Consider the following 57,671-nt stretch of genomic DNA (forward strand, 5'->3'; position numbering starts at 1 on the left):
TGGTTGAATGATTATGATTACCTTGAAGCACTCCTAGATGATAAGGGCCATGCGTTGCGTAAACTTGATGCGCGTAAGTTTTTGGTTGCTGAGCTCAAAGTCGTCCAGGAAGCGTTGCCGGATCGCGCTGAGATACTGACGCTTCTCAATTCCGCCAGATATACCGCTCTTCTACTTGACTTAAGCCGTTGGATTTTAACACGTGGTTGGCAGCCATTTCTTGATGATAAGGCGCGTGATAAGATGGCGCTGACGATTGAACCTTTCTCTATTAAGCAACTTGACCGTACTTGGGCCGAATTAATGGAAGCTTTCCCACCTGAACGGTCGTTAGATAGTCAGGATTACATCGATCAGCAATATCGTTTGAGACGAAACCTATATACTGGTGTGAGCTTTGCTAGCCTGTTTGATTTCGAAGAGCGCAACAACTTTCGCGTACCATGGAGTGATTTACTTCATGGTATTGATGATCTGATTAAGCTTCGCACACTAGGCAATATGGTCGATAAGCTCGAAGGAGACGAGAAAGAGCAGCTCCAGCGTTGGTTGTCCCGTCAGGAAGGTTCTATTCTTCATGCCATGGAACAGACTCGTGTGATCTGCATTGAAGCAGAACCATACTGGCAAGATTAATCCATTTATGACTATTGGAGCGGGAGCCTTAGGGCTCCCGTTTTTGTTGATTTTGCTGTTCCAGCCTATCGAGCCTCTTTAGGATTTCGTCCTGTTTTGCAACCAATTCTAGAAGTAGACGTTCTTTGTTCTCGGAACGCTTAGCTTGAACCTCTGTTGGTGAGGTGAGCAATGAGGTGATTAAACCTGAAATCATACCAAAAATGCCCACGCCACAAATGATAAGCCCAGAGGCGAGGATCTTTCCTGCATCAGTGACAGGGAAGTGATCACCGTAGCCTACTGTTGAGATGGTCACCAGTGCCCACCACATGGCGTCTCCTCCAGTTTGGATATTGGCATCTGGAGATTTGCCCTCCACAAACAACATCATGCTTGAGCCTAGAGTGAGTAAGACTACCATCAGCAGCAAAATAGAAGCTAGAGTGGTTTCACGACGATTTACTAACAGCTGTTTGATGAGGAAATTACTGGAGCGAATGACCAGAATCACGCGCAAGATATGGAATAGGCGAGCAAAGCGCAATGGCTCGACCATTGGGATACTGGCAAGGAAGTCGATCCAGTGTCGTTTCATAAATTGCATACGATCTGTTGAGCGGATCAAGTCTATGCTCAACTGGAGAAGAAAGACACTACAGATAATAAAGTCTAAGCCGATAAAGACTTGGCGTGTTTGAGCACTAAGTGGGAAGAACAGCAAACCAGATATCACAAACAGCGCCATAAATGACAGAATTAGTGACAGCAAGCTCATTGGTTTTGTATCAGATTTGATATCATTTCTATTCATACGAGGCTCTAAATAAATACATATTCGCTATCTACCGATAGTAACGAGCGGAAGTTTACATCGTCCTGACTGCTATCAGGAATAACAACAAATATATAAGACTTAGCGGAGAACTAACAATGACCAAGATGGCATTTAAGCCATGGGAGCGCGTGATAACGGATATTCGCCTCGTTCCCAAAATGGTGCTCTTGATGGTGTTCAGTACCATTTTGATCATCGCCAAACAATTATGGGATGCAAGTACCTTCTATAACGCTCTGCTCGCGGCTACTCAAAATGCTCAGGTTGCTCAGAAGCACTATGAGGCATACATGGTGCAAGTTGCATGGCAGACAGCGATCATGATCATAGTATTTGTCGTTCTACTTCTTTTTGCTGCACGTATCATGCTGCGTCAAACACAATATCTGAGTGATTCGATCAAGTTAATGGCGGAACGCAACTTATCGGTAGCTATTGAGATGGATTGTAAGGATGAATATGGCGATGTAGCTCGTGAATTGGAAAAGACGAGAGTGCAGTTGCAGGAAATGATCAAGCTACAAATTGATGCGTCACAGGAATTAGCAGGTCTGACAGAAGTTATGACATTGAGCATGTCGGAAACAAAAGAGTCAGCACAAGAAGAGTTTCATGAGATCGACCAACTAGCGACGGCAATGAGCGAAATGTCATCTACTGTACAAACCGTGGCTGATCACGCTCAGAGCGCATCTTCTTTAACAGAAAATGCTTCTGGTCAGGCAGAAAGCGGCCAGCGTTTTGTTCAGGGAACTGTTCATAAGATCAGCCAGCTATCGAAAGATATTTCCGCTTCTGCACAAGCAGTGAATCAGGTCGAAGAGAGTGTGGAGTCGATAGGCAGTGTCGTCGGAACGATTCAAAGTATTTCTGAACAAACGAACTTGTTAGCCTTGAATGCAGCGATTGAGGCTGCTCGCGCTGGTGAAGCTGGTCGTGGATTTGCCGTCGTTGCGGATGAAGTTCGCAGTTTGGCGCAGCGTACTCAGAATGCGACGGTAGAAATTCAGGATATGATCACCCAGTTACAATCCAGCGCCACCTCAGCAGTTGAGCTTATGGAGCAAAGTGTGGTTGAAGCTGCCGAAGGTGTGGAGTTAGTCACCAATGCTGGGAGTGAATTGGATGGAATCGTGGTGCAAGTGAAGCAAATCAATGATATGAATTTCCAGATTGCGACAGCAGCAGGTCAGCAAAGCAGTGTTGCTGGAGAGATGAATCAGAACCTGACGAACGTCCGTGAGTTAGTCGAGGCGTCGGTGACCGTGGTATCTGAGCTGCTTGAAACATCAGAGATCATGCAGAAGAATGCCGAAGCTCTGGATGCCAAGATCACATCCTTTAAAGTCTGAGCACCATAATAGTACGAATAAGCGCCCACTCGTTGTTAGTGGGCGTTTTTTATTGGTATAAATCCCTATCAACGAATTTATTGACCCAAGGAAGAGCCATGCAACTGCCCGCGAGTCTTGCTTCTGTTTCTCAGATTGCTTTAGAGTCCCTACTGCAATATCAGGCCATTCAGGAATGGCCTGAGTGTCGCCGCAAGGAACTCAGTTATGTGGCCGGATTGAGCCAGTTTATTGTCGATACTGTTCAGCAAGATGAGTATTTGCATCAACATTTGCCAGAGATGTTGGAGGTAGAATCTCGACACGAAACATATCGACAGCGTCTAGCAGGTTTACTGGCAGAGTGTAGTGATGAAATGCAAGGCCATAGAGTCTTAAGGCAGTTTCGCAATCGCGAGCTGGCTTATATTGCGTGGAAAGATTTTGTTGGTAGCTGGGCGCTTGAACAGAGTCTAGAGCATTTGTCTCAACTAGCAGAAGCGGTGATCTTTGAAACTTACCAGTGGCAATACAAAGCGTGCTGTGATTTGTGGGGGACGCCTTGCAATGAAGCCGGTGAGGCACAGCCAATGCTGATCATTGGTATGGGGAAACTTGGTGGCGGCGAACTGAACTTCTCCTCTGACATCGATCTGATTTTTACTTATCCCGAGAACGGTGAAACTCAAGGAACACGTCGTAGTCTGGCTAATGCTCAGTTCTTTACTCGTTTAGGTCAAAGGATCATTAAGGCCCTTGACCAGCAGACTTTTGATGGCTTCTGCTATCGTGTTGACATGCGCTTGCGTCCTTTCGGTGACAGCGGACCTTTGGTGATGAGCTACGCTGCATTAGAGGATTATTATCAAGAGCAAGGACGTGACTGGGAGCGTTACGCGATGATTAAAGCGCGAGTGATGGGTAGGGAAATGTACCCACAGTATCAAGAACTGCGTCAGATGTTGCGTCCGTTCGTTTTCCGCCGCTATATTGACTTCAGCGCGATTCAATCTCTGAGACGTATGAAGTCGATGATCAGCAGCGAAGTTCGTCGACGTGGGCTAAGTAACAATATTAAACTCGGTGCGGGCGGAATTCGTGAAATTGAGTTTATCGCACAGGTATTCCAGTTGATTCGGGGTGGCCGTGAGCCGAATCTGCGTCAACGCGGGTTGTTGGTGACCCTCGACGCGATTGAAGAGTTAGAACAGCTTACCAGTGAAGAAGTCAGCCAGCTTAAGCTATCGTATAAATTCTTGCGTAGACTTGAGAATTTGTTGCAGGCGATGGCAGACAAGCAAACTCAGACCTTGCCGGAATTGGAGACTGAACAGCTTCAGTTAGCGGTGGCGATGGGCTATAGCCAGTGGCCAGAGCTTATTGCTGATGTTCAACAACATATGGCCAATGTTCACGCTGTTTTTGCCACTTTGATCGGTGAGGAAGAGGAAGATCAGCAAGATATTGCCAAGCACTTTACCGAGCTGTGGGATATGGCAGCCAAACAAGACGTCATTGTTCATATCTTAGAGCATGATATTCAAGCCGATGATCCGCAGCAAATGGCGCAAACCATTATCCAATTTAAGCAAGATTTGGCTAAGAAAACTCTCGGTCCGCGTGGCCGTGAAGTGCTTAACAAGCTGATGCCTAAGATCTTCTCGGCCATTTATAGCCATCAAGATGCCAAGTTTGGCCTGCCGCGCGTTTTGCATTTATTGCATAAGATTGCCACTCGAACCACGTATTTAGAGCTACTAGACGAACACCAAGCGGCGCTGGTCCAGCTCGTTCGTTTGTGTACCGCAAGCCCGATGATCTCGGAGCAACTTGGTCGTTACCCAATTTTGCTTGATGAGTTGATTGACCCTCAGCAGTTATACAATCCGGTACCATTGGAAAGCTACCGTACTGAACTGCGTGACTTCCTCGCTCGTATTCCGGAAGACGATATGGAGCAACAGATGGAAGCACTGCGTCAGTTTAAGCAGATCTGTATTTTGCGTATCGCTGCTGCAGACATTGCAGGAGTGCTGCCTGTCATGAAAGTCAGTGATCACCTAACTTACCTCGCTGAAGCGATTGTGGAGTCTGTGGTGAATCAAGCATGGCTGCAAATGGTCGAGAAATATGGTGAGCCAACGCATATTAAAGACAGAGATGGCCGAGGTTTTGCTGTGATTGGCTATGGCAAAGTCGGCGGGTGGGAATTGGGCTATAACTCAGACCTAGATATAGTCTTTATGCATGATTGCCCTGTTCATACTTATACTGATGGCAAAAAAGAGATTGATGGTCGTCAGTTTTACTTACGTTTGGCGCAGCGTATCATCCATATATTCTCAACGAGAACGGCATCAGGCATCTTATACGAAGCGGATACTCGTCTGCGCCCATCCGGAGCTTCAGGCTTATTAGTGAGCCCGGCAGATGCATTTGATGAATACCAGCATAATGAAGCCTGGACATGGGAGCACCAAGCGTTAGTCAGAGCACGGATGATCTACGGTGATCAACCTCTACAACAGGCATTTTCTCAAACAAGGCATGATATTTTGAGTTTGGCGCGAGAGGAATCAAAGCTCAAAAAGGATGTGGCTGAAATGCGAGTGAAAATGCGTGAACATCTGGGTGGAAAAAAATTAGGTCGTTTTATGCTTAAGCAAGACCCTGGAGGTATCACAGATGTGGAATTTCTTGCCCAATATCTGGTCTTAAGATACAGCCAAGATAAGCCTAAACTGACTCGTTGGAGTGATAACGTCCGAATCTTTGAATCCATGATGTCACAAGGCATTCTGGATGAAGCCCCTGCAATGGCGTTGACTGAGGCATACACAACGATGCGTGATCAAATTCATCATCGCAATTTGCTCAATCTTGATGCGGATGTAGCTGAAGAAAAGCTGACCAAAGAGCGAGAGCTTGTTAAAGCGCTTTGGCTGGAGTGGCTAGAATAGGTTTAGGGTCCTTATCCCCTGTGTTAAACTCTTGCCCGAATTAGAATTTGGAGACCCACAATGAAACCAATCCTACCGAACTATAGTGATTCTGGTGTATTGATCATCGGTGACGTGATGCTTGATCGTTACTGGTATGGCCCGACTGGACGCATCTCCCCAGAAGCTCCGGTTCCTGTAGTAAAAGTAGAAAATAACGAAGAGCGTCCAGGCGGTGCAGCTAACGTAGCAATGAACATTGCTTCTTTGGGCGGCCATGCGCATATCGTAGGTTTAACTGGGATTGATGAGCCTGCCAAAGTGCTCAATGAGACGCTGTCTGCACTCAAAGTAAAGTGTGACTTTGTGGCTCTGCCAAACTATCCAACCATTACTAAACTTCGCGTTTTGAGCCGTGGTCAGCAGCTGATCCGCTTAGACTTCGAAGACAAATTTGAAAACACCGATGCCGAGCTGATTTTAGACCGTATGGAACAGGCATTGCCAAAAGTAAAGTCGGTTGTTCTGTCTGACTATGCGAAAGGTGCATTGGAACATGTTCAACAGTTCATTCAGAAAGCACGAGTTGCTAGAGTGCCTGTATTTATTGATCCTAAAGGTGCGGACTTTGAACGTTATCGTGGTGCGACGTTGCTGACCCCAAACATGGCAGAATTTGAGCATGTGGTTGGTCAGGTGAAAACGGAAGAAGAACTGGTCGATAAAGGCTTAGCGCTAATTGAAGAGTTCGACTTTGAAGCACTACTCGTGACGCGCAGCGAACATGGTATGACATTACTACGTCGTGGTCAGGAGCCGTTCCATTTACCGACTCTTGCTAAAGAAGTCTATGACGTGACAGGTGCAGGCGATACGGTTATTTCTGTCCTTGCTGCATCGGTCGCTGCGGGTAAACCGCTTGATGAAGCTTGTGCATTGGCAAACGCAGCAGCAGGCGTCGTAGTAGGTAAGTTAGGTACATCAACAGTATCGACCATTGAGCTGGCGGAAGCGGTCCATGGCAGCCAAGACACTGATTTTGGTGTTATCACCGAACAGGCGCTGATTGATGCTGTGAAGAATGCACAATCAAAAGGCGAGAAGGTAGTGATGACCAACGGTTGTTTCGATATTCTACATGCCGGACATGTTTCTTACCTAAACCACGCTGCTGAGCTGGGTGATCGCTTGATTGTTGCTGTCAATACCGACGAATCAGTAAAACGCCTTAAAGGCCCAGGTCGCCCTGTAAACCCTACTGATCGTCGCATGGCAGTATTAGCAGGTCTTGGTGCGGTTGATTGGGTGGTGCCTTTCAGTGAAGACACGCCGCAGCGCTTGATCTCTGAAGTGTTACCCGACTTGCTAGTAAAAGGCGGAGACTATAAACCTGAAGAAATTGCTGGTGGTAAAGAAGTGATCGCTAATGGTGGCGAAGTGAAAGTACTTAACTTTGAAGATGGCTGTTCAACGACTGAGATCATTGATGCAATCAAAGGTGGCAAAGGCTAAAGAAATATCCGGCAGAGTGGTATTAGGCTCTGCTTGAATCACAGCTTGCTGATAAGTTGATACCATTTAAGCCATAGCTGATAAAACAAAAAATGGAGCCTACTGGCTCCATTTTTTTATCTTTACCTTGGTGGTTACTCTTCTAAATCACCACAGAATCGGTAACCTTCACCGTGAATCGTCGCGATGATTTCCGGAGTACCTGAGACTGATTCAAAGTGCTTACGGATACGACGGATAGTGACATCTACCGTGCGGTCATGTGGCTTCAGCTCACGACCTGTCATCTTCTTAAGCAGGTCGGCACGTGTCTGGATCTTGCCTGGGTTTTCACAGAAGTGAAGCAAAGCACGGAACTCAGAACGTGGTAGTTTGTAGCCATCACCTCCTGGACTAACCAGTGAACGGCTATTGATATCCAATACCCAGCCGTTGAATTCGTATTTCTCAACGCTGCGTTTTTCTTCCGTGACCACACTGGAGCTCATGGAACGATTCAGCAGATTGCGAGCACGAATAGTTAGCTCGCGAGGATTAAATGGCTTAGTAATGTAGTCATCTGCACCAATTTCAAGTCCGAGGATCTTATCGACTTCATTGTCACGACCAGTCAGAAACATTAATGCCACATTTGCTTGCTCGCGCAGCTCACGCGCAAGCAGAAGGCCATTTTTGCCCGGCAGGTTAATGTCCATTATAACCAGATTTACTTGGTTGTCAGACAGCACCTGGTGCATCTCTTCACCGTCACTGGCCTCGAAAACAGCGTATCCCTCTGCTTCAAAAATACTCTTTAGAGTGTTACGAGTTACTTGCTCATCTTCAACAATAAGAATGTGCGGGGTTTGCATTGGCGGTACCTAAACTTGTGAAAAAACTGTGCTAATAGAATAAATTCTAGGCAAAAACCTAACATACAGGTAATGTGATGTTGATAATAAACCAAAGACTGTAAAAATACATTGTTTCTTTGACTGCCCGCCTTCCGTGGTCCCAATTCGCTTCTTGAGGTCCCTTTTCCTCACTGTTCTATTAGTCTTTGAGGCGGATTCTATAATGTTAACAGCATGCTAACAACGTCAGAATGTTAATTCCATGCACTTTGTTGATTTACATCAAGAGTTCGAATGTAACAAATATTAATAGTCTAAAACAAATGTAAAACTGTGGTTTATATGATGATTGATGCACAAATTTGGCAAGCATATTCAGACCCTTACTTCAAATTCACTCACTCGCCAAACTGTCATCGGTTTGCCATTATCACTGCGTGGAACCCCGCCAGTCAGTGGCAGTCTAAGCAACAAAATGAAGGAAATAATCGCCACTTAGCTCAAGAATTTAGCCATACTTACTTTGTTGAAGTGCTAGTCGGAGATGAAAGTTTTGGTTGGGCTGAAGAGAGTTTCGCTGTCGATATTGATGAGTCACAAGCACTATTGCTAGGACGTAAATATCAGCAGAACGCCATCTACTATGTTGATGGTAACGAGCTGTTTTTGCTCTCTTGTTTGGCTGACGGAATGAAAGTCGGTTTAGGTGAGTGGAAGTATCGATGCAAATAAGGAATTAAAGCCATATTCATGGAGGGAAAATGAAAGATATAACACCAGATATATGTGATAAACATGAAGAGAAAGTAACGTCGTTGGATTTACCCTTACACACTTTTGGTAAAAGAAGTGCCTTTTGGGGAGAAATTGTTACGGTTCGCTGCTACCACGACAACTCTAAAGTTAGGGAAACCTTGAGTAATGACGGGAAAGGCAAGGTGCTGATTGTCGACGGGCACGGTTCCTGTCAAAAAGCCTTGCTTGGTGATCAATTGGCGATCCTAGCGATTGATAACAACTGGGAGGGCGTGATTGTTTATGGTGCTATTCGTGATGCGGCTGCAATGGCGGAAATGGAACTGGGAGTCAAGGCGCTTGGAACCAGCCCATTTAAAACGGAAAAGCGTGGGGCGGGTGACACGAATGTGACTTTGACGATACACAACCAAATGATCCAGCCTGGGGACTACGTCTACGCCGACTGGAACGGTGTGTTAACCTCTACAGAATTGTTGGACTGGAGTTAGAAACGAAAGCCGATGCCGACTTCCAGCTCCTGTTGCCACTCTTGATGTTCGAGAGTGGCGTGGAGATCGAGATTTTCTGTCAATCTCATGCGACTAGAGACTTCTGCCGCTATGACTTTATCCGTCCCCTCTGCCGTGTTTCCTTCGTTGTACGAATGCAGAGTACTTTTTACTGAGACCCTCGGTGTTATCTGATAGCTGACACCACTTAAAAATCCACTTTCGTTGATATGACTCCCTTGATTAATGCGGGCTCCTACGTACAAGTCGATATTATCAAACACGTTATAAGAGTAACCGCCATCAATCTTCCAAGTGTCGAAGTCGCGTTGTTCGCTCTCACTAGAGAGGAACAGTTTATGTGGAGATATTTTTTGTTGTGATGGTAAAGCAGGAAGCTCTGTAGCCATTGACGAGCTCGCAGCAAGAGTAAGCAAAAGGCTTAGTATTATTTTCATTCTGCCACTCCTTGATTGTTAACTATCCACTGCAAGATCAATTAAAGCATAAAACAAAAGCACGGGGAGAATCTTTTTCAGCTAAAACTAGAACTCATCAATATGCAATCTGACTCATTTTGTTTTCTGGTGACATAACTTATTGAACTGGCTCACAGAAGCCAATTGGACCGAAGTGTAAAAAAAAATAAAACTTTTCGTTGACTCATGCTGAATAAATAGGTTAAACGTATGGGTAAGCAAACACACAATCGCAATAACATTAAACTATGCAAAACCACAGCCACTTAGTAATGACCACAACCATTATTATTACCGACATCACACATGTTGGGGCAGGCTGCTAAGCGAAAGAAATTCATAAAAAAGGCCTGTATCCCACAAGATACAGGCCTTTTTTTATAACTAATTTACAGATATTTGGAGGAAGGGATGCGTGTTTTAAAGTTTGGAGGCTCATCATTAGCAGATGCCGATCGTTTTTTACGAGCAGCAGATATTATTGCTAATAATGCTCAGCAAGAAGAGGTCGCTGTTGTTCTCTCTGCGCCCGGAAAAACAACGAATAAACTCGTTGCCGTGATTGAAGGTGCGTTGAAAAATGGTGAGGCGGAGCTGCAAATCGCTGAGTTGGAGGATTCTTTCCGCGATCTGTATCAGGATATCAAGCAAGTCCTGCCTACTATTGATGGCTCAGGCTATGATAACCAAGTGAAAACCTCGTTGACGCAACTGCGTCAGTTTGTACATGGGATTAACCTGCTGGGCATGTGTCCCGACAACGTTAATGCACGTATCATTAGCAAGGGTGAACGGGTATCCATTCAGCTTATGAAAGCGGTATTGGAAGCAAAAGGTCAACCAGCTAGCCTGATAGATCCAGTGAAATACCTCTACGCAAACGGTGAACACTTGGAGGCGATGGTTGACGTTGAGGTCTCTACCCAGAATTTCCGTCAAACCCCTCTGCCTGAAGGCCACGTCAATATCATGCCAGGTTTTACCGCAGGTAACGAAGATGGAGAGCTTGTCACTCTCGGGCGTAACGGCTCTGACTACTCGGCAGCAGTGTTAGCAGCCTGTTTGCGTGCTGATTGCTGTGAAATTTGGACGGATGTCGATGGTGTATACAACTGTGACCCACGCTTGGTTGATGATGCGCGTCTACTGAAATCACTCAGCTATCAAGAAGCGATGGAGCTGTCTTACTTTGGTGCTTCTGTACTTCACCCTAAAACCATTGCTCCTATCGCTCAGTTCCATATTCCTTGTTTAATTAAAAACAGCTTCAACCCTCAAGGGGCTGGGACGTTAATTGGTCAAGATACTGGTGAGGATAACCTAGCAATTAAAGGGATCACGACGCTTAGTGACCTGACCATGGTCAATGTCTCTGGTCCGGGTATGAAAGGTATGGTCGGAATGGCGAGCCGTGTATTCGGCGCTATGTCTTCAGCTGGTGTTTCTATTGTGCTGATCACTCAGTCTTCTTCCGAGTACAGCATCAGTTTCTGTATTGAAGCAGAAGATAAAGCCATCGCTCAACAAGCACTCAGCGACTCGTTCGAGTTGGAGCTCAAAGATGGTCTTCTTGAGCCAGTTGAGTTTATGGACGATGTCGCCATTGTGACACTGGTTGGTGATGGTATGCGTACCTCGCGCGGTGTCGCTTCTCAATTCTTCTCTTCTCTAGCTGAAGTGAACGTCAATATCGTGGCCATCGCTCAAGGATCTTCTGAACGCGCGATTTCTGCTGTGATTCCTGAAGATAAGATTTCTGAAGCGATAAAAGCGTGTCATGAGAACCTGTTTAACTCTAAACACTTCTTGGATGTATTTGTTGTCGGTGTCGGCGGCGTTGGTGGCGAGCTGGTGGATCAAATTCAGCGTCAGCAAGCGAAATTGGCAGAAAAAGGCATCATTCTAAGAGTTTGTGGTTTGGCGAACAGCAAGGGGTTACTGCTTGACAGTGAAGGTCTGCCTTTAGAGCACTGGCGTGACCGAATAAACGACGCAACTGAAGAGTTTAGCCTTGCACGGTTGATTTCTCTGGTTCAGCGCAACCACATTATCAACCCAGTTTTAGTGGATTGTACTTCTTCAGAATCTATCGCTAACCAATACGCAGATTTCTTGGCCGCGGGCTTCCACGTTGTTACACCAAACAAAAAAGCCAATACGTCGAGCATGGCGTACTACCATCAATTACGCGATATTGCTCGTAGTTCTCGTCGCAAGTTGATGTATGAAACAACAGTTGGCGCTGGTTTGCCAGTGATCGAAAATCTGCAAAATCTTATCTCCGCAGGGGACGAACTTGAGCGCTTTAGCGGGATTCTTTCTGGTTCGCTGTCCTACATCTTCGGTAAGCTTGATGAAGGTATGACGCTAAGCCAGGCGACCAATATTGCTAAAGATAATGGCTTTACCGAACCAGACCCACGTGATGACCTGTCTGGTATGGACGTTGCTCGTAAGCTATTAATCCTAGCGCGTGAAGCCGGCATGAATATAGAGCTGGAAGACGTACTGGTTGATCAAGCATTGCCGCCAGGTTTTGATGATTCGGGAAGCGTAGATGAATTTATGGCACGACTGCCTGAGGCAGACACATACTTCCAAGAGTTGTCTGCCAAGGCTGCGGAAGATGGTAAAGTGCTACGTTATGTTGGAGAAATCAATGATGGCCAATGTCGTGTGAGTATTGCTGCTGTTGATGAAAATGATCCTATGTTCAAGATAAAAGATGGTGAGAACGCATTGGCCTTCTACAGTCGCTACTATCAGCCGATTCCACTAGTATTGCGTGGTTATGGTGCGGGTACAGAAGTGACTGCGGCTGGGGTGTTCTCAGATGTGATGCGTACTTTAGGATGGAAACTAGGGGTTTAAAGCGAATGAGTAGTGGTATGGATGTGGTGGTTTACGCCCCAGCGTCAATTGGTAACGTGAGTGTTGGTTTTGACGTACTCGGCGCTGCAGTATCGCCTATTGATGGCACCTTGCTCGGCGATCGAGTGATGGTGAAAGCTGGAAACGAGTCTTTTAGCCTCAAAACGGCGGGCGATTTTGTTTCCAAGTTACCGGAAAACCCTAAAGAAAATATCGTTTATGATTGTTGGCAAGTGTTCGCCAGAGAGCTAGATAAGAAAGGCGTGGCTCTGTTACCCCTTGAAATGACGCTTGAGAAGAACATGCCTATCGGTTCTGGGTTAGGCTCTAGTGCCTGTTCTATTGTCGCGGCTCTGGATGCGCTAAACCAGTTCCATGGTAACCCGTTGGATAAAACTGAGCTGTTGGCATTGATGGGTGAGATGGAAGGGCAGATATCTGGTGGTATACATTACGACAATGTCGCACCATGCTACCTAGGTGGTGTTCAGTTGATGCTTGAAGAGCTTGGCATCATCAGCCAGGAAGTACCATGTTTTGATGACTGGTTCTGGGTTATGGCGTATCCGGGTATTAAAGTATCAACGGCAGAAGCCCGTGAGATCCTACCATCTCAGTATCGTCGTCAGGATATCATTGCTCATGGTCGACACTTGGCCGGCTTTATCCATGCTTGCCATTCGAACCAGCCAGAGCTGGCGGCTAAGATGATCAAAGACGTGATCGCTGAACCGTATCGTGAGAAACTGCTACCAGGCTTTGCTGATGCACGTAAATATGCAGCTACAGCTGGTGCTTTAGCTACTGGTATTTCTGGAAGTGGTCCGACGCTGTTTAGCATTTGCAAAGATAAAGATGTCGCTGAGCGAGTTGCTCGCTGGTTAGAACAAAATTACGTACAAAACCAAGAAGGATTCGTCCATGTTTGTCGTTTAGACAAACAGGGCTCGAAAGTAACAGGAAGTGAGCTATGAAGCTTTACAATATAAAAGAAAATGATGAACAAGTTTCCTTTGGCCAAGCCGTTCGCCAAGGGTTAGGTCGTAACCAAGGCCTCTTTTTTCCACAAGAGTTGCCTAAGTTCGATGATATCGATGCCCTGTTAGCAGAAGATTTTGTTTCACGTAGTACAAAAGTTCTTTCTGCGTTAATTGGTGATGAGCTTGCGGAAGAGAAAGTGAACTCGCTAGTGGATGCGGCTTTCCAATTCCCTGCGCCAATCAATCAAGTTAAAGATGGTGTCTATGCCCTAGAATTGTTCCATGGTCCAACTCTAGCGTTTAAAGACTTTGGTGGTCGTTTTATGGCGCAATCACTCGCGGCTGTTTCTGATGGCGGTAAAATAACCATCCTAACCGCAACATCGGGTGATACGGGTGCAGCAGTGGCTCATGCCTTCTATGGAATGGAAGACATCAATGTGGTGATTCTTTACCCTAAAGGTAAGATCAGCCCATTGCAAGAGAAGCTATTCTGTACGCTTGGAAAAAACATTCACACTGTAGCGATCGATGGTGACTTCGATGCTTGTCAGGCGCTTGTGAAACAAGCTTTCGATGATGCTGCGTTACGTGAAGAAATTGGCCTAAACTCAGCAAACTCAATCAACATCAGTCGTTTGATGGCGCAAATCTGTTATTACTTTGAAGCGGCTTCTCAGCTGAGCAAAGAGCAGCGTGAAAACCTTGTTGTTTCTGTACCAAGTGGTAACTTTGGTAACTTAACCGCGGGCCTATTGGCTAAAGCACTTGGTTTACCAATCAAACGTTTTATTGCTGCGACTAACGCTAATGATACCGTGCCGCGCTACCTAGAAACCGGTAAGTGGGAGCCCAAGCCAACAGTAGCAACCACATCGAATGCTATGGATGTCAGCCAGCCAAACAACTGGCCACGTATCGAAGAGCTATGCCGCGTGAAAGAGTGGGGCTTAGAGACTCTAGGCAAAGGTGCGGTTTCTGATGAGCAAAGTGCGCAGTCGGTGAAAGACTTGCACTCGCTTGGTTACTTATGTGAGCCACACGGTGCGATTGCATACCGCGTCCTTGAAGAGCAATTGCAAGAAGGTGAAACGGGTCTATTCCTTTGTACGGCTCACCCAGCTAAGTTCAAAGAAGTAGTCGATGATATTCTAGGTTCCGATATCGAACTACCAGGACCACTCGCAAAGCACGCAGCAATGGAGCTTCTATCTGAAGACCTAGCTAATGATTTTGACTTGCTGAAAGTTGTACTGCGCCGAGTGCAGAAATAATCTGCGTCGCTTGAATATAAAAAAGGTCACCTCGGTGACCTTTTTTGTCTCTGTGGGTAGTTACCCGAGAATCATTCCTTGCCTTACTACTGTCATCCTCAAGAGTGAGGAACGAACGAGTTGGGGATCTCTTAAAGCAAGTCGAATAGGGTATAGAGATTCCTTACTCACTCATGCTTCGTTCTAAGGAATGACAATAAGAGCAACAACTCTTGTTTAACGATTCAAAGCAAATGTTGGTAGAGACAAGTGCCAGCGAATCGCACCTAGGCGAATCAACAAAGTAGAAAAGACGCCTGCTAAGAATGCAGTGTCAGGATCATGCCCCATCGCCAGCGCCGTGGTGTGGAATACTCCACCGATGATACACGCAGTAGCATAGACTTCACTTCTCAGTACCATAGGCACTTCCCGCGCAAGCACATCACGGATGATACCGCCTCCACATCCAGTAATTACACCCATGATAATGGCAACCAGTGCTGAATCCTGATAGGCCATGGTTTTATCAACACCAATACCAACAAACACCGCAAGACCGATTGCATCACATACTGGCAAAATCCACCAAGCGAGACGTTTAGGACGGCGAACAATGAGCATCGTTAGCAGGCAGGTGATCAAAATGGTCCATAAATAATTGGTGTCAGTAATCCAGAATACCGGGGTGGCACCTAATGCCATGTCACGGATTGTACCGCCTCCAATAGCGGTTACGCTGCCAAGTACGGCAACACCAAAAGGGTCCATTTTGAGTCGGCCAGCAAGCAGTACTCCGGAGATAGCGAAAATTGCGGTGCCGAATAAATCGACACTGTATAGCAGCATGGAATCCACGGGATGAATATCTCTTACAAATGCTCAGTTGATCCTGAGGAACAAAAACGACGGCGGATTGTATGGTATCAGACCTAAACGGTGTTAGCGATTTCGCCTGACGGTTTCGAAGTGCTCACAAACTTCTTTAATTGCATTAAGTGTTCTGGGCGTCGGTCGGTTGAGCCAATCTGAATTCAGTGACCAGATGTATCCGTTTTCTACCGCTGACAACTGTTGTTTCCAGTCTAACCAAGGGCTCCCTTTTGCGATGGCATGCTCTGAAGTAAAGATGACTTCTGGTTCACTTAACACCACTTGTTCAGTGCCAACTTGTGGGTACGGCACTGCACTTTTTGCAAACACATTCTCACCTCCACAAAACGAAAATACTTCGCTTGGCCAATTCCCTTTTGCGACGGTAATGATCGGCTGTTCGCTTAGCTGGTAGAAATACCTCACTGGGAGGTCTGTTTGATAGCGCTGTTTAAATGTTGCCAGCCGACTTCTATATTGCTTGGCTGCATTGAGTCCGACGGATGGATCTTGCGAATATTGACTTAATTGTTCGATGTTGTTGGCAATGTCATCCAGTGAGCTGGTGGTCGAGTAGTAAATGTTGATACCAAATTGTTTCAGCTTTTCCAGTTCTTTCGCCGGATTTCCGGCTGGCCATGCAATCACAAGATCTGGTTGGAGCGCGATAATGCGCTCTAGTTTTATGCCTTGGTAGTTGGAAACCTTTTCCAGCTTTGTTGCCTCTTCAGGGTAATCGCTGTGGTCACTTACGGCGATTAGTTTGTCGCCCAAACCTGCAGCATAAGCTATTTCGGTCGCGTGAGGGGCTAAGCTAATTACGCGCTCCACTGGTTCTGCGTTAACCAGCGCGGAAAACAGTATTGTAACGAGGGTAAGCAGCCGTATCTGCATTTAGATTCCTTGGTAAATGAGGCCCATGATAGCGCTTTGCACCATGATCCAAGCGAACATTCGCCATGCTAGTAGGCGCTGTACTTGAGCAATATGTATGGCAGAGGGCGCTATTCGTCCTCCCAGCTTGCTGCGTACCGATTTCTTACCGTCATAAATAGCAGGCCCTCCGAGAGAAAGTTCTTGTTTCGCACCGACAGCTATGATCAACCATGATGGACCTGGTAGCGGCCAACTACTCGCTTGTTGCTTGAATAGTGCAAACACTTCACGGGTGCGTTTTCCCAATGCAATCATTAGTGCAAATAGGCGCAGGGGGATATAGTCTAACACCGCCACGACACGAATGACTGGCAGGCCAAAAGGAGAGAATTTCTCGCGAGATGGAGACCAAGCACGAGCTAGCTCAACAGTCATTCGATAAATAAAGGCACCAATTCCGCCTGCGATGGCGTACCAAAACAGTACAGCGACCACGTTGCGACCGTAAGACATGATTAGCGTTTCTGTGCCGGCTTTCCCTAAGCCGAGAAGGGATAGCGATTGGGTTGAACGGTTTACCATTGGTTTGAGCAGCATTTTAGCGTGCTCTTTATCTTCTCTCGCCAGTGCTTCGACAAAGTGTGCAGTGAATTTATCGGTATTACGCCAGTCTATAGCGAGCAATAACAGGGCAAGCTCAAACAGCTGGGTCTGCCAAACCAGAGGCTTTAAGGCGATCAGCACGATCAGCATAGGCGTGATCATCAGCAACCATGCCAGAGTGCCAGAGATCATACTTTGTGAATAACTGGAATTGGTATTGACCTTGTCGGCCAGTTGTTCAGCAAATTTGTGCCAGAGAGTAGCTGGGTGCGCTTCACGGGGAAAAGGGAGGATAAGATGAAACAATAAAGCGCCCCATAACACTAGAAGCGCTCCGTTTGAATATAACTGATTAAAAGTCTCTTCCATGATTATCAGTCACTTGATTTCGATTATGCTCTAAGCAACTCAACCATTTTGAAGACCATTTCAGAAGAGCTCTTTGCCGCTAGCGGTAGAAACTCTTCGAAACTCATTGGTGACTCTTTGTCAGCTACGTCTGAAATGGCACGAACGACAACAAACGGTACTTTAAATTGGTGACAAGCCTGAGCAATCGCAGAGGCTTCCATTTCAACGGCAATCACTGATGGGAAATGTGTACGGATAAACGCTTGACGCTCAGCGGTGCAGACAAAAGCATCTCCAGTGCAAATCAGGCCGCGGACGGCGTGCTTGTCTTCCATTTGCGCCAGTGCTTTTTCAGCCACATCCATCAGTTTTTCATCAGCTAAGAAAGCCGCTGGTTGCTGGGCCATTTGGCCCATTTCGTAGCCAAATGCTGTGACGTCTGCATCGTGGTGACGTACTTCAGTTGAAATAACAACGTCGCCAAGGTTTAGGCTTGAGTCAAAGCCACCTGCAGAACCTGTGTTAATCACAACATCAGGCTGGTACTCGTCAATAAGCATAGTTGTGCCTATCGCAGCAGCAACTTTGCCGATACCTGATTGAAGGAGAACGACTTCTACACCATTAAGCTTACCCGCGTAGAAAGTACAACCTGCTTTCGAGACTTCTTGGCAGTTTTCAATAGCTTGCTTAAGAATAGAGACTTCTTGCTCCATTGCACCGATGATGCCGATTTTCATAAGGAATCCTGTTATTTCAATTAGGTAGCTTTAATCTGCTAAGTGTAACAGAAAAGGGCAACAACGGAACGGACTTCGTCCTTCGGGAACGCTTCGCTTTTGGAACGGACTTCGTCCTGTAGAACACTTCGTTTCGGGAAAACGGGATCGGGCTTCGCCCTACTGGAGTGCTACGCGTTGAAAATCTAAGGTGGACAACGTCCTTTGAGAGGTAAACTGTCATTCCATAGACTGACGAAGGAAGGAGTAGGGAATCTCATAAAGCTTTTTGCTTGCTGTAAGAGATCCCCAACTCGCTCGTGCCTCGCTCTCGGGGATGACTCTGATGAAAGGGATGCTCTTATTAGCTGACGTCTCCAGCTCTCCAGCTCTCCATAGGACGAAGTCCGTTCCCGCTTCCCGCATCCCGGTATCTGTCTCCCGCGCGAAGCGCGCAATTACCTATTGCTTAACCTATGTACATCCCCTATAATTCGCGCTCCTCGTGTCGGCTGAATCAGAGATTGGCTGGCACAACGTTTAACCTACTCTTATTAGGAGAGAATTATGTCTCTGAATGCAGAAACTAAAGCAACAATCGTTGCAGATTACGCACGTGGCGAAGGCGACACTGGTTCACCAGAAGTACAAGTAGCTCTACTTACAGCTTCTATCAACCACCTACAAGGTCACTTCAAAGCGCATAAAGGCGATCACCACAGCCGTCGTGGTCTTCTACGTATGGTTTCTCGTCGTCGTAAGCTTCTAGATTACCTTAAAGGTAAAGATCTAGATCGTTACCACGACCTAATCAAGCGTCTAGGCCTACGTCGCTAATAAGCGACTGCATAGAACAGTTTGTCGAAAAAGGGGCTTTTAGCCCCTTTTTTGTATCTGAAATTCATAAATTGACAGTTCTATTTGTTATATCCTTGCTGAAAAGTAAGTGATCAATCGCCTTAAATAAAAATGCCAGTTCTCTTAGCGAACTGGCATTTTTATTTAGGGAAGTGGTAACAAGGTTAAGCGTTACTTAGGAACAGCTTAGCCAGTTCCGCATCTGCTAATACCCCTTTCACCGAAGCATTACCGCTGTTCATCAGATCCTGCATCAGTCCAAGACGCAGATCGTTTGGTAGGAAACCTAGCTTAAGAAACGCCTGAACATTGCCAATTTGAGCCGGTTTAAGCTTAACGCCACTGACTTTCAGATAGTGGTACAGGCGGGTACACAGAGTGGCCAGAATGTCTATTCGTGGTGCGGCACCGCCGGCGATACGCTCAATTTGCGGAGCTATCTCCTTATCGAAGGATTTGGCCTCCACCATCGTCTGAGGCGAAACCAGTTTACTCAGGTTCTGTTCCACAAAGGCGATGAAGGCGGCGCAGGTGGTTTCATCTAAACAGGAGCGAGCAAGAATGTTCACTAGTGGTAGCTGCGACTTAAGATCCTCAATTGGCGCAATGGCTTGAAAGAACTGTACTAGAGAGCGAGGGGTGGTGCGCTCGCCGCTGACCAGCTCGGGGTAGGTCAACACAAAGTCGATGCCTCTAGGATCAATGTTGGCACCTTCTGCCCACAATGCCCACGCTTTCGCATCAAACTCCATGGTGATGTGCATCATGCGGGTCAGCATGGCGTCGTCCATTGGCGTGACCGAGTAGTCGCCACCATCTGGGTTTGCTGTAAGCACAATTTGCCAGCCTACGGGCAGTGCCCAGCTGATGAGTTCATGGTTTTGCAGCAGCTGCATGATGCCTCGAAGGATGCGCTCGTCGGCGCGGTTAACGTCATCAATCAGTAGGATACCAGGTCCAGGTTCGGTCGGCACCCAGTGGGGAGCGGCAAATTGAGTTACGTTTTCTCCCTGTTCATTTTGGGTTACCTGAGGCATTCCCAACAGATCCCCCATCTCCTCAAACTGAGCTGGAGCAATGGTGCGCCACTGCATTCCTCTATCTTTGGCGATCTGCTCCACCATCTGGGTTTTACCTATGCCGTGACGGCCCCAGATGCAGACAGGAACGCTGCGCTGACCTGATTTAGGTAGCAGATGCTCGATGAAGCTGCGCACTTCCGGCGCTTGGCAGGTTAAGCCGTAGTAGCTGTAGTTGTGGCTATGTGTCATGAATGTCTCGTGCTGGTTTCGGTGACGGTATTGGTATCGGCCATGGGGATCACCCGACCGCATTGGCGAAGAGGTGTGTTTTTTATCGAAGTTCTGTCGTTGTGGATAAGCCACAGAATAGGTGCCCGCGCCGAAATCTCCGGCGGCGGCGCTTCACCGTCGGTGAAGTAGATGGTGGCATCAACCCGCAGTCGATTGGCCATTTCAATGGGTGCGTCAAAGCAGGTGCCTCCGCGTCCACTGATCGTTTTCGGCGGTTCACCACGGTAGCTGTATTGACTTTTAATCTCGGTATCGCATTCAACGATGGTGAGTTCGGCGCCGGCACGCCAGATATGGTGTAGCTCATCAAAAAAAAGCTTGAGCTGTTGGTCATCGACACTGGCCGAAGTATCTATAGCGACCAGAATGTGTTGATGAGGCTGAATGCGGGTTCCGGGAGTGGTACCGTAGCGTTTAGAAGGTCGTTGTAGGGTATTTTTTACTGAGGTGCGCCGAGCGCTAGAGGCGAACAATCTTAGTAGACGTCGCCAGTTAACTATAGGGCGACGACGAGCAATGGCCTGGGCAAGCGCTTCTAGTACGCTGGCGGGCAAAAGGCCTCGCGCTCTGGCGTTTACCTGCTCGGTGCGTTGAGCGCTTTCCTCCAGTTTACTGTCTAGCTGCTGACTCACCAGAGAACGATGGGCTTCATCGAGCTGGCCCAGTGCGTTCCAGCTTTGGTGCCCAAGCCCTGCGCCGCTAAAACCCTGATAGCTCGGGAATTGGTTGCTTTGGGGCAGTCGTTGGTAGTAGTAACCCAGTTCGTGATGGGGCTCTAACTCTGGAGCGCCTAATCCGGTCAGCCACTGGTTTACCAGTTCGAGAGTTGGGGCATTTGGAGCCAATTGGTCAGGGCTGAGATATTGATTCACCACCAGATCTGCCGCCAGATCAAAACGGGCTGAGTCTGCGTATTGGTGGCGGCCGAAGGGATGCCCAAAGACCAAGTGCAGGGCTTCATGTTTCAGTGCCCCTAGCTGCTGAGGCTCACTCAATACGCCCCAAGATGCAAAGTGGCATATGAACTGAATGTTACTGTTTTCTTTTAGTTTTATCTCAAGAGGAGCGGTTCCGTCGTCGCCTCGCTCTAGGGTAGCCTTATGAAAACTACTCAGATAATGGCCGTAAAAGGGCTCATTGAGCATCAGTTTGACTAGGATTCGTGACAGATTGGCGTTGTTTATAGTGTAATCCATATTAACTATATGATTTAAAATTAATTATCCATATAATGCTCAGGTGGTCAATCCACGTTCGATTTTAATAGTAAGAGCTTTAGGAGCATTTCGTTGAAAGCGATGGCTGGTGATTTTAACGTAAAGCCCGGTATGCACAGTAATCATACACAGACGAAACTTCTCAGTACCGATCTGGAAACCTATCCACCATGCTCGATTGAGCTGATCAATTTCTGCTGCCATCCAGCGTTTCGAAGTTGAACCTAATCGAATTTTAGAGGTGATTCTCGCTTATCACCCTTATTGCCGTGCCTTTGTCGCGTCCCCCCAGAACAGAACCGTAAGGAGGCTCCATGCAGAGTGTGGAACTGGAAGATTACAATCACGACTCCCTGTTGGAATCGGTACACCTTGATGTCGAGCATTTGTTTTATGATAGTGATGAGCCGATGGAGAGTTGGCAGCAGCTCAGCCGAGCCTTCCCTCGACTTCGTAAGCTGACCTTTGAGGATCTTGGCCGCGTCGGTGGTCGCAAAGAGATCAATGCGGAGTTTTTCCAGCAGTTCCCCAGCTTATCTGAACTGGAGATGCCGACTCGAAGTCGCGATAAGCTGTCGGTGAGGTTGGAGAACGTTAATCCGGAGCATCTGGCCAATTTGGAAAAACTGAAACTGAGCCAATGCCGAGATGAGGATCTGGCGCTGCTCTCAAGCCTGCCTAAATTGACTGAGTTGACAGTGCGCCTCTACCAGTCCAGCGTTAAGGTTGCCATCAGTGACCAATCCTCTTTGAAGTTACTTAAGGTGGGGCTGGATCCTCAGGTAAGGGCACTCAGTTGTGATCTTGAGAGCAGCCAACTGACCTCTGTGGTTCTGGGGCAACTGGATTACTATGATGATGGCCCGGCAGCTCTTTCTGTGAATCAGCTTTGTTTGCCAAGTTCACTGCAAGAGTTCACCTTAGATGCCCATTGTGTCGGAAAACTGCCCGGCGCTGTCTTGGGTGCCAACCAAAGCCTAAACCAGTTAACTCTGAATTTGGGCTCCGCTGAGCTTGCGGAGGACCTTCTCGGCGAGCTTAAGGAGTTGAACCGACTTACCCTGACCTTAACCGAGCCGACACCGCCCTTGCCTCCGGCTCTATTTGCCAAGCTGACTCGAGCTACTAAGTTTGAACTCAAGTGCGAACAGACCCAGATCCCAGAACTACTGCTGCCTCATGGAGTGGTGGTGGAGGATTTTAATTACAGCAATGCCAGTGGGGCGCTAGAGAAAGCCAATGAGTTGGTACTGCCAGAGCTTACTCGGGCGTGGATTTGTGGCTTGAACGGCGATCAACTGGATTGGTTGGCTTACAGCCCGAAACTGAACGACTGTAATTTTTTAATAAAGGGCAAAGTATCGCAGATGCCTGAGCTGCCGACGCTTACCAGTTTGACCCTACGAGGAGGGGAACTGGATCAGTTACCTACGTCGGTACTGAGCAGTAGCACTATTGAGCGTCTTAATTTGCTGTCAGTTACCTTGCCTCGACTAGGGGACATGAGCCAGATGACGGCTCTTGCTGACGTGTGGATTCAGCCTTGGCGTCATGAGCAAGCATCACTGCCAGAACAGCAGGACTTGGTCACCATTCCCGCTCTAAAATCGCTGCGTCTAGACATCGAACTGAAGCAGTTTGAACCCGCCTGGATAAACTTAAATGCGGAATTGGATCTGGATATCAGCAACGAAAAATTGGCGGCGGAATGGCAGATCTTAAAGCGCTCTCACTTAAGTGATGAGGAGTCTTTAGGCTACCTGAATATCTTGGCTCCTGTGTATAAGCCCGCTGAGCTGCCAACGATGCCAGTTAATTTCCATTTGACGATGATGGCGGCTAAGTACAACCGCTTTAAGGCGCAGCACAAAGCGTGGCTAAGCCAATTGGCTCAGCACAATGAGCAGCAGCGACCTTTTGGTGTCGACAGTATTTTGTTTGTTTCCGGACGCAGTGGCTTTAAAGCCACTGAACTCAAAGCTAAAGCTGAGGAAGTGGGCTTTAGTCTCAGCAAGAAACTGGATGACAATGTCACTCACATCTTGCTGGGCAGTGCTCCTAAGAACACCGAGAGTTTCGACCTTGAGCGCCATGCCATCATTAATGATTCGGTACTGCAGCAGTGCTTCGAAGTCAATGCGCCTAAGTTTCTGCAGCAGGAGGGCGGCGAATTGATGGAGGCCAGTGTATTGGAGATGTTGGCCTCTTCCGATGAAGCGTCCCACAAGGTTGCCGTACAGATGTTGGAACAGGGTGGGGTTACCGAAGCGATGCGCCTGCCGCTGTTTCTGATTTTGAAAACCACCGCCGACAATGGCTTTCGTAAGCAGATCAAACATCTGCTGGCGGGCATGGGGGATGAAGCTTTTCAACTGGCAGTGAACGATCGCATCCTGTTCCACAACTGCCGTGGCCTCGACGATTACGGCAACCTCAAGGGGCAGGGCGTGATGGTAGATAAGCTTAAGAAGCAGCGCAGAAAGTGGGGCGACGTGCTGTGTATGGAGTTTGCGCAGTTGTTCTTTAGGCGTTATGGCGAAGGCCTTATCTACGTGATGCTGCAAAAGACCCCAGCTGAGCTGCGTTTGCCAATGCTGGAATCACTGGTTGAGGGTGATTGTCTTAACTGGCGTCGAGGCATGGGGATGGATCAGATTCAGGAGTTCTGGGACAAGGAATCCCAGATTAACCTGCACTGGCATCCGATGTTCTATCTCAATAACGATAACCTACTGGGCGCAGTGAAAATCGAGATTCCAAGGGAGTTGGCCTGCGGGCGTACTATTCGTCGTCTGGATCTGGGCAACTGCTTATTGAGTACGCTGCCAAAAGGTGCCGACCAATTTACCGAGATCACCAGCTTAAGCTTGGCCCACAACATGTTGGACTCCCTGCCGAGCGCAATGACTAAGTTTACTCAACTTGAGGTGCTGGATCTCTCCTTTAACCACTTCCGTGAATTTCCCAAGGTGTTATTGAAGATGCCTTGGCTGAAGAAGCTGGATTTTCGCCGTGCCACCCGCCCTGGACTGGATGAGGATTATGGCTCGCACTATCACAAATTGCGTGTGCCGCAGGCATTTTTAGAGGCCTGTCCAGACTGCGAAGTGCTTCAGGATTAATGAGTTAGGACACAATTTTCGATGACAAAAAAAGCTTCTTTATATGAGTATGATCTGGAACAGTTGGAACAGATCCACCCGGACGTCACCAATCTGCACTACCGCATAAGTGATGTTGCCCCTGACTGGAACAAGGTCGGCCGAGCTTTCCCTAACGTTGAAGAGCTCTATTTCGGTAGCTATCTGGAGCCTCTGCGCCCCATTGATGCTGAGATATTCAGTGCGTTTCCTAATCTCAAGATTCTCAACTGCGAAACCAACCCGCTGGAGCTTTCCGACGTCAAGCCTGAGATGGTTAAAAACCTTAAGGCGATTCGGGGAGCCGTGGTTACCCAAGCCAACCAATTGGGTTATCTTAAACACTGTCAGGCTCTCACCGAGCTCTATCTTGAAGTGGAGAAGGGACCTTTGGCTCTGGAGATGCCTGAAGGAAGCCGCCTCCAATCGTTACATCTGCGGGTAGATGAAGTTGAACGACTGGCCCTAAACCTCTCTGGGGCCCAGGAGCTGAAGGAGCTTCACCTCTATTGTCGCCACTACAATGCGGAGTCTTATAAGATGGAGGTGGAACAATTGCTGCTGCCCGACTCAATTAAAAAGATCTCGATCTCTCCCCATTGCCAGATGCAGATAGAGCGAATTATCGATGCTGGAAACGCTGAACTTGATGAGATGCGACTGGAGGCCGATAAGTTAATTGTGGCTCCCGGTGGCTTGATTCGGGCTAAATCTGTGAAGGAGCTGCACCTAAATGTAGGGCTCAATGACACTGAGGTTGCCAGCGATCTGTTTTGCCAACTGGGCAGCGCTGAGCGTTTGATGTTCCTGCCCCACAACGCCAGTTATAACTTGACGGAACTAGTAGCGCCGCTGCAATCCTTAACCTCAATCTATCTATTCTCTGAGGGCAAAGGAGTGGTTGGTGAGCTTAATTTGCCACACTTGGATCACCTGTTTGCCACCGGTGTGCCATTTGCGCAACTGGACGGCCTGAAAAACTCACCGCAGCTGACGAAATTGGAGCTGCGTGACTCGGGAGAGTTGGGCGAAGCCAAGGTGCTTAGCGCCTTAACCAAATTGGACTACTTGCAGCTGGAAGGTTTTACTGATGCTGAGCTGCCGTTAACGCTGCGTCAGCATCCCGGTATTACACGGCTTCGAGTAAGCAATGGCCCTACCGATCAGCTTGGGGATCTGAGCGCCATGACAGGCATCACCGAGATTCGAATCGAGCAGTTTAGTCATCATGGCCCATGCATCACATTGCCTGCATTGGAACAACTGCTGACCGCACCATCGCTGAAGCGTCTGGCTCTCAACCTGACGGCACAAAGCGGCGATCGCACTGACTTTTTGATGCGCATGCCCCCAAAGATTGAGGTGGAGTTTGGCATCTACGACCAAGTGGCCCGCAGTGAAGCCCTGAACAAACAGCGGAAGATTTTGCTCAATGCACCCTTAACTCTTGAGCAGCGCCAAACTTACTGGCAACAGCTGTATCATGCGCCAAAACCAAGAGACCTGCCTCAGATGGAGGGCCGCTTCCATTTGACCTTCCTTGAGGCGAAGTACTCTCCATTTAAGAAACACGCTCACGCCTGGCTGAGGGCCAACGCCGAGCAGGCGTTAACTTGCCGCACACTCGGTAGTGATACTGTGCTATTTGTCTGTGGTAAGAGTGGGTTTAAGCTCACCGAGCTCAAGGCTAAGGCAGAGGAGCTGGGCTTTAGCATCAGCAAGAAGTTGAACGACAGCGTGACCCACGTGTTGGTTGGTGCCAATCCGAAGCAGACCGAGCTGCTGGATCTACAGCATCATCTGCTGATAGACGATACTGCCCTAAGCCAGTGGTTTGAGCAGGCGGCGCCGCAGTTTTTGCAACAGGAGCAAGCTGTTGACAGCGGCATGGTTGATACCGTGATGACGATGTTGAACTCTCCAGATGAAGCCTCCCATCAAGTGGCGGTGGAGATGTTAGCTCAAGGGGGCGTCACAGAAGTGATGTGGATACCGTTGTTCCTGATTCTGAAAACCACCAGCGATAAAGCACTGCGTAAATCGATACAGCAATTGCTGGCTGGTAAGGGGGACTACCTGTTCCAGTTGGCGGTAAAAGATCGCATCTTCTTCGAGTCGGACCTGCGAGGTCTGAACTGGGAAGGTCACCCAACCGGTGAAGGGCCGATGTTTAAGAAGCTCAAGGGGTTGACCAAACGTTGGGGGCGTCCTCTGTGTATCGATTTCTCTAAAGCCTACTTTGACCGCTATGGCGAGGGGCTGTTGTGGCTGCTGACCCAGAAAGAGGAGTGTGAGCGCCGCCAAGCCATCACCCGCTCGTTCGTGGAAGGGGAGTGCCTCAATTGGAACAGAGCCTGTGGCTTCGAGTTGATGGTGAAAGATGCCGATGAGGAGCATTTGATCAACTGCCATCGCTTCCCTGACATCTACATGCAGAACAGCTATGAGTTGGGTAATCCGAAGACTCGTTTACCGGAAACGCTGCCCGAACAGACTCGGATCACTGAGCTTGACCTGCACAACTCCTACTTGAATGCGTTGCCTGCTAATTTCGAACGTTACCTGCAGGTGAAGAAGTTAAACTTGAGATTCAACCATTTGGAAAAGTTGCCGCCGAAATTGGCTGAGCTGACTGAGTTGGAGGAGCTGGATCTCTCCTTTAATCACTTTTCTGAGTTTCCCAAGGTGCTGTTTAAGCTAAAAAAACTGAAGAAGCTCGACTTGCGTCGTGCGGTAGAGCCTTTGTACCGCTGGGGCTATAACGCAGAGCAGGGCTATGAGTCGATTAGAGCCCCACAAAAATTTCGCGATGCGTTCCCAGACTGTGAAATTCTAGAGGACGTTTAAAGGTATGAGTGGCGTAGTTTTAAATGAGACTAAGATAAAAATTCTTAAAGCTACGTTGATGCGATATATGAAAAGCAATAATGATGGTTATTATTTCGCTTTCAGATATTTGCCCTTTGCGGTCCCTTTTACGTTGAACAGTTTCAATAAATTCTACGGGATTTACCCCTCGAACTAGTCTATAATCGTGCCGCTATTTTAGTAACCTTACGATAGGTTTCGGAATAGCGGCATTTTTGTCCACTGACTACAGTCACGTAAGTCGACCAAATGGTCGCGGCTATTAAAAGTTGGTTAACTTTCTATTGGTCTTTCTTTTGGCAAAGCTCAATGGGAGGTGAGGTAGCCTGCTTTCACTAGTCGCGATTGGTAGTGGTGGATTCACTCAAAATCCAACAAGGAATTTTCATGTTCGAAAAACCAGTTGTTAAAACGTTCCAGTACGGTAACCACACAGTTACTCTAGAAACTGGCGTTATTGCACGTCAAGCTACAGCAGCAGTTATGGTAACAATGGATGATACTGCGGTATTCGTATCTGTTGTAGGTAAAAAAGAAGCGGTAGAAGGTCAAGACTTCTTCCCTCTAACGGTTAACTACCAAGAGCGTACTTACGCTGCGGGTAAAATCCCTGGTGGTTTCTTTAAGCGTGAAGGTCGCCCTTCTGAAGGTGAAACGCTAACGGCTCGTCTAATCGACCGTCCAATCCGTCCACTTTTCCCAGATGCATTCAAAAACGAAGTTCAAGTTATCGCGACAGTTGTGTCTGTAAACCCAGACGTTCAACCTGACATCGTAACTATGATTGGTACGTCAGCGGCACTTGCTATTTCTGGTATCCCGTTCAATGGTCCTATCGGTGCGGCACGTGTTGGTCACATCGACGGTCAACTTGTTCTTAACCCAAGCACCACTGAACTAGAAACATCTAAACTAGACCTAGTTGTTGCGGGTACTGAAGGCGCTGTTCTTATGGTTGAGTCAGAAGCTGACAACCTAACTGAAGAAGAGATGCTATCTGCTGTTGTTTACGGTCACGATCAACAGCAAGTTGTGATCAATGCGATCAACGAATTCAAAGCGGAAGTGGCTACTCCTGCTTGGGATTGGGTTGCTCCAGAAGAGAACACAACGCTTGTAAACAAGATCGCTGAACTTGCTGAAGCTAAGCTAGTTGAAGCTTACCAAATCACTGAGAAGATGGCTCGTTACGACCGCATCCACGAGATTGCTGGTGAAGTAAACGAAGTTCTTCTTGCTGAAGATCCAGAAGCAAACACAAAAGAAATCCACACTATCTTCCACGATCTAGAGAAGACAGTGGTACGTCGCAGCATCATCGCTGGTAACCCACGTATCGATGGTCGTGAAAAAGATATGGTTCGTGCGCTAGACGTACGCACTGGTGTTCTTCCACGTACTCACGGTTCATCGCTATTCACTCGAGGTGAAACTCAGGCGCTTGTAACTGCGACTCTAGGTACGCAGCGCGATGCTCAAATCATCGACGAGCTAACGGGTGAGCGTAAAGATCACTTCCTACTACACTACAACTTCCCTCCATACTGTGTAGGTGAGACTGGTTTTGTAGGTTCTCCTAAGCGTCGTGAAATCGGCCACGGTAAACTTGCTAAGCGTGGTATTGCTGCAGTAATGCCATCTGTAGACGAGTTCCCATACACAGTACGTGTAGTATCAGAAATCACTGAATCTAATGGTTCTTCTTCAATGGCTTCTGTATGTGGTACGTCTCTAGCACTTATGGACGCTGGTGTGCCAATCAAATCTTCTGTTGCAGGTATTGCAATGGGTCTTGTGAAAGAAGGCGACGACTTCGTTGTTCTTTCTGACATCCTTGGTGACGAAGACCACCTAGGTGATATGGACTTTAAAGTAGCAGGTACTAACACTGGTATTACTGCACTTCAGATGGATATCAAGATCGAAGGTATCACTAAAGAGATCATGCAAATTGCTCTTAACCAAGCGCAAGGTGCACGTAAGCACATCCTATCTGTAATGGATGAAGCTATTTCTGGTGCTCGTGAAGATATCTCTGAATTCGCTCCTCGCATTCACACAATGAAGATCAGCGCTGAGAAGATCAAAGATGTTATCGGTAAAGGTGGTGCAGTTATCCGTGCTCTAACTGAAGAGACTGGTACAACTATCGAAATCGAAGACGACGGTACAATCAAGATTGCTGCAACTGAAGGTACAGCTGCGAAAGAAGCAATCCGTCGTATCGAAGAGATCACAGCAGAAGTTGAAGTTGGTCGCATCTACACAGGTAAAGTAGCGCGTCTAGCAGACTTCGGTGCATTCGTAACTATCCTGCCTGGTAAAGATGGTCTAGTACACATCTCGCAAATCGCTGACAAGCGTGTTGAGAAAGTGTCTGACTACCTAGCTGAAGGTCAAGAAGTTCAAGTTAAAGTCCTTGAAATCGACCGTCAGGGCCGTGTACGTCTGAGCATGAAAGAAGCAGTTGAAAAGACTGAAGAAGCGGTTTCTGAAGAGAAACCAGCAACAGACGCATAATGCGGATATCGCTAAGTAGGCTGGTGTTGTGTATTAGCCTATTTTGCTAAAAGCATGTTATAAAGGGAGCATCACGCTCCCTTTTTTAATGCGGACCAGTCTGGGTTAAAGGCTCAGCAACAGGAGTATTTATTTGTGAAATGGTTTCAAACCGCAACACTTAGTATGGCTTTGTTAGTGACAGGCGGTTGTGCGTCTATATTCGATCAGCAGCCTGATTGGATATTGCCGCCGATGGTTGAAGCGTTACAGCCCACTTTGCAACAAGAAGTACAGATAGCAAGATTAAGCCAACTGTTACAACGCCCCGATTTACCCAACGAAACGAGAGCTAAAATGCTGAACGAAAGGGGAAATCATTATGATAATGTTGGCCTCAGAAACTTAGCTCGATTAGATTATGAACAATCATTAGCAATCTACCCTGCTCAGGCTGATCTCTTCAATTTGTTAGGCGTCTATTTCACAGAAAATAGAGACTTTGATGCTGCCTATGATGCATTTGATTCTGCTTTGGAGTTGGCTCCTGAGAACTCATACGCAGCAAGGAATCGTGCTATTGCTTTGTACTATGGCGATCGTATTGAACTAGCGCTTGAAGATATGCAGTTCCATTACGAACAAGACCCCAGTGATTCATTCCGAGCTCTTTGGCTGTATATAGTCAAGTCTAAAGTTTCCCCCCATGTTGCAAAAGAAGAGTTGCTTGCTAGATATGCGGCCCGTGATAACCAGTGGGGATGGTTTTTAGTAGGGATTATTTTAGGTGAGGTTTCCGAGAGAGAGGCTTTTAAAACCATCATGGAAACCACTAGTGAACGCACTGTTTTGGCCCAGCGTTTGACGGAAGTTTATTTCTATTTAGGTAAACGTTACCAAGCTCAAGGAACCGATGAAGATCTAGCCAAAGCGATTTCATTCTATAAATTGGCTATTTCTTTCAATGTCTTTGAATATGTTGAACATCGCTACGCCTTTCTCGAACTACAGGGCATTTATGATGCAGCGCATCAAAAAGGGATGACTCATTCTCCAAATAAACAGGCCCGTTTAAAGTAGTCAATGACTATTGTGATTGAAGCCGCTGCCTCGCAGCGGTTTTTTATTGCCATCTATTTTTACTGGCATTAAAATAGTTAGCCTTGCTAACTAATTAGACTGAGATTTTATGGCTCTGGAAAATTGTCTGATTGAATTGGAACGCTTTTGTGCCAAAGCGTGGCGAGTTCATGCTAAAGAAGATCCTTTATCTCTACTGAGTTTTAACGAATATGACTACTTGAGGGTTATCGAAGAATTTCCTGAAGGAATTCGAATCACCGACCTAGCCAATGAGATGAAAGTAACCAAACCGTCCGCGTCGAATATGGTCGCACGGTTGCAAAACAAAGGCTTAGTTTCACGTATCTCATGTCTCCAGGATGCACGTTCAAAGCGAGTCATATTGAGTGAGCAGGTGTTAAAGGATTTATCGAAAGAACAGTTGGTTTATCAGCATATCGCACAAGCGATGAGCAATAAATTGACTAAAAAAGAAGCAGGGCAGCTTGTGTCTCTGTTGGAAAAATCACTAAAGGATTAATGGGTTCCAACCTTTCATTTGACTATTTAGTTAGCCTAGCTAACTGATGGAAAGAGTTATGCAAACTTCCATATATAAACAGTTTTGGCAATACACAATTCCAACCGTCGCAGCCATGCTAGTCAATGGCTTGTATCAGGTGGTTGATGGCGTATTTATTGGCCGTTATGTTGGCGCTGATGGGCTTGCAGGAATCAATGTTGCTTGGCCTGTGATCGGCTCAATTTTAGGAATTGGCATGCTTGTGGGGGTAGGGACAGGAGCAATGGTGTCGATCCGCCAAGGTGAAAAAGACACACTAGGCGCGAAACAAACTCTTGCGACAGGTCTGGTACTTCTATTGGTATTAACTCCTGTAGTATCAGGGGTTCTGCTTTTCTTCTCTGATGATTTCTTACGTTGGCAGGGTGCTGAAGGACGAGTGTTTGATTTAGGGCTACAGTATCTGCATATCTTGATAGGTGCCAGCGTATTTACCCTCGGCTCGATTGCCATGCCGTTCTTACTGCGTAATGACGACAGCCCAAATTTAGCGACGATATTGATGGTCGTGGGAGCGGTGATCAACATAGTGCTCGACTACCTGTTTATTGCTTGGCTAGGTTGGGAGCTGACTGGTGCAGCGATTGCGACCGGGGTTGCTCAGATGGTTGTTACCTTATTTGGATTAGTGTACTTCTTCTCACCAAGAGCCAAACTTCGCTTACAAATTGATGAGTTGAAACTTAAGTTAGCCTTGGTGCCTGAGATATTTTCCATCGGTACATCAAGCTTTTTTATGTACGCCTATGGTTCGATTATGGTGGCATTGCACAATAGCTTGTTTGCTCAATACGGTGATCAGCTTTTGATTGGTGCTTATGCTATTTTGGGCTATATCGTCACTGTATATTACTTGATTGCCGAGGGGATCGCCAACGGCATGCAACCCTTGGTTAGCTATAACCATGGCGCACGTCATCAGATTAATATTCGTAAGTTGATCAAAGTGGCGATGGTCAGTTCAGTAGTCATCGGAATGGTGTTTGTTCTTTTGCTGAATCTCTTCCCACTTGAGTTTGTCTCGGTATTCAATTCATCGGATACTCAACTGATTGATAACACGATTCTTGGCATTCGATTGCACATGTTTGCGCTTGCATTGGATGGATTCCTTGTTGTAGCTGGAGCCTATTATCAGGCGATCAATAAAGGCAGCAAAGCCATGTTCGTTACTGTAGGTAATATGCTGATCCAATTACCTTTCTTATACATAATGCCTAAACTAATAGGCGTTCCGGGCATTTGGATTGCTTACCCGTTGTCAAATATCGCGTTGAGTATTATCGTGGTGATGATGTTACTAAAAGACATTCAACGTTATAGCACACAGCCATCCGAGCAAGCATTGGCATAACATGTAAACATTATTTTAAATGGGATCCGGTATAGGTAAGGCTTGTACCGGATTTTTCTTATCTGGCATAGGTGCAATGTCTGAAATTGTTGCAGTAGAGTTTTAGCACTATGTCTCGTTTTGTGTCGAGAGATGCATACTCGTGCCAAATGTTGATCGAATTGTTGTTTGGTATTTATATAATTCACTAGCTAGTCTTAGTAATGAGACAGATTATCTTGCCGAGTCTCTATAATGTAACGGCTAAGTTTTGGTGCCTCTAGAGGCACAGCATTAAAATTTGAATCAATAGGGATACATTTCATGGCTAGTCAGTTCCGAATGGACTCCATTCCTGGTTCACTTATCGTTGTCGGTGGTACGTATGAGCCCTGGCTGTCGGTTTTAGAGCAAGTAGGATGGCGTTGCACTCAGTGTGCAGATTTACGCAAAGCAGACGCTTTGTTCAGCGAAACAGGACCATGCATTGGCATTGTCGACCTTAGTCATGACGAGTTTAGTCTCAATGGTATTGCGAATTTGGTGAGTAATCATAAGCAAGTACGCTGGCTCGCATTTATCCGTGAATCGCAGTTAAGTTCAGATACTATTTGCCAATTTATTGTTAACTTTTGTATCGACTTTTTCACTGCGCCAATTCCAGATGCTCAGCTTCTCAGCACCATTGGCCATCAACTTGGTATGCTCAAGTTAGAGAAAAAAGTCTGGCCACACTATGGCAGTAATAATGACATGGGGCTGATTGGAGAATCGATCCCAATGAAGCGTCTGCGTGATCAGATAAAACGTATCGGTCCAACTGACGTGAGCATTCTCATTTACGGTGAGAGTGGCACTGGTAAAGAGACCGTAGCTCGTGCTGTGCATAAAACCTCTTCTCGTGCGCAGAAAGAGTTCATTTCTGTCAATTGTCGCGCGATGTCAGAGAGGCGCCTTGAGAGTGACTTATTCGGTGTTAACCGAGATGAAACCTCTGAGCCTTCGATTCTTGAAAAAGCGGATGGTGGCACGATATTACTTAACGATATCCTGACCTTACCTAAGTCTCAGCAATTGAATCTATTGCGATTTCTTCAAGAAGGCACTATTGAGACAGCGAATGGTCGTCAGGAAATCGATGTACGGATCCTAGCTGCCAATTCGGCCGATATTGAAAAAGCTTTGATTGATGGTGATTTCAATGAAGAGCTTTACCACTACATTAATGTGTTGCGCATCAATGTTCCAAGCTTAAAAGAGCGCGCTGGGGATATCGCAATACTCGCGCGACATTTCCTTCAGGAATACTCCAAGGAATACAACGCACAGGCTCGTAGTTACACCGAAGAAGCCACACGAGCTCTGACTCGTTATCACTGGCCGGGTAATGTGCGTGAATTGATGAATCAGATCAAGCGTATTGTTCTGATGTCTGAGACAGTGATGCTGGATGAAGAACACCTCGATTTACCTAAACGAAGCGATGGCAAACGCAGTTTAAAAAGTATCCGTGAACGAAGTGAACGTGATGCGCTTTTATTGGTGCTCGAGTCTCATTCTGGTCAGGTATCAATGGCAGCGAAAGAACTGGGTGTATCACGTGCCACTATGTATAGATTACTTAATAAGCATAACTTAATCAGTGATACAACAGTGTAATTATTTGTTTTATTTAAATAAAGCCACACTTTAAGCCGTGTGGCTTTTCTATTTACATAGAGAATAAATCGCTGAAGGTTATATCACCTAGTGGAATATCTTATAATCATGAGTTTGGTGCGGTTATTTTTAGGTTAAAAAATTGTATTTTAATTCTATGCAAAATAATGGTTGAAATATCATCGCTTATGCATAAAATTTAATCGTGAGTATAAGCTCACATATCGAAACACTTTTCTTTTGGATTAATACATTACTGGGAGGCGCACAATGAAACATTTCAACGTCAATTCATTGATGACTGCGTCTTGTGATCAAGCTTCGAACATGGTGGCTAAACAAAGCAAGCCTACGTCGTGTGATCGCCGTTCTACCCAAATATTGTAATTAGTCCGTACCCATTTTTTTAATTGGCTGCGGGAAAGCAGCGAATTAAAAATGTCTTTATTTTTCGGTCTATTCGTTGATTTTCCCAGCTGTTTCTCATTCAACTGGAGATTTATCATGAGTCATTCTGTCTATCTAAAACTTGCTACTCTTTTGGTTAAAGCTGATTTACGTCGTGAAGAGCGTGATTGGAAACGTCGAATCAGGCGTAGTGCTTTCCATATCCCATGGGAAAACGAACGTTTACTTCGTGACATTGGTTTGGAAAACGATGGCCGCCCTGTTGGTCATTCAGAACCTGATAGCGTAAAAGCTGAGCGTCGTATTCGTCATCTTCGTCGAGTTCTCAGTGTGCGAATATCTACGTAATGGATAGGACCAGTTTGCTTCACTGGTCCGAAATTTATCAGCCAGCTACTGATGCAGTAGCTGGTTTTTCACTAAGGGCAAGGGTTGGAGTAAGTCGTGCCAATTTCCTGAAGTCCCTGGAGCAATTCTTCACTTAATACAACATCAAGACTGTCAATATTAGATTTGAGCTGTTCCAGATTCGTTGCTCCTATAATGTTGGAACCAACAAAAGGCCGTTGATTGACAAAAGCCAAAGCCATCTGAGCTGGATCGAGTCCATGCTGTCTAGCTAGGTTCACGTATGCTTGTGTCGCTTGTATTCCTTGCGGAGTAAAATAACGAACAAAGCGCTCAAACAATGAACATCTCGCCCCTTCTGGACGTGCTTTGTCGAGATACTTACCGCTCAGGCAGCCAAATGCTAATGGCGAGTAGGCGAGTAACTGCACACCTTCATAATGACTGATTTCCGACAAACCGATTTCAAAGCTGCGATTAAGTAGGTTGTACGGGTTCTGAATCGAAATAATGCGTGGTAGTTCATGCTTCTCCGCTAGGCGCAGCAGTGTCATTACCCCCCAAGGTGTTTCATTGGAAACACCGATATAACGCACTTTGCCTGCTTTAATGAGATCGGCCAAGCTCTCTAGGGTCTCAATGAGTGTGACTTCTTCCTGCTCATCTGGGTATGGATAATTGAGTTGGCCAAAACAGTTTGTTTTGCGCTGAGGCCAGTGGAGTTGGTACAAGTCAACGTAGTCAGTTTGTAGTCTCTGCAAGCTGTCGTCTATCGCTTGATGGATATTGCGTCTATCTAGACGCATGTTGTCACGTATATAAGGGACGTTTCTCGGCCCTGCAATTTTGGTCGCCAGTACGACTTTTTCTCTCTTCCCTGATTTCTTCAGCCAATTACCGATGTATTGCTCGGTAGAACCTTGGGTATCCGCTTTAGGAGGGACAGGGTACATTTCGGCAGTATCGATGAAGTTCACACCACGCTCGAGTGCATAATCAAGTTGACTGAAAGCGTCTTGCTCTGAGTTTTGTTCACCAAAGGTCATGGTGCCAAGGCAGATTTTACTAATTTCAAGAGTGGAATTAGGTAACTTGTTGTATTGCATTGAACTTCCTTACTCAATTTCTCTTTGTTATCTCAATATAGGGCATCGCCACAATAGAAGAAATGGTGCTCGATAACAATTTCGCAAAATTTGCATAGTTAACTAAAATTAAATTGGAGGTGTGCTATGCAAAAAAAACAATTAGATAAATGGATCCATGGACATCACAAAGATAACTACCAACCACCCAAGGTGTTTGTCATTGGTTGTTCAGATCTCTCTCACTACCTTCTCGCAGTGGAGTACAAACATAGACTGGAACCAATCAAAAAAGATGATGAGCCGATTCATTTTGAGTCTCTCGACTCTGTCAAAGAAGAGCTACTACGTTTGGGAGTTGAAAGGGCTTACCTAAGGTTACACAATGCTTATGATGAATGTGGCGCTGGAGATGGTCCACTTTATCATGATGTCGAACTGTCATTAACCACACATTAGATCAAACAAAGTTTTGCTCAAGGATCTGAGCCGTAAATTGAGTTCGAAGATAGAACCCTCGCGGTAATGTCATTATAGGCTTGCCGCTCGCTCCATACGCTTCAGTCAATACTCTGCTATTCGCGGCTTTTGGTCGCAGTTGCAGGACTTCACCATGGCGAGCGGTAATTTGTTCCACGTGTCCTAGCACGATCAATTCCATTAATTCTTCCCAATCCGTTTTGAGCTGCAACTCTTCGTTTTCACTTGGTGACCATATTAAAGGTGATCCTACGCGACGTTCAGCAAGTGGGACCTCACGTTCCCCTTCGACAGGAACCCAAAGCACCCTCGATAGCTTGTTGCGTACGTGACTGGTTTCCCAAGTCAGTCCTTGTACTCCAATCAGTGGAGCGACACAGACAAAGGTGGTTTCCAAAGGTTTGCCCGTATGGCCAATCGGGATCGTTTTGAGTTCAATTCCAAGCTGCTCAAAATCTTGTTGGGGTTTGCTTCCCGCGAGTGCACCTAGGTGCCATTCCAAGAGTTGGCCGACCCATCCTTTATCTCTTTTTAGGTCGGGCGGTACCATTAGGTTTGCCTCATCTGCCAGTTCCTTAAAACTCACGCCAGCAATATCTCTCGCTCGCTTGAGCAATTCGGTTTCTGATTTAGGTTCGGGCTTCATGAGGATCGTCAGGGTGGTCAAACGTTGCCGTTATTGTAGCTGAAATTGATCCAAATGTGACTGGTTGAAAGTGGATATTAGTGTCTAAAAGATCATCAATTAAGGGGTTATCCACAGGTGTTGTTGAGATAAGACGAATTTTTATCAGGAGTGTATGAATAAACAGTGTTTTAAGGCCAATAATTTGCTTGAGTTTTTGGTCATAACTTGCCTTGTTGAGTTGGTGATGTGGATAAAAGTCTGTCTGGTGGATCTTTGACCGATCTGAGTGAGGGGTGTTTTATGGATTGCTATTTTGGCAATTTTTAAAATTCTATTTTTTTATAATCCTGATTTTAAAGATTTTTATTTTATTCTTTTAAAATCTTGTATTAAATGTGATGTTCTCATGGATAAAGAATGATCACTTTCTCTAGGATTCTGCACATGGTTATACACAGAAAAGGTGAATAAATGTGGACTATGTCTCACCTTTGTGTGAATAACCGTGTTTTGGGTTAAAAGTTATCCATAAAGACTGAGTTGCGCCATAATTTACGTATTAGTCACACTAGTAAGTTTGCTACATCTGGGGATATGTGGAAAAATCACTGTAATTAAGAATTTAATTAGAGGTTGGCCAGTGATAGATGGCGATGGTTACCGCTTAAATGTGGGAATTGTAATCTGTAACAACCATGGTCAGGTCTTCTGGGCTAAACGATACGGGCAACATTCATGGCAATTTCCTCAAGGGGGAATGGATGATGGCGAAACTCCTGAACAGGCAATGTTTCGGGAACTATACGAAGAGGTCGGTCTTACTAAAAAAGACGTAAAGATTGTAGCTACTAGCCGTCATTGGTTAAGGTACAAACTACCAAAACGATTAGTGCGCTGGGATTCGAAACCTGTCTGTATCGGACAAAAACAGAAATGGTTCCTTCTTCGTCTGGATTGTGATGAATCACGAATTGATATGCAGCGAGGAAATTCCCCTGAATTTGATGGTTGGCGTTGGGTGAGTTATTGGTATCCAGTCAGGCAAGTCGTGTCCTTTAAGCGAGACGTTTATCGCCGAGCTATGAAGGAATTTGCTTCTGTCGCAATGCCTTTTAAAGAGCGCAAAGCGAAGGGTAAACGCAAGCACAGAAGAGGATAGACATGCTTTCTCAACTAAGGGACATAGTTGAACAGGTATCTAAAGTTGATGATGTGCATCAGGCACTCAGAGTTTTAGTAAAGCAAACATGCAGCGCAATGAACACGGAGTGCTGCACTGTCTATCTTGCGAATGAAGAAATGCAGCGTCTTGAGTTGATGGCAACTCAAGGCTTGCGTTTCAAAGGTAAAAAAATTCATATCAATTTCAGTGAGGGTTTGGTCGGTTTGGTCAAGCGTAGTGCTGAACCCCTCAACCTCGCCGAAGCTTCTCGGCATCCTAGTTTTAAATATTTTTCCCAGTTAGGCGAAGAGGTGTATCAAAGTTTTCTTGGTACTCCGATCATTTATCGCAAGCAAGTGTTAGGGGTGTTGGTTGTACAACAAAAACAGCCTCGTCAGTTTGATGAGATCGAAGAATCTTTTCTAGTAACCTTAGCGGCTCAGCTTGCGGTGATTATTGCGCATGCGCAAACTCAGGGACATTGGCGCTTAGAGAAAAAGCAACACGCAATCAAAGGCATTCCTGCATCTTCTGGTGTTGCTATTGGCGAGTTCTGGTGGGATGACACCCAGCCGGATTTGACAGATGTATATCCAGCATCAACGTTGGACGTTGAGCGTGAACAAGAGTGGCTACTATTAGCGGTTGAAGATGCGTTGAGCGATTTTCGACGGATGCGAAAAAAGCTCGACAGTGAAATCAACAAAGATACATTGGCGATATTTGACCTATTTACACACCTGCTTAATGATCCAATGTTGCGTAAGGACCTAAAAACGCAGATCCAAAAAGGTGATCGCGCTGATTGGGCTCTGAGGCAAGTCGTTGAAAGCTACTCCAATCGATTTGCTCGTATGTCAGATGTTTACCTCAGAGAGCGGGCTCAAGATATAAAAGAATTGGGTCAACGTTTATTGTTTTTTCTCCACAATACCGAGAAAGATAAGCCATCGATTGAAAAGCCTGTGATATTGGTTGTGCGCGAGTTAACGGCAACCTTACTTGCTTCTATTCCTAAGGAAAAGCTCCTTGCGGTCGTTTCTCTTGAAGGGGCAGCAAACTCTCACGCAGCAATTTTGTCTCGTGCTTTGGGTATTCCAGCGGTGATGGGGGTGACACTTAATCCTAAACCGATTAATGGTAAGCGTGGTATCGTTGATGGATACAGCGGAAAGATTTTTGTTTCTCCGGGTAAACAGCTACTCAAAGAGTATCGCGAACTGGCGCATCAAGAGAGTGAGTTGGCGACCATGGTCAACCAGCGAATTCTTGAACCTGCATGCACCAGTGATGATGTGCGTATCGAGGTCTTGCTCAACGCTGGTCTGAGTGCGGATGCGAACATTGCTGTCAATCAAGGGGTCGATGGAGTAGGCCTCTATCGGACCGAGATTTCTTTTTTACTTCAACATCGCTTCCCTTCTGAAGACGAACAAACTCTACAGTATCAATCAGTGCTGAAGACATACCCCGATAAGCGCGTCGTCATGCGCACGCTTGATATTGGTGGAGACAAAGCGCTACCTTATCTGCCTATTGAGGAAGACAACCCTTTTCTCGGTTGGCGTGGTATTCGGTTTACCCTTGATCATCCAGATATATTCCTGATGCAAATTCGCGCTATGATGCGAGCCAGTGCCGAGCATGATAATCTGAGCATTTTGTTGCCAATGGTATCAGGAGCTCAAGAATTGGATGATGCCATTGAGTTGATTGATCGTGCTCATCAAGAAGTCACAGAATTGGATGAGCGAGTGAAAATGCCAGCCATTGGAGTGATGATTGAAGTACCATCGATGATTTATCTCTTGCCGCTGATTGCTGAAAAGGTTGATTTTGTCTCTATTGGTACGAATGATCTGACACAATATTTATTGGCCGTTGATCGTAACAACGCACGGGTTGCTGATGTCTATGAGTCGATGCACCCAGCGGTGATAATGGCACTGGCCCATATCCAACAAACTTGTCAGCAACTGCAACTGCCCGTTTGTATTTGTGGTGAACTGGCAGGTGACCCTATCGGTGCGCTTCTGATGGTTGGGTTGGGCTATCGTAGTTTGAGTATGAACACGTCCAATGTTGCTAAGGTGAAATACTTGCTGCGCCATACCGACAGTAGGGAACTAAGACAACTTGCTGACAATGCTTTAATGCAGCCTTATGGCAATAATATTTATACAATGATGCAAACATTCTTTGAAGAGAAAGGGTTCGCGGGCTTTATCCGCGCAGGTAAACGATAAGGAAAAATGTGAATATTGAATTTTTGGTCTTGCTGCTCCTTCTTGGCAGTGTTGTAGGGGTAATGGCGGGACTTCTTGGCATCGGCGGTGGCTTAATTGTTGTGCCCGCGTTGCTTTTTCTGCTTCCGATGGCAGGTATTGATCCTGCTATCAGCATGCAAATCGCTTTGGCGACTTCTCTTGCTTCTATTATTGTTACCTCTGGTTCCTCTGCACTTAACCATTTTAAACTCGGTAATGTGGATATGTATGTGGTGAAATGGTTGATGCCGGGTGTGGTGGTAGGTGGCTTTCTTGGAGCGAATGTAGCTGAATGGATCCCCTCGCAGTATTTACCTAAAGTGTTCGGTGTTATCGTGTTATGTTTGGCGATACAAATGCTTTTTTCAATTAGGGGGCATAGCCATAGAAGCATGCCTGGCAATGGTGCAACATTGTCGATTGGGACTGGAATTGGCATGGTGTCAAGTCTTGCAGGAATAGGTGGAGGGTCTTTGTCTGTACCATTTTTGAACCGACATGGTATTGAAATGCGTAAAGCGGTTGGTTCTTCATCTGTTTGTGGCTGCTTTATCGCCATTGCTGGTATGATAGGTTTCATCTTCCATGGTTATCAGGCACAATCATTACCATCTTACAGCTTAGGGTATGTCTATGTGCCAGCGCTTATCGCAATTGCGTCGACTTCTATGCTTACGACGCGTATCGGTGCAAAATTAGCTACATCATTACCAACCGCAACATTGAAAAAAATCTTTGCAGTATTTTTACTCTTTGTTGCTGGAACTATGTTGCTGTAACGTACTCTCACCTAATTATCTGAATGCCAAAAGAGTAATAGTTTTATGTCTCAGGGATATCTTGAATTTCCTAATATCGATCCCGTTCTGGTTTCGATTGGTCCACTATCAATTCGCTGGTACGGACTGATGTATTTGGTTGGTTTTGCCTTCGCACTATGGTTAGCGAATCGCCGTGCCGATAAGCCAGACAGTGGATGGACACGAGAACAGGTTTCGGATCTATTGTTCGCAGGTTTTCTTGGTGTTGTGATTGGTGGTCGAGTAGGCTATGTAATTTTCTATAATTTTGACCTATTCCTTCAGGACCCACTTTATTTGTTTAAAGTATGGACTGGTGGAATGTCATTCCACGGTGGTCTATTGGGTGTGATTACGGCGATGTTCTGGTATGCAAAGAAAAATGGACGGACTTTCTTTGGTGTTGCCGACTTTATCGCACCACTTGTGCCATTCGGTCTAGGTATGGGGCGCTTAGGTAACTTTATGAACAGTGAGTTGTGGGGGCGTGTTACTGATGTGCCGTGGGCTATTGTCTTCCCAAATGGCGGTCCTTTGCCTCGCCATCCATCTCAATTGTATGAAATGCTTCTTGAAGGCGTTGTGTTGTTCTTCATTCTTAATTGGTTCATCAAAAAGCCACGTCCTCTAGGTGCGGTTTCAGGGTTATTTTTAGCAGGATATGGTACATTCCGTTTCCTCGTTGAGTACGTACGTGAGCCCGATGCCCATCTTGGTTTATTTGGTGGATTTATCTCAATGGGACAGATCCTCTCTCTACCTATGATTATCGTTGGGCTCCTTATGATGGTATGGGCTTACCAGCGTGGTCATTACAAAGATGAAATCCCACAACAAATGAAGTAAGGAACCGGTGTGAAACAGTATTTAGAACTCTGTCAGCGAATTGTTGAGCAAGGTGAGTGGATTGAAAATGAGCGTACAGGCAAACGCTGCCTGACGGTTATCAACGCTGATCTGATTTACGATGTTGGCAGCAACCAGTTCCCATTAGTGACAACGCGTAAAAGCTTTTGGAAAGCTGCGGTGGCTGAGCTGCTCGGTTACATTCGTGGTTACGACAGTGCGGAAGATTTTCGCCAGCTAGGCACCAAAACCTGGGATGCGAATGCCAACCTCAACGAAGCGTGGCTTAATAATCCTTACCGTAAAGGTGAAGATGATATGGGGCGTGTTTATGGTGTTCAAGGGCGTGCATGGGCTAAACCTGACGGTGGTTATATCGACCAGTTACGCAAGATTGTTGATGATTTAACTCGTGGTGTTGATGATCGTGGCGAAATCCTCAATTTCTACAACCCTGGTGAGTTTCATATGGGGTGTTTACGCCCTTGCATGTATAGTCATCATTTCTCTTTGTTAGGTGATACGCTTTATTTAAACAGCACTCAGCGTTCATGTGATGTGCCTCTTGGTCTGAATTTCAATATGGTTCAGGTTTACGTATTCTTGGCAATCATGGCTCAGATAACAGGCAAAAAGCCGGGATTGGCTTACCACAAGATAGTGAATGCTCATATCTATGAAGATCAACTTGAGTTAATGCGTGATGTACAGTTGAAGCGTGAGCCCTTAGCAGGACCTACGTTCCATATTAACCCTGAGATTAAGTCACTAGAAGATTTGGAAACTTGGGTTACGCTCGATGATTTCTGGGTTGAAGGTTACGAGCACCACGATCCGATCCAGTATCCGTTTTCGGTATAATAAACACAAGTTGTGAAAGAGCCGCCTAGCAAAGGGCGGCTTTTTTGTGAGAGAAGGGAGGCGGGAACGGGCTGCGTCCTGTGGAACGCTTCGCTTTTGGATAGCGGGAACGGACTTCGTCCTATGGATCGCTTCGCTTTTGGAGAGCGGGAACGGGCTGCGCCCTGTGGAACGCTTCGCTTTTGGAGAGCGGGAACGGGCTGCGCCCTGTGGAACGCTTCGCTTTTGGAGAGCGGGAACGGGCTGCGCCCTGTGGAACGCTGCGCTTTTGGATAGCGGGAACGGACTTCGTCCTATGGATCGCTGCGCTTTTGGAGAGCGGGAACGGGCTGCGCCCTGTGGAACGCTTCGCTTTTGGAGAGCGGGAACGGACTTCGTCCAGATTGAGGAGACCAACACCATATTGGGTCATTCCATAGAGTGACGAAGGAGCGAGTAGGGAATCTCTCATGGTTTTCAACTTGCTATAAGAGATCCCCAACTCTCTCGTTCCTCGTTCTTGAGGATGACGGTAATAAAAACAAAAGTATATTGTGCCAACCCTTTAGGTTCTCTCCAGCTCTCCGTAGGGCGAAGCCCGTTCCCATATCCCTCTTCCTAAACGCAAAAAAGCCCGCAACCTAAGTTACGGGCCTTGCATAAGCGATGGTCTTGCCAATTAAGCCGTCAGCGCTAGGATGCTACCTGGTAGTACAAGGAATACTGCAACAAGGTAACCAGCCACTACAGCTTTGTTCTTCACTGCCATATCGGAGATGATGTCTGCAGCTTTAACTGGTAGTTCACGCAAGAACGGAATACCAAAGATAAAGACGGTGGCTAGTATGTTGAATGCCAAGTGCACCAAAGCAATTTGTAGAGCGAACACGGCGAACTCACCTGATGCAGCTGTTGCCGCCAGTAGTGCAGTAATACATGTACCTATGTTTGCACCTAGAGTGAATGGGTATACGTCACGAACTTTCAATACACCCGAGCCAACAAGTGGAACCATTAGGCTGGTGGTTGTTGATGAAGACTGAACCAGTACGGTAACCACAGATCCAGAGAAAATACCGTGAATTGGGCCACGGCCAATTGCGCTCTTTAGAATTTCACGAGCACGGCCAACCATTAAGCTCTTCATCAGTTTGCCCATTACAGTGATAGCGACGAAGATAGTTGCGATACCAAGAACGATAAGTAGCACGCCGCCGACAGTATCACCAAATGTAGCAAGAGGCTCTTTCACGGCGCTTACAACAGGCTTAGTGATTGGTTTAATGAAGTTTAGACCTTTCATACTCATGTCACCAGTTGCTAGGAATGGTGAAACCAACCAGTGAGAAATCTTTTCTAGAATGCCAAACATCATTTCCAGTGGTAGGAAAATAGCAACCGCCAGAAGGTTGAAGAAGTCGTGAATCGTCGCGCTTGCAAACGCACGTTTGAACTCTTCTTTGTTACGAATATGTCCCAGAGAAACCAATGTATTGGTTACCGTAGTGCCGATGTTTGCACCCATGATCATTGGGATCGCGGTTTCCACAGGTAAGCCGCCAGCCACAAGACCAACGATTATAGAGGTCACTGTACTAGAAGACTGAATAAGAGCGGTGGCGACAAGACCGATCATTAGACCTGCGACCGGGTGTGAAGCAAATTCGAACAACACTTTCGCTTGATCGCCTGTTGCCCATTTAAAGCCACTGCCTACCATAGATACTGCTAGAAGCAGTAGATATAACATGAATGCCAAGTTAGCCCAGCGTAACCAGCGAGTTGTGCTCGAGATAGGTGCCGCTGCAGTAGTAGCTTGGTTCATAATTTTTCTCCGTGGACCGTATAAATTTGTATTGGTCGGTTGTTGAAACTGTGGGCGATAGTAGATGGGAAATATTTCATTAATATTACAGTTGTGTGTAATGGATTTTTTTTTATTTGGATATGAAGATTAGCTTTGTGAATTGAGATTTTAACTTGTTTTAAATTATTGAAATATGGTTATTTTTTATATTTTAAAATGTTTTGATAGACTGTGAAAAAGTCGACGAAGTTCACGAAACTCAAGCCTTGTATCAGTCTGTATCAACGTGGATTGTCATAATTCGCTTCTTTTTTTTCGGTAAAATTGATTTTTATTGATGAAAAGTTAAGTTTTTCCGAATTATTGTGGTGATTTAAAGCTTCTGCTATAAACATAGCCATATGTAATACAGAGAAAATTTTCATGTCGCACTTAAACTACAACCATCTATATTACTTTTGGATGGTGTGTAAACAAGGCTCAGTGACCAAAGCTGCCGATGCGCTGTTTCTGACCCCTCAGACTGTAACAGGGCAGATCAAGGCGCTTGAAGAGCGAATGGATGGGAAGTTGACTAAAAGGAATGGCCGAAGTATTGAGCCGACAGAACTTGGCCAACTGGTGTTTAAATATGCGGATCGCATGTTTGGTTTGAGCTACGAAATGCTGGATATTGTCAACTATAGCCAGCGCTCAAATATCCTGTTTGATGTCGGTGTCGCGGATGCTTTATCAAAGCGGCTAGTCAGTAAAATTTTGATGACCACAGTACCTCCTGACAACAGTATCCATTTACGCTGTTTTGAATCGACCCATGAGATGTTACTTGAGCAGTTGTCTCAGCATAAACTGGATATGATTTTGTCCGATTGCCCAGTCGACTCCAGTCAAAGCCCAGGTTTGTACAGTAAAAAGTTAGGTGAGTGCAATATGAGTTTCTTCTCTAGTAGCAGCGTTGCACAAGCCACATTTCCTTCAGTGCTTGAGCAACGGAAATTGTTGATACCTGGCAGCCGAACCGCAATGGGACGAAAAGTTCTCCAATGGTTTGATCGACAAGGGCTTCAACCGAACGTTCTTGGGGAGTTTGATGATGTCGCTCTAATGAAATCTTTCGCGCGCTATCACCATGATGTTATTTTTCTCGCCCCTTCTTTATATTTATCAGAAGTAGAAAGTGACTTGCCTTTGCAGTTGATTGGTCATATTGATGAACTTAAAGAGGAATACTACGTTATTTTCGCCGAAAGAATGATTCAACACCCTGCTGTGAAGAACGTCTGTGATGCAGACTTCACGAATCTCTTTCAGTGAACACTTTTTTTTGATTTCTACAAATAGATTACTGAGTGCAAATAGATTAGTATCAGCTATAAATGTATCAATTTATAAATTGCAGGCTGAGATTTGTTGATGTTTTGTTGTTTCAAGGGGTACTAGCCGATGAACTTACAAGAAATGGAAAAGAATTCTGCCAAAGCGGTGGTGCTACTTAAAGCGATGGCGAATGAGAGACGTTTGCAGATTTTATGTTTGTTGCATAACCAAGAACTCTCTGTTGGGGAGTTATGTAGCAAATTGGAGCTGAGTCAGTCTGCTTTATCGCAACACCTAGCATGGTTACGCCGTGATGGCTTGGTTAATACACGTAAAGAAGCACAAACGGTGTTTTATACGTTAAGTAGCGAAGAAGTGAAATCAATGATCCACTTGCTACACAGCCTATACTGCAGCGAAGTAATGGACTGATGATTCATTGTGGTTAGAGCTGAAATGCTCACTGCTTGATGTGGAGATATAAAAAAACCGGCTTGAGCCGGTTTTTTTTTCACTGATAAATCAGAGTTCTATTAAAGCGCTTTGATTGCAGCAGCGAAACGAGACTTATGACGTGCAGCTTTATTCTTGTGAATAAGGCCTTTAGTCGCCATGCGGTCTAGGATTGGTGTAACTGTAGCAAACGCTTCAGTTGCAGCAGCTTTGTCGCCTGCTTCGATAGCAGCAACAGTTTTCTTCATGTAAGTGCGCATCATTGAACGACGGCTAGCATTGTGCTGGCGACGTTTCTCAGCTTGGATAGCGCGCTTCTTAGCAGATTTACTATTTGCCAAGGGTCTAACTCCCAAAAACTTAGGTTCGGTGACAATTTAAGGGCGAGGAATATCCCTCATTTACGCTCAAATGTCAAATGATTTGTGTAAAAACCAATCGGGGCCAAACAAATTTTGGATTAGATAGGTCTTCACGGTTAAGATGGCGGGGATTCTATCAGTATTTTTTTTTCATTGCTAATACTAATCTGCTCTAGCCCTGACATTCCTGTCATAGAGTAGAGCTCTATTGAAAGTATTGCAGGATTCCCGAGGTAGCTGTGAGTAAACGTCTGCTCAAGTCAGGCATGATTGTTAGTGCTATGACTTTGATTTCTCGTGTGCTTGGTTTAGTGCGCGATGTAGTAGTGGCGAATTTGATGGGGGCGGGCGCTAGTGCTGACGTCTTCTTTTTTGCCAATAAAATTCCAAATTTCTTACGCCGTTTGTTTGCTGAAGGGGCGTTTTCTCAGGCGTTTGTACCTGTATTGACGGAGTACCATGCCGCAGGCGATATGGATAAGACCCGTCAGTTGATTGCCAGAGCAGCGGGTACTTTAGGCGTGCTTGTTTCTATAGTTACAATCCTAGGCGTTTTAGGCTCTGGTGTGGTCACGGCACTGTTTGGCTTTGGCTGGTTTCTTGACTGGATGAACGGGGGGCCATCGGCTGAAAAGTTTGAGCTGGCGAGCTTCATTCTCAAAATTACCTTTCCTTACTTATGGTTTATTACTTTTGTCGCGTTATCTGGTGCGATTCTCAATACCATGGGTAAATTTGCGGTGTCGTCTTTCACACCAGTCTTTCTCAACGTCATGATCATCCTCTCGGCATGGTTTATTTCGCCGAATATAGCTCAACCTGAAATTGGTCTTGCTATTGGGGTATTTCTTGGCGGTTTGGTTCAGTTCTTTTTTCAGATCCCTTTCCTTATTAAAGCTGGCGTCATGGTCAAGCCTCAATGGGGATGGCGTGATCCTGGGGTAGTGAAAATCCGCACCCTAATGATTCCAGCTTTGTTCGGTGTATCGGTCAGCCAAATCAATTTGCTGTTTGATACCTTTATTGCCAGCTTCCTTCAAACGGGCTCTATCAGTTGGCTCTATTATTCTGACCGTCTATTGGAATTTCCGCTTGGCTTGTTTGGTATTGCTATTGCAACGGTCATTTTGCCAGCCCTATCACGTAAACATGTGGATTCCCATAGTGACGGTTTTTCACATACTATGGATTGGGGAGTCCGCATGGTGACATTGCTCGGTATTCCCGCGATGCTCGGTTTAATGGTGTTGGCAAAGCCTATGCTGATGGTGCTATTCATGCGCGGTGAGTTCAGCCCACAGGACGTTCACTTTGCTTCGATGTCTCTGGTAGCCTATGCCTCTGGCTTGCTCAACTTTATGTTGATCAAAGTGCTTGCGCCGGGATATTACTCTCGCCAAGACACGAAAACACCAGTCAAATATGGCATTATCGCCATGGTGACCAATATGGTCTTTAACGCCATTTTTGCTTGGTTCTATGGCTATGTTGGTTTGGCAATCGCAACAGCATTATCAGCGTTTGTTAATATGTCTTTATTGTACCGAGGCTTACATATGGCTGGTGTTTACAAGCTAACGCGCCGCACGGTTTTTTTTGTGATTAAGCTTGCTGTTTCAGGAGGACTGATGGTAGCAGCAATTCTTTGGCAGTTAGAAGATATGTCGGTGTGGTTGACTTGGAGCTTGTTTGAACGAGTGATGTCGCTGATAGCTTTGATTGGATTAGGTGCAGGTGTTTACGTGATATCGCTCATCATCATGGGTGTGCGCTTAAAAGATTTAAAAGCAGCGACAGAATAAGTAGGATTAGTATATAATCCGTCGGTTTCACGCTTTGCTAATAATAAAAGAGACAGGAATTAGAAGCTGCCAATGGAATTGATCCGAGGTATTCACAATATCAAAGCACACCATTCTGGGTGTGTCCTGACGATAGGAAACTTCGACGGTGTGCATTTGGGTCACCAAGCAGTGCTGCGTCAAGTGTCTGAGCAGGCAGCTAAATTAGGTTTACCTGCCACGGTCATGACTTTTGAACCTCAGCCTTTGGAATTATTTGCAAAAGAGAAAGCACCAGCGCGATTAACTCGGTTAAGAGACAAGTTTGTTCAACTGAGAAAATTGAACATAGAACGCTTACTTTGTGTGAATTTCAACAAGCGCTTTGCTAATCAGACTCCGGACGAGTTTATTAGCGACTTGTTGGTGAAGCGATTGGGTGTTAAGTTTCTCGTCGTTGGTGATGATTTCTGCTTTGGAAAAGGCCGTAAAGGCAATTTCCAAATGCTCAAAGAGGCTGGTAAAAAACATGGCTTTGAGGTCGTCAGTACACAAAGTTTCTGTCTTGAGCAATTGCGTGTCAGCAGTACTGCGATACGCGAAGCATTGGCAAGCGATGAGGTAAACTCAGCAGCAGAAATGCTGGGTCGAAATTACAGCATCAGTGGCCGAGTATCACACGGTCGTAAGTTAGGAAGAACGATTGGTTTTCCTACCGCGAATATCCCACTGAAGCGTTGCGTGTCACCTGTATCGGGCGTTTACGTCGTTGAGGCTTTAGGCCTTGGAGATAAACCGATTGGGGGCGTAGCAAATATTGGCAACCGACCGACCGTGAACGGGGTCCGCCAGCAACTAGAAGTCCATTTATTTGACTTCCAAGCCAATTTATATGGCAAGCAGCTAGAAATCGTACTAATACATAAGCTTCGTGATGAGCATAAATTTGACTCATTTGAAGCATTGAAACAACAAATTGAATTGGATGCTGAAGCAGCAAGGGTGTGGCTGCGTCAGCGTAATCGCTAAACGGTCTAGTCCACCGTTTGGCATAATGTCTAACATTCGCCCAACACAACGGAATTAAGAATCGATGAGTGAGTATAAAGATACCCTGAACCTTCCTGAAACAGGGTTTCCGATGCGCGGCAATCTGGCGAACCGCGAGCCAGAAATGCTTAAGCGTTGGTATAAAGAAGACCTTTACGGTGAAATCCGTAAAGCGAAGAAAGGCAAAAAATCTTTCGTTCTACACGATGGCCCTCCATACGCCAACGGTGACATTCATATTGGTCACGCACTAAACAAGATTCTTAAAGACATTATTATTAAATCCAAAACACTTTCAGGTTTTGATGCTCCTTACATTCCTGGCTGGGACTGCCACGGTCTACCTATTGAATTAATGGTAGAGAAAAAGGTTGGTAAGCCGGGTCAAAAAGTGACAGCGGCTGAGTTCCGTCAGAAATGTCGTGATTATGCTGCTGGCCAGGTTGAAGGTCAAAAAGAGAGTTTCAAACGCCTAGGTATTATGGGTGAGTGGGACAAGCCTTACCGTACTATGGATTTTGCGACTGAAGCAAACATCATTCGAGCTTTAGGTAAGATTGCTGATAATGGTCACCTACTTAAAGGTTTCAAGCCTGTTCACTGGTGTACAGACTGTGGCTCTGCACTTGCCGAAGCAGAAGTAGAGTACAAAGATAAAGTTTCTCCATCTATCGACGTACGCTTTAAAGCGGCCGATGAAGCAGCGCTTCTATCTAAGTTCTCATTGAACGAAGGTCATGAAGGCGAAGGCGATATCTCAATCGTTATCTGGACAACTACACCATGGACACTGCCAGCAAACCGCGCAGTATGTCTACGTGATGATCTAGAGTACGTATTAATCCAAGTAGAAGGTGAGTCGAAAGAACGTATCATCGTTGCTTCTGAGCTAGCGAAAGATGTGATGGATCGTGCGGGTATCGAGCACTTCCATAACCTTGGCTTTGCAAAAGGTAGCGACCTTGAGCTATCTCAGTTTAATCACCCATTCTATGACTTCACAGTTCCTGCGATCCTTGGCGATCACGTAACCACTGACTCTGGTACTGGTGTGGTTCACACAGCACCTGGTCACGGTCAAGAAGACTTTGCAGTCGGTAACAAATACAACCTAGAAGTGGCTAACCCAGTCGGTTCAAACGGTGTTTACCTGCCGGATACAGAGCTATTTGCTGGCCAACACGTATTCAAGGCTAATGATGCAGTAGTGGAAACGCTAAAAGAGAAAGGCGCGCTGCTACATCACCACGCTTACGAGCATAGCTACCCGCATTGTTGGAGACACAAAACTCCAATCATCTTCCGTGCAACACCACAGTGGTTCGTCTCAATGGATCAAGCTGGCCTACGTGCAAAAGCACTAGAGTCAATTAAAGGTGTTGAGTGGATGCCAGAGTGGGGCCAAAGCCGCATCGAAGGTATGATTGAAGGTCGCCCAGAGTGGTGTATCTCTCGTCAACGTACTTGGGGTGTGCCAATCGCTCTATTCGTTCATAAAGAAACGGCAGAGCTTCATCCAAACACTTTAGAACTGATTGAGAAAGTGGCTCAGCTAGTTGAAGAGAAAGGCATTCAAGCTTGGTGGGATCTAGAAATCTCTGACCTACTAGCTGAAGAGGCCGATAAGTACGAGAAAGTACTTGATACGCTAGACGTATGGTTCGACTCAGGTGTGACGCACTACTCAGTGGTTGATGCTCGTGAAGAGTACAACGGCGCGTCGGCAGATCTATACCTAGAAGGCTCTGACCAACACCGTGGCTGGTTCCAGTCTTCACTCATTTCATCTATCGCGATGAAAGACGAAGCGCCATACAAGCAAGTGCTTACTCACGGTTTCGTGGTTGACGGTCAAGGCCGTAAGATGTCGAAATCTATCGGAAACGTAGTTGCGCCAAAAGATGTAACTAATAAGCTAGGTGCAGATATCCTGCGTCTATGGGTTGCTTCAACTGACTACACTGGTGAAGTTGCGGTTTCTGATGAAATCCTAAAACGCTCTGCAGATGCGTATCGTCGAATCCGCAACACCGCGCGTTTCTTCCTTGCTAACCTAAGCGGCTTTAACCCAGCAACGGATCTCGTTCCTGCTGAAGAAATGGTGGCTCTAGACCGTTGGGCTGTAGGTCGTGCACTAGCTGCACAAGAAGAGATCGTTAAAGCTTACGGTGAGTACAACACTCACGCAGTAACACAGCGCTTAATGCAGTTCTGTTCTATCGAAATGGGCTCATTCTACCTAGACGTAATTAAAGACCGTCAGTACACAGCGAAACTTGGTGGCCACGCTCAACGTAGCTGTCAGACAGCGCTTTACTACATCGTAGAAGCGCTTGTTCGTTGGATGGCACCAATCATGTCGTTCACTGCAGACGAGATCTGGAACGAGATGCCAGGCGAGCGCGATAAGTTTGTCTTCACAGGCGAGTGGTACCAGGGTCTGTTCGGTTTAGAGGAAGGCGAAGAGCTGAACAACGAATTCTGGGCTGAAATCCAAGCGGTTCGTGGTGGTGTAAACAAACTGCTAGAAGACGCTCGTAAAGAGAAGACAATTGGTGGCTCTCTGCAAGCAGAAGTGACGCTTTACGCTGATGATGCACTAGCGGCCAAGCTAAGCAAGCTGGAAGATGAGCTACGCTTTGCACTACTAACTTCAGCAGCGGTTGTTAAGCCTCTAAGCGAGAAGTCAGAAGCGGCGCAAGCAACAGATGTCGAAGGCCTATTTGTTGAAGTGAAAGCAACTGAAAACGAGAAGTGCGACCGCTGCTGGCACCACACTCCAGATGTTGGCACAATCGAAGGTCACGAGAAGATCTGTGGCCGTTGTGTGTCTAACGTTGATGGTGAAGGCGAAGTACGCAAATTCGCTTAATTGTTCGTCATTCTTGGTGTTGTAGCCGAGTAAATTTGTCGCTTTGCTACAACACCAATATTTAGAGCAATCAGAAGTTGAACTTTATTGAAAATTCATAGCCCCAGTATCTACTGGGGCTACTTTTAGGAACTGTATGAGCGAACAAGCATTTACTTTAAAGCAATCAGGCGTGCGTTGGTTGTGGCTAGCATTGGTTATCTTTCTAGCAGATATAGGCATTAAGCTGTTTGTGATGGATAATATGGGTTATGGCTGGACCAACCGCATCGAGGTGTTGCCTTTCTTTAATCTGCTTTATGTACATAACTACGGAGCTGCATTTAGTTTCCTGAGTGATCAGGCCGGCTGGCAACGTTGGTTATTTACCGGTATCGCTTTTGCCGTAACCGCTATGCTGACTTACTGGATGAGTAAACTGCCAGCAAAAGAGAAATGGAACAATGTGGCTTATGCCATGATCATCGGTGGTGCAGTGGGTAACGTATTTGATCGTGTAGTACACGGTTATGTTGTCGATTACTTAGACTTTTTCTGGGGTAACTACCACTGGCCAGCATTTAATTTGGCTGACAGCACCATTTGTATTGGCGCTGCAATGATTATCCTTGACGGATTTCGTAAAAAAGGCGCTGGAACCGAAGCGTAAGCCCATAATGATCGAATAACCCTAAGCGCTGTCTGTTGATTCAGAGAGCGCTTTTTAATATAACGAAGCCTCTATTGAATAGAAGCCAATCTCTCCAATAACAAGGAAACGTATTGTGACCACTATTGTCCAGGAATCCGCAGTAACGCTGCATTTTACTATCAAACTTAAAGATGGCTCTGTTGCTGATAGCACGCATAACATGGGTAAGCCTGCTAAGCTCGTGATTGGTGATGGCAGCCTAAGTGAAAACTTTGAGCAATGCTTGCTAGGACTTGAAGTAGGTGAGAAAAAGGCGATTGAACTGAAAGCAGAAGATGCCTTTGGCGCTCCGAACCCAGACAATGTGCATCATATGGATCGTGCAAGATTTGTCGGTGATGCAGAAGTTGAAGTGGGAACCATCATGGCTTTCTCTGGCCCTGATGGTATGGAAATACCTGGAATTATTACCGAAATTGCGGGTGATTCAGTGACAGTGGATTTCAACCACCCTCTAGCAGGGCAAGATGTGACTTTTGAAGTTGAAATTTTGTCAGTAGAATAGCCGCCTGAAGCGATAAAATAATCACTATGAGCAATGAAATGAAAATTCTTTTAGCCAACCCACGTGGCTTCTGTGCAGGTGTTGATCGTGCGATCAGCATTGTCGAACGTGCATTGGAAATGTATCAACCACCGATTTATGTTCGTCATGAAGTCGTGCACAACCGATTTGTGGTCGAAGGCCTCAAACAAAGAGGTGCTATCTTTGTCGAAGAGCTTCATGAAGTCCCTGATGACAATATTGTGATTTTCTCTGCTCATGGTGTGTCTCAGGCTGTACGCAAAGAAGCGAAAGAACGTGACTTGACCGTTTTTGATGCAACTTGTCCACTTGTGACTAAAGTCCATATGGAAGTGGCTCGTGCAAGCCGCCGTCATATGGAAGTGGTTTTGATTGGTCATGCTGGGCATCCTGAAGTAGAAGGTACAATGGGCCAGTATGCCAGTGAGCAAGGTGGTATGTACCTAGTTGAGACGCCAACAGATGTGGTTACTCTCAAAGCGAAAGTCAAAGATCCGAGCAACCTTCACTATGTAAGTCAGACAACATTGTCGGTAGATGAAACTGCAGATGTGATTAACGAACTTCGACGTGTGTTCCCTGAAATTCAGGGCCCACGTAAAGACGATATTTGTTATGCCACGCAGAATCGTCAGGATGCGGTGCGCGAGATGGCAACGGACGTTGATGTTGTGATTGTTGTCGGTTCTAAGAATTCATCTAACTCGACTCGTCTGAAAGAGCTGGCTGAGAAGCTAGGTACTCCAGGGTATCTAACAGATTGCCCGGAAGACATTCAACCAGAGTGGTTTAACGATAAAGTAAAAGTGGGTGTAACGGCGGGAGCATCCGCGCCAGAAGAGCTGGTTAATCAGATTTTGGAACGCATCAAAGAGCTCGCTGGCACCCGTTCAGTAGAAGAAGTTCTAGGTCGTGAAGAAAACATGTTCTTTGAAGTACCAAAAGAGTTACAAATTAAACAAGTTGACTAGCGATTTGAAAGGATAAAAAGGCGACATTAAGTCGTCTTTTTTAGATCCCGTTTAAATCCAGTTAGCAGGCTTTGAACTCAGTTTTTGCTATAGACCTAGCGTGACAGTTTTTAGACCAAAGAAAAGGCTCCCTAAGGAGCCCTATTCAATATGCCAATCAATTGGCTTAAGCGGTTTCAGTTGCCACTTTGGTTGCGTTTTCATCCGCTAGGTCAGTTTCCCCTTTGCCTTTAGACTTTTTGATGACGTAGGCCGTTGTCGCGAGCGAGAACAAGATGCCAGCGATGGTCGACACGTTCATTGGTTGCCCAAATCCTAGCGTGCTGTTGTTAAGGATAAAGGTCACCACTACAGTCGTCATAAAGATGGCTGGAATCGTTGTGATCCAGTGCAGTTTGTTGTGACGAAGCAGGTAAGCTGAAGCTGTCCACAGCATCATGACTGCGGTTGTCTGGTTAGCGAAGCCGAAGTAACGCCAGATAACACCGAAGTCTACTTGAGTTAGGATGCCACCAATCACGAAAAGAGGGACTGCCATCAGTAGGCGATTACGCAGAGTCTTCTGCTCCATGTTGAAGTATTCGGCTAAGATCAAACGGCTAGAGCGGAACGCAGTATCACCAGATGTGATGGGCAAGATAACAACGCCTAAGAAGGCAATCACACCACCAACTACGCCAAGTAGGCCAAACGAAGAGCTGTAGACCACATTGCCAGGTCCGCCGTTTTTCACGGCTTCAGAGAGCGCGTCGAGATTACCGAAGAAAGACAGCGCAATCGCACACCAGATAAGCGCAATCACACCTTCACCAATCATGGCACCGTAGAAAACGAAGCGACCGTTTTTCTCATTCTCCATACAACGAGCCATCAAAGGTGACTGAGTAGCGTGGAAGCCAGAGATAGCACCACATGCGATGGTGATAAATAGCGCTGGCCATAGTGGCATATCGTTCGGGTTCAGGTTGGTGAACATATCCGTTATCTGAAAATCACCCATTACGGTGTGCTCGCTTGATAGCGCAACTGCTGTCATCAGGCCAACCGACATAAAAATAAGCAGTGCGCCAAAGAGTGGATAGAAGCGGCCAATGATTTTGTCGACAGGAACAATAGTGGCGATAATGTAGTAAGCAAAAATAGCGATAACCATTGATGTCATGCTGACAGAGATGCTGGTTTGTTCATTGATTAGATTGGTGATCATACCTGCTGGTGCAGAAACAAAGACGACACCTACAAGCAACAATAAAACAATGGCAAAGATATTCATAAAGTGTTTTGCACCATTGCCTAGATAGCGACCTGTGATTGTTGGCACAGAAGCACCACCGTTACGTACCGACAGCATACCTGAGAAGTAATCGTGCACTGCGCCGGCGAAAATACAGCCGACAACAATCCAAAGCATTGCCGCAGGGCCATACAGTGCGCCCATAATGGGACCGAAGATAGGGCCAACACCAGCGATGTTCAGAAGCTGAACCAGATAGACTTTCTTGGTCGACATTGGAACATAATCCACACCGTCCGCCTTCGTATGAGCCGGTGTCTGGCGCTTTTCATTAATACCGAAGATTCTTTCAACCAATGACCCGTAGAGGAAGTATCCGCCTATCAGAGCAGCAACACAGGTTAGAAACCACAACATAGCACTTGTTCCTTAGTCAAGATTTAATAAGTTCAGTTTCAATGTTACGCTTCTCGATGACCATTCTCATTCAAATCTCAGCTGAGTGGTCATATGGCAGGCTGAGTGGTAATTGGCACTGTTAAGCGGTTTTTAGTGCATCTCAGTGGCAAAGTCGGGCATTTAGTGTTTTGATTAAGAGACCTTCAATAAAAACAAGGAAAAACAATGAGAAGACTCATTTTTCTGATGTTGGTATCTACGTTAATGGCGTGTACTGCTAGTACTGAGCAACTGGCTCACGAAGGCGATTGGTATGAGATTGGATATCGAGATGGTATTCGTGGCCACTCTCAGCGCTCTTTTAAAGAGTTAGCCAGTTTAGGCAGTGCGATGCAGGGAGATTATGAGCAAGGTTATCTGATAGGAATCCAAGAGTACTGCAACCCCAACTTTGCTTATCAGATTGGTTTAACGGGGCAGTATTATGAAGGT

Annotated in this window: 49 protein-coding genes, 1 pseudogene and 1 other annotated feature (2 of these 51 cut by a window edge); of the genes and pseudogenes, 34 read left to right on the plus strand and 16 right to left on the minus strand. The window is 46.1% G+C overall.

Annotated features, from left to right (window positions below):
• A protein-coding gene (locus OH455_RS13530) for a CYTH and CHAD domain-containing protein (RefSeq protein WP_269981763.1) crosses the window boundary here: on the plus strand, positions 1–636 show its 3' end. It extends 882 nt beyond the left edge of the window; only the last 636 of its 1,518 coding nucleotides appear in the window; its start codon lies beyond the left edge, outside the window; the stop codon is at positions 634–636.
• Between the two features lie 28 nt (positions 637–664).
• On the opposite strand, the gene OH455_RS13535 is transcribed toward OH455_RS13530, so the two are convergent.
• A complete protein-coding gene (locus OH455_RS13535) occupies positions 665–1,429 on the minus strand; it encodes a potassium channel family protein (protein WP_269981764.1) in 765 nt (254 codons plus the stop codon).
• 119 nt (positions 1,430–1,548) lie between these two features.
• On the opposite strand from OH455_RS13535, the gene OH455_RS13540 reads away from it, so the two are divergent.
• The 3 genes from OH455_RS13540 to hldE all read left to right on the plus strand — a co-directional run bounded on the left by OH455_RS13540 (position 1,549) and on the right by hldE (position 7,235).
• Positions 1,549–2,805 (plus strand): methyl-accepting chemotaxis protein, encoded by a 1,257-nt coding sequence (locus OH455_RS13540; RefSeq protein WP_269981765.1) that lies wholly within the window; start codon positions 1,549–1,551, stop codon positions 2,803–2,805.
• Between the two features lie 98 nt (positions 2,806–2,903).
• The gene (glnE, locus tag OH455_RS13545; protein ID WP_269981766.1) at positions 2,904–5,744 is read left to right on the plus strand and encodes a bifunctional [glutamate--ammonia ligase]-adenylyl-L-tyrosine phosphorylase/[glutamate--ammonia-ligase] adenylyltransferase; all 2,841 of its coding nucleotides are present in this window, start codon (positions 2,904–2,906) and stop codon (positions 5,742–5,744) included.
• 60 nt (positions 5,745–5,804) lie between these two features.
• The gene (gene hldE / locus OH455_RS13550) at positions 5,805–7,235 is read left to right on the plus strand and encodes a bifunctional D-glycero-beta-D-manno-heptose-7-phosphate kinase/D-glycero-beta-D-manno-heptose 1-phosphate adenylyltransferase HldE (RefSeq protein ID WP_269981767.1); all 1,431 of its coding nucleotides are present in this window, start codon (positions 5,805–5,807) and stop codon (positions 7,233–7,235) included.
• Between the two features lie 134 nt (positions 7,236–7,369).
• Here hldE and arcA read toward each other — a convergent pair whose 3' ends face one another.
• Positions 7,370–8,086, minus strand: coding sequence for a two-component system response regulator ArcA (gene arcA / locus OH455_RS13555; RefSeq protein ID WP_045975380.1), 717 nt, complete (start codon positions 8,084–8,086; stop codon positions 7,370–7,372).
• Between the two features lie 324 nt (positions 8,087–8,410).
• Here arcA and OH455_RS13560 point away from each other — a divergent pair, with 324 nt between their 5' ends.
• On the plus strand, positions 8,411–8,800 hold the full coding sequence (locus tag OH455_RS13560; protein WP_269981768.1) for a DUF3293 domain-containing protein: 390 nt from the start codon (positions 8,411–8,413) through the stop codon (positions 8,798–8,800).
• Positions 8,801–8,829: 29 nt separating this feature from the next.
• A complete protein-coding gene (locus tag OH455_RS13565) occupies positions 8,830–9,315 on the plus strand; it encodes a putative 4-hydroxy-4-methyl-2-oxoglutarate aldolase (protein WP_045975378.1) in 486 nt (161 codons plus the stop codon).
• Here OH455_RS13565 and OH455_RS13570 read toward each other — a convergent pair.
• The gene (locus OH455_RS13570) at positions 9,312–9,773 is read right to left on the minus strand and encodes a hypothetical protein (RefSeq protein WP_269981769.1); all 462 of its coding nucleotides are present in this window, start codon (positions 9,771–9,773) and stop codon (positions 9,312–9,314) included. The genes OH455_RS13565 and OH455_RS13570 overlap by 4 nt on opposite strands.
• A 269-nt stretch (positions 9,774–10,042) precedes the next feature.
• On the opposite strand from OH455_RS13570, the gene thrL reads away from it, so the two are divergent.
• The 4 genes from thrL to thrC all read left to right on the plus strand — a co-directional run bounded on the left by thrL (position 10,043) and on the right by thrC (position 14,919).
• The gene (gene thrL / locus OH455_RS23430; RefSeq protein WP_080555901.1) at positions 10,043–10,120 is read left to right on the plus strand and encodes a thr operon leader peptide; all 78 of its coding nucleotides are present in this window, start codon (positions 10,043–10,045) and stop codon (positions 10,118–10,120) included.
• Positions 10,056–10,175: a sequence feature (Thr leader region), on the plus strand. (Overlaps the previous gene by 65 nt.)
• A gap of 30 nt (positions 10,176–10,205) precedes the next feature.
• Positions 10,206–12,665 (plus strand): bifunctional aspartate kinase/homoserine dehydrogenase I, encoded by a 2,460-nt coding sequence (gene thrA / locus OH455_RS13575; protein ID WP_269981770.1) that lies wholly within the window; start codon positions 10,206–10,208, stop codon positions 12,663–12,665.
• Positions 12,666–12,682: 17 nt separating this feature from the next.
• A complete protein-coding gene (gene thrB, locus OH455_RS13580; RefSeq protein WP_269981803.1) occupies positions 12,683–13,639 on the plus strand; it encodes a homoserine kinase in 957 nt (318 codons plus the stop codon).
• Positions 13,636–14,919, plus strand: coding sequence for a threonine synthase (gene thrC, locus OH455_RS13585; RefSeq protein WP_269981771.1), 1,284 nt, complete (start codon positions 13,636–13,638; stop codon positions 14,917–14,919). Before thrB ends, thrC begins: the two co-directional genes overlap by 4 nt.
• Before the next feature lie 216 nt (positions 14,920–15,135).
• Here thrC and OH455_RS13590 read toward each other — a convergent pair whose 3' ends face one another.
• The 4 genes from OH455_RS13590 to mtnN all read right to left on the minus strand — a co-directional run bounded on the left by OH455_RS13590 (position 15,136) and on the right by mtnN (position 18,341).
• Positions 15,136–15,756, minus strand: coding sequence for a TRIC cation channel family protein (locus OH455_RS13590; RefSeq protein WP_206369841.1), 621 nt, complete (start codon positions 15,754–15,756; stop codon positions 15,136–15,138).
• 84 nt (positions 15,757–15,840) lie between these two features.
• Positions 15,841–16,665, minus strand: coding sequence for a vitamin B12 ABC transporter substrate-binding protein BtuF (gene btuF / locus OH455_RS13595; protein WP_269981772.1), 825 nt, complete (start codon positions 16,663–16,665; stop codon positions 15,841–15,843).
• Positions 16,666–17,619, minus strand: coding sequence for a cobalamin biosynthesis family protein (locus OH455_RS13600; protein ID WP_269981773.1), 954 nt, complete (start codon positions 17,617–17,619; stop codon positions 16,666–16,668).
• Between the two features lie 23 nt (positions 17,620–17,642).
• Complete coding sequence (mtnN, locus tag OH455_RS13605; protein ID WP_269981774.1) at positions 17,643–18,341, minus strand: 5'-methylthioadenosine/S-adenosylhomocysteine nucleosidase; 699 nt, start codon at positions 18,339–18,341, stop codon at positions 17,643–17,645.
• A gap of 546 nt (positions 18,342–18,887) precedes the next feature.
• Between mtnN and rpsO the strand changes: the two genes are divergently transcribed.
• Positions 18,888–19,157, plus strand: coding sequence for a 30S ribosomal protein S15 (gene rpsO / locus OH455_RS13610; RefSeq protein WP_045975369.1), 270 nt, complete (start codon positions 18,888–18,890; stop codon positions 19,155–19,157).
• Between the two features lie 185 nt (positions 19,158–19,342).
• Here the strand turns inward: rpsO and OH455_RS13615 are convergent, their stop codons facing one another.
• Genes OH455_RS13615 through OH455_RS13625 form a run of 3 tightly spaced genes read right to left on the minus strand, consistent with a single transcriptional unit; the run spans position 19,343 to position 21,912 of the window.
• Complete coding sequence (locus OH455_RS13615; RefSeq protein ID WP_269981775.1) at positions 19,343–20,449, minus strand: ATP-binding protein; 1,107 nt, start codon at positions 20,447–20,449, stop codon at positions 19,343–19,345.
• Positions 20,446–21,687 carry a vWA domain-containing protein gene (locus OH455_RS13620; RefSeq protein WP_269981776.1) on the minus strand — a complete coding sequence of 414 codons (1,242 nt, stop codon included), beginning with the start codon at positions 21,685–21,687 and terminating at the stop codon, positions 20,446–20,448. The genes OH455_RS13615 and OH455_RS13620 overlap by 4 nt, the downstream gene beginning before the upstream one ends.
• A gap of 39 nt (positions 21,688–21,726) precedes the next feature.
• Positions 21,727–21,912: a hypothetical protein gene (locus OH455_RS13625; protein WP_269981777.1), complete on the minus strand. Its 186-nt coding sequence runs from the start codon at positions 21,910–21,912 to the stop codon at positions 21,727–21,729.
• 110 nt (positions 21,913–22,022) lie between these two features.
• Here OH455_RS13625 and OH455_RS13630 point away from each other — a divergent pair, with 110 nt between their 5' ends.
• Positions 22,023–24,830, plus strand: coding sequence for a leucine-rich repeat domain-containing protein (locus OH455_RS13630; RefSeq protein WP_269981778.1), 2,808 nt, complete (start codon positions 22,023–22,025; stop codon positions 24,828–24,830).
• A 21-nt stretch (positions 24,831–24,851) separates the two neighbouring features.
• Complete coding sequence (locus tag OH455_RS13635) at positions 24,852–27,695, plus strand: BRCT domain-containing protein (protein WP_269981779.1); 2,844 nt, start codon at positions 24,852–24,854, stop codon at positions 27,693–27,695.
• Between the two features lie 22 nt (positions 27,696–27,717).
• Here OH455_RS13635 and OH455_RS13640 read toward each other — a convergent pair.
• Positions 27,718–27,843: pseudogene (locus tag OH455_RS13640) on the minus strand (IS982 family transposase); the annotation flags it as partial.
• A gap of 260 nt (positions 27,844–28,103) precedes the next feature.
• Between OH455_RS13640 and pnp the strand changes: the two are divergent.
• The 6 genes from pnp (at position 28,104) to OH455_RS13670 (ending at position 35,608) form a co-directional block, all read left to right on the plus strand.
• Positions 28,104–30,236 carry a polyribonucleotide nucleotidyltransferase gene (gene pnp / locus OH455_RS13645; protein ID WP_206375992.1) on the plus strand — a complete coding sequence of 711 codons (2,133 nt, stop codon included), beginning with the start codon at positions 28,104–28,106 and terminating at the stop codon, positions 30,234–30,236.
• Between the two features lie 135 nt (positions 30,237–30,371).
• The gene (gene nlpI, locus OH455_RS13650; RefSeq protein ID WP_269981780.1) at positions 30,372–31,295 is read left to right on the plus strand and encodes a lipoprotein NlpI; all 924 of its coding nucleotides are present in this window, start codon (positions 30,372–30,374) and stop codon (positions 31,293–31,295) included.
• Positions 31,296–31,404: 109 nt separating this feature from the next.
• Positions 31,405–31,818: a MarR family winged helix-turn-helix transcriptional regulator gene (locus OH455_RS13655; protein ID WP_269981781.1), complete on the plus strand. Its 414-nt coding sequence runs from the start codon at positions 31,405–31,407 to the stop codon at positions 31,816–31,818.
• Between the two features lie 58 nt (positions 31,819–31,876).
• Positions 31,877–33,214 carry an MATE family efflux transporter gene (locus OH455_RS13660; protein WP_269981782.1) on the plus strand — a complete coding sequence of 446 codons (1,338 nt, stop codon included), beginning with the start codon at positions 31,877–31,879 and terminating at the stop codon, positions 33,212–33,214.
• 303 nt (positions 33,215–33,517) lie between these two features.
• Positions 33,518–34,852, plus strand: coding sequence for a cyclic-di-GMP-binding transcriptional regulator VpsR (vpsR, locus tag OH455_RS13665; RefSeq protein WP_045975361.1), 1,335 nt, complete (start codon positions 33,518–33,520; stop codon positions 34,850–34,852).
• A gap of 504 nt (positions 34,853–35,356) precedes the next feature.
• Positions 35,357–35,608 carry a hypothetical protein gene (locus OH455_RS13670; RefSeq protein ID WP_045975360.1) on the plus strand — a complete coding sequence of 84 codons (252 nt, stop codon included), beginning with the start codon at positions 35,357–35,359 and terminating at the stop codon, positions 35,606–35,608.
• Between the two features lie 71 nt (positions 35,609–35,679).
• On the opposite strand, the gene OH455_RS13675 is transcribed toward OH455_RS13670, so the two are convergent.
• Positions 35,680–36,714 carry an NADP(H)-dependent aldo-keto reductase gene (locus OH455_RS13675; RefSeq protein WP_045975359.1) on the minus strand — a complete coding sequence of 345 codons (1,035 nt, stop codon included), beginning with the start codon at positions 36,712–36,714 and terminating at the stop codon, positions 35,680–35,682.
• 126 nt (positions 36,715–36,840) lie between these two features.
• Here OH455_RS13675 and OH455_RS13680 point away from each other — a divergent pair, with 126 nt between their 5' ends.
• Complete coding sequence (locus tag OH455_RS13680; protein WP_045975358.1) at positions 36,841–37,152, plus strand: DUF6482 family protein; 312 nt, start codon at positions 36,841–36,843, stop codon at positions 37,150–37,152.
• A gap of 1 nt (position 37,153) precedes the next feature.
• On the opposite strand, the gene mutH is transcribed toward OH455_RS13680, so the two are convergent.
• Complete coding sequence (gene mutH / locus OH455_RS13685) at positions 37,154–37,819, minus strand: DNA mismatch repair endonuclease MutH (RefSeq protein ID WP_206369853.1); 666 nt, start codon at positions 37,817–37,819, stop codon at positions 37,154–37,156.
• 622 nt (positions 37,820–38,441) lie between these two features.
• On the opposite strand from mutH, the gene rppH reads away from it, so the two are divergent.
• Genes rppH through OH455_RS13710 form a run of 5 tightly spaced genes read left to right on the plus strand, consistent with a single transcriptional unit; the run spans position 38,442 to position 43,737 of the window.
• Positions 38,442–38,960 carry an RNA pyrophosphohydrolase gene (rppH, locus tag OH455_RS13690; RefSeq protein ID WP_045975356.1) on the plus strand — a complete coding sequence of 173 codons (519 nt, stop codon included), beginning with the start codon at positions 38,442–38,444 and terminating at the stop codon, positions 38,958–38,960.
• Positions 38,961–38,962: 2 nt separating this feature from the next.
• Positions 38,963–41,209, plus strand: a complete 2,247-nt coding sequence (ptsP, locus tag OH455_RS13695) for a phosphoenolpyruvate--protein phosphotransferase (protein ID WP_269981783.1) — start codon at positions 38,963–38,965, stop codon at positions 41,207–41,209.
• Between the two features lie 8 nt (positions 41,210–41,217).
• Positions 41,218–42,009: a sulfite exporter TauE/SafE family protein gene (locus tag OH455_RS13700; RefSeq protein ID WP_045975354.1), complete on the plus strand. Its 792-nt coding sequence runs from the start codon at positions 41,218–41,220 to the stop codon at positions 42,007–42,009.
• Between the two features lie 45 nt (positions 42,010–42,054).
• Entirely contained in the window at positions 42,055–42,876 is an 822-nt protein-coding gene (lgt, locus tag OH455_RS13705; RefSeq protein ID WP_269981784.1) for a prolipoprotein diacylglyceryl transferase, read from the plus strand.
• Between the two features lie 9 nt (positions 42,877–42,885).
• On the plus strand, positions 42,886–43,737 hold the full coding sequence (locus OH455_RS13710) for a thymidylate synthase (RefSeq protein ID WP_269981785.1): 852 nt from the start codon (positions 42,886–42,888) through the stop codon (positions 43,735–43,737).
• 658 nt (positions 43,738–44,395) lie between these two features.
• Here the strand turns inward: OH455_RS13710 and OH455_RS13715 are convergent.
• A complete protein-coding gene (locus tag OH455_RS13715) occupies positions 44,396–45,544 on the minus strand; it encodes a Na/Pi symporter (protein WP_307777184.1) in 1,149 nt (382 codons plus the stop codon).
• A gap of 402 nt (positions 45,545–45,946) precedes the next feature.
• Here OH455_RS13715 and nhaR point away from each other — a divergent pair, with 402 nt between their 5' ends.
• Together nhaR and OH455_RS13725 are read left to right on the plus strand one after the other, a co-directional pair.
• On the plus strand, positions 45,947–46,837 hold the full coding sequence (gene nhaR, locus OH455_RS13720; protein WP_045975349.1) for a transcriptional activator NhaR: 891 nt from the start codon (positions 45,947–45,949) through the stop codon (positions 46,835–46,837).
• Positions 46,838–46,966: 129 nt separating this feature from the next.
• On the plus strand, positions 46,967–47,272 hold the full coding sequence (locus tag OH455_RS13725) for an ArsR/SmtB family transcription factor (protein ID WP_043006907.1): 306 nt from the start codon (positions 46,967–46,969) through the stop codon (positions 47,270–47,272).
• A 101-nt stretch (positions 47,273–47,373) separates the two neighbouring features.
• Here OH455_RS13725 and rpsT read toward each other — a convergent pair whose 3' ends face one another.
• The gene (gene rpsT, locus OH455_RS13730; protein WP_004410238.1) at positions 47,374–47,634 is read right to left on the minus strand and encodes a 30S ribosomal protein S20; all 261 of its coding nucleotides are present in this window, start codon (positions 47,632–47,634) and stop codon (positions 47,374–47,376) included.
• Between the two features lie 260 nt (positions 47,635–47,894).
• On the opposite strand from rpsT, the gene murJ reads away from it, so the two are divergent.
• The 6 genes from murJ to ispH all read left to right on the plus strand — a co-directional run bounded on the left by murJ (position 47,895) and on the right by ispH (position 55,546).
• A complete protein-coding gene (gene murJ / locus OH455_RS13735; protein ID WP_045975348.1) occupies positions 47,895–49,457 on the plus strand; it encodes a murein biosynthesis integral membrane protein MurJ in 1,563 nt (520 codons plus the stop codon).
• 72 nt (positions 49,458–49,529) lie between these two features.
• On the plus strand, positions 49,530–50,465 hold the full coding sequence (gene ribF, locus OH455_RS13740; protein WP_045975347.1) for a bifunctional riboflavin kinase/FAD synthetase: 936 nt from the start codon (positions 49,530–49,532) through the stop codon (positions 50,463–50,465).
• Positions 50,466–50,529: 64 nt separating this feature from the next.
• A complete protein-coding gene (gene ileS / locus OH455_RS13745; protein ID WP_269981786.1) occupies positions 50,530–53,358 on the plus strand; it encodes an isoleucine--tRNA ligase in 2,829 nt (942 codons plus the stop codon).
• 136 nt (positions 53,359–53,494) lie between these two features.
• A complete protein-coding gene (gene lspA / locus OH455_RS13750) occupies positions 53,495–54,007 on the plus strand; it encodes a signal peptidase II (protein ID WP_045975345.1) in 513 nt (170 codons plus the stop codon).
• A 115-nt stretch (positions 54,008–54,122) separates the two neighbouring features.
• Entirely contained in the window at positions 54,123–54,554 is a 432-nt protein-coding gene (gene fkpB, locus OH455_RS13755; RefSeq protein WP_206369859.1) for an FKBP-type peptidyl-prolyl cis-trans isomerase, read from the plus strand.
• 26 nt (positions 54,555–54,580) lie between these two features.
• Positions 54,581–55,546, plus strand: coding sequence for a 4-hydroxy-3-methylbut-2-enyl diphosphate reductase (gene ispH, locus OH455_RS13760; protein ID WP_045975343.1), 966 nt, complete (start codon positions 54,581–54,583; stop codon positions 55,544–55,546).
• Between the two features lie 166 nt (positions 55,547–55,712).
• Here ispH and OH455_RS13765 read toward each other — a convergent pair whose 3' ends face one another.
• Positions 55,713–57,197 carry a carbon starvation CstA family protein gene (locus OH455_RS13765; protein ID WP_269981787.1) on the minus strand — a complete coding sequence of 495 codons (1,485 nt, stop codon included), beginning with the start codon at positions 57,195–57,197 and terminating at the stop codon, positions 55,713–55,715.
• A gap of 207 nt (positions 57,198–57,404) precedes the next feature.
• Between OH455_RS13765 and OH455_RS13770 the strand changes: the two genes are divergently transcribed.
• Positions 57,405–57,671, plus strand: partial view of a DUF2799 domain-containing protein gene (locus OH455_RS13770; protein WP_045975341.1) — the 5' portion only. It continues 81 nt past the right edge of the window; the window shows 267 of its 348 coding nt (coding positions 1–267); its start codon is at positions 57,405–57,407; the stop codon falls past the right edge of the window.

This window comes from Vibrio sp. T11.5 (genome assembly GCF_027587155.1).
Classification (GTDB): domain Bacteria; phylum Pseudomonadota; class Gammaproteobacteria; order Enterobacterales; family Vibrionaceae; genus Vibrio; species Vibrio neptunius.

Excerpts from the sequence above, each read along its gene's own strand:
- OH455_RS13630 (WP_269981778.1), top strand. The coding sequence starts at position 22,023 with ATGCAGAGTGTGGAACTGGAAGATTACAATCACGACTCCCTGTTGGAA.
- pnp (WP_206375992.1), top strand. The coding sequence starts at position 28,104 with ATGTTCGAAAAACCAGTTGTTAAAACGTTCCAGTACGGTAACCACACA.
- OH455_RS13655 (WP_269981781.1), top strand. The coding sequence starts at position 31,405 with ATGGCTCTGGAAAATTGTCTGATTGAATTGGAACGCTTTTGTGCCAAA.
- OH455_RS13725 (WP_043006907.1), top strand. The coding sequence starts at position 46,967 with ATGAACTTACAAGAAATGGAAAAGAATTCTGCCAAAGCGGTGGTGCTA.
- ribF (WP_045975347.1), top strand. The coding sequence starts at position 49,530 with ATGGAATTGATCCGAGGTATTCACAATATCAAAGCACACCATTCTGGG.
- thrA (WP_269981770.1), top strand. The coding sequence starts at position 10,206 with ATGCGTGTTTTAAAGTTTGGAGGCTCATCATTAGCAGATGCCGATCGT.
- OH455_RS13570 (WP_269981769.1), bottom strand. The coding sequence starts at position 9,773 with ATGAAAATAATACTAAGCCTTTTGCTTACTCTTGCTGCGAGCTCGTCA.
- btuF (WP_269981772.1), bottom strand. The coding sequence starts at position 16,665 with ATGCAGATACGGCTGCTTACCCTCGTTACAATACTGTTTTCCGCGCTG.
- OH455_RS13620 (WP_269981776.1), bottom strand. The coding sequence starts at position 21,687 with ATGGATTACACTATAAACAACGCCAATCTGTCACGAATCCTAGTCAAA.
- thrB (WP_269981803.1), top strand. The coding sequence starts at position 12,683 with ATGGATGTGGTGGTTTACGCCCCAGCGTCAATTGGTAACGTGAGTGTT.
- lgt (WP_269981784.1), top strand. The coding sequence starts at position 42,055 with ATGTCTCAGGGATATCTTGAATTTCCTAATATCGATCCCGTTCTGGTT.
- nhaR (WP_045975349.1), top strand. The coding sequence starts at position 45,947 with ATGTCGCACTTAAACTACAACCATCTATATTACTTTTGGATGGTGTGT.
- lspA (WP_045975345.1), top strand. The coding sequence starts at position 53,495 with ATGAGCGAACAAGCATTTACTTTAAAGCAATCAGGCGTGCGTTGGTTG.
- glnE (WP_269981766.1), top strand. The coding sequence starts at position 2,904 with ATGCAACTGCCCGCGAGTCTTGCTTCTGTTTCTCAGATTGCTTTAGAG.
- OH455_RS13560 (WP_269981768.1), top strand. The coding sequence starts at position 8,411 with ATGATGATTGATGCACAAATTTGGCAAGCATATTCAGACCCTTACTTC.
- vpsR (WP_045975361.1), top strand. The coding sequence starts at position 33,518 with ATGGCTAGTCAGTTCCGAATGGACTCCATTCCTGGTTCACTTATCGTT.
- thrL (WP_080555901.1), top strand. The coding sequence starts at position 10,043 with ATGCAAAACCACAGCCACTTAGTAATGACCACAACCATTATTATTACC.
- mutH (WP_206369853.1), bottom strand. The coding sequence starts at position 37,819 with ATGAAGCCCGAACCTAAATCAGAAACCGAATTGCTCAAGCGAGCGAGA.
- ispH (WP_045975343.1), top strand. The coding sequence starts at position 54,581 with ATGAGCAATGAAATGAAAATTCTTTTAGCCAACCCACGTGGCTTCTGT.
- OH455_RS13675 (WP_045975359.1), bottom strand. The coding sequence starts at position 36,714 with ATGCAATACAACAAGTTACCTAATTCCACTCTTGAAATTAGTAAAATC.
- OH455_RS13615 (WP_269981775.1), bottom strand. The coding sequence starts at position 20,449 with ATGACACATAGCCACAACTACAGCTACTACGGCTTAACCTGCCAAGCG.
- OH455_RS13670 (WP_045975360.1), top strand. The coding sequence starts at position 35,357 with ATGAGTCATTCTGTCTATCTAAAACTTGCTACTCTTTTGGTTAAAGCT.
- OH455_RS13765 (WP_269981787.1), bottom strand. The coding sequence starts at position 57,197 with ATGTTGTGGTTTCTAACCTGTGTTGCTGCTCTGATAGGCGGATACTTC.
- OH455_RS13600 (WP_269981773.1), bottom strand. The coding sequence starts at position 17,619 with ATGGAAGAGACTTTTAATCAGTTATATTCAAACGGAGCGCTTCTAGTG.
- rpsO (WP_045975369.1), top strand. The coding sequence starts at position 18,888 with ATGTCTCTGAATGCAGAAACTAAAGCAACAATCGTTGCAGATTACGCA.
- OH455_RS13565 (WP_045975378.1), top strand. The coding sequence starts at position 8,830 with ATGAAAGATATAACACCAGATATATGTGATAAACATGAAGAGAAAGTA.
- hldE (WP_269981767.1), top strand. The coding sequence starts at position 5,805 with ATGAAACCAATCCTACCGAACTATAGTGATTCTGGTGTATTGATCATC.
- ptsP (WP_269981783.1), top strand. The coding sequence starts at position 38,963 with ATGCTTTCTCAACTAAGGGACATAGTTGAACAGGTATCTAAAGTTGAT.
- OH455_RS13660 (WP_269981782.1), top strand. The coding sequence starts at position 31,877 with ATGCAAACTTCCATATATAAACAGTTTTGGCAATACACAATTCCAACC.
- thrC (WP_269981771.1), top strand. The coding sequence starts at position 13,636 with ATGAAGCTTTACAATATAAAAGAAAATGATGAACAAGTTTCCTTTGGC.
- OH455_RS13535 (WP_269981764.1), bottom strand. The coding sequence starts at position 1,429 with ATGAATAGAAATGATATCAAATCTGATACAAAACCAATGAGCTTGCTG.
- mtnN (WP_269981774.1), bottom strand. The coding sequence starts at position 18,341 with ATGAAAATCGGCATCATCGGTGCAATGGAGCAAGAAGTCTCTATTCTT.
- OH455_RS13625 (WP_269981777.1), bottom strand. The coding sequence starts at position 21,912 with ATGGCAGCAGAAATTGATCAGCTCAATCGAGCATGGTGGATAGGTTTC.
- OH455_RS13680 (WP_045975358.1), top strand. The coding sequence starts at position 36,841 with ATGCAAAAAAAACAATTAGATAAATGGATCCATGGACATCACAAAGAT.
- ileS (WP_269981786.1), top strand. The coding sequence starts at position 50,530 with ATGAGTGAGTATAAAGATACCCTGAACCTTCCTGAAACAGGGTTTCCG.
- OH455_RS13540 (WP_269981765.1), top strand. The coding sequence starts at position 1,549 with ATGACCAAGATGGCATTTAAGCCATGGGAGCGCGTGATAACGGATATT.
- OH455_RS13635 (WP_269981779.1), top strand. The coding sequence starts at position 24,852 with ATGACAAAAAAAGCTTCTTTATATGAGTATGATCTGGAACAGTTGGAA.
- arcA (WP_045975380.1), bottom strand. The coding sequence starts at position 8,086 with ATGCAAACCCCGCACATTCTTATTGTTGAAGATGAGCAAGTAACTCGT.